Annotated in this window: 47 protein-coding genes (1 of these 47 only partly in view); 25 read left to right on the top strand and 22 right to left on the bottom strand. The window is 67.0% G+C overall.

The window, feature by feature from the left end; translation table 11 throughout:
• The 4 genes from hrcA to dnaJ form a co-directional block, all read left to right on the top strand.
• On the top strand, nt 1–136 hold the 3' portion of the coding sequence (gene hrcA / locus AC5P9P_RS04415; protein WP_005409239.1) for a heat-inducible transcriptional repressor HrcA. The gene continues 929 nt to the left of window position 1, outside the view; the window shows 136 of its 1,065 coding nt (coding positions 930–1,065); its start codon lies beyond the left edge, outside the window; its stop codon occupies nt 134–136.
• A gap of 63 nt (nt 137–199) precedes the next feature.
• Nucleotides 200–715, top strand: a complete 516-nt coding sequence (grpE, locus tag AC5P9P_RS04420; RefSeq protein ID WP_005409240.1) for a nucleotide exchange factor GrpE — start codon at nt 200–202, stop codon at nt 713–715.
• 182 nt (nt 716–897) lie between these two features.
• Nucleotides 898–2,820: a molecular chaperone DnaK gene (dnaK, locus tag AC5P9P_RS04425; protein WP_005409241.1), complete on the top strand. Its 1,923-nt coding sequence runs from the start codon at nt 898–900 to the stop codon at nt 2,818–2,820.
• A 154-nt stretch (nt 2,821–2,974) separates the two neighbouring features.
• Entirely contained in the window at nt 2,975–4,099 is a 1,125-nt protein-coding gene (gene dnaJ / locus AC5P9P_RS04430; protein WP_005409242.1) for a molecular chaperone DnaJ, read from the top strand.
• Nucleotides 4,100–4,159: 60 nt separating this feature from the next.
• On the opposite strand, the gene AC5P9P_RS04435 is transcribed toward dnaJ, so the two are convergent.
• Entirely contained in the window at nt 4,160–4,957 is a 798-nt protein-coding gene (locus AC5P9P_RS04435) for an AraC family transcriptional regulator (RefSeq protein ID WP_049453731.1), read from the bottom strand.
• A gap of 72 nt (nt 4,958–5,029) precedes the next feature.
• Between AC5P9P_RS04435 and AC5P9P_RS04440 the strand changes: the two genes are divergently transcribed.
• From AC5P9P_RS04440 to AC5P9P_RS04450, 3 genes are all read left to right on the top strand, one after another.
• Nucleotides 5,030–6,229: an MFS transporter gene (locus tag AC5P9P_RS04440; RefSeq protein ID WP_495232608.1), complete on the top strand. Its 1,200-nt coding sequence runs from the start codon at nt 5,030–5,032 to the stop codon at nt 6,227–6,229.
• Between the two features lie 587 nt (nt 6,230–6,816).
• Nucleotides 6,817–7,725, top strand: coding sequence for a pyridoxal kinase (pdxY, locus tag AC5P9P_RS04445; RefSeq protein ID WP_012479920.1), 909 nt, complete (start codon nt 6,817–6,819; stop codon nt 7,723–7,725).
• Nucleotides 7,722–8,846, top strand: coding sequence for a prephenate dehydrogenase (locus AC5P9P_RS04450; protein ID WP_288469466.1), 1,125 nt, complete (start codon nt 7,722–7,724; stop codon nt 8,844–8,846). The genes pdxY and AC5P9P_RS04450 overlap by 4 nt, the downstream gene beginning before the upstream one ends.
• A 231-nt stretch (nt 8,847–9,077) precedes the next feature.
• Here AC5P9P_RS04450 and AC5P9P_RS04455 read toward each other — a convergent pair whose 3' ends face one another.
• The 5 genes from AC5P9P_RS04455 to AC5P9P_RS04475 all read right to left on the bottom strand — a co-directional run bounded on the left by AC5P9P_RS04455 (nt 9,078) and on the right by AC5P9P_RS04475 (nt 13,279).
• Entirely contained in the window at nt 9,078–9,272 is a 195-nt protein-coding gene (locus AC5P9P_RS04455; RefSeq protein ID WP_033834407.1) for a hypothetical protein, read from the bottom strand.
• A gap of 70 nt (nt 9,273–9,342) precedes the next feature.
• Nucleotides 9,343–11,115 carry an ABC transporter transmembrane domain-containing protein gene (locus tag AC5P9P_RS04460; RefSeq protein WP_495232609.1) on the bottom strand — a complete coding sequence of 591 codons (1,773 nt, stop codon included), beginning with the start codon at nt 11,113–11,115 and terminating at the stop codon, nt 9,343–9,345.
• Entirely contained in the window at nt 11,108–11,704 is a 597-nt protein-coding gene (locus AC5P9P_RS04465) for an IMPACT family protein (RefSeq protein ID WP_005409249.1), read from the bottom strand. Before AC5P9P_RS04465 ends, AC5P9P_RS04460 begins: the two co-directional genes overlap by 8 nt.
• A gap of 40 nt (nt 11,705–11,744) precedes the next feature.
• Nucleotides 11,745–12,764 (bottom strand): hypothetical protein, encoded by a 1,020-nt coding sequence (locus AC5P9P_RS04470; RefSeq protein ID WP_495232610.1) that lies wholly within the window; start codon nt 12,762–12,764, stop codon nt 11,745–11,747.
• Complete coding sequence (locus AC5P9P_RS04475) at nt 12,761–13,279, bottom strand: RNA polymerase sigma factor (RefSeq protein ID WP_231523018.1); 519 nt, start codon at nt 13,277–13,279, stop codon at nt 12,761–12,763. Before AC5P9P_RS04475 ends, AC5P9P_RS04470 begins: the two co-directional genes overlap by 4 nt.
• Before the next feature lie 292 nt (nt 13,280–13,571).
• On the opposite strand from AC5P9P_RS04475, the gene AC5P9P_RS04480 reads away from it, so the two are divergent.
• Complete coding sequence (locus AC5P9P_RS04480) at nt 13,572–16,370, top strand: bifunctional diguanylate cyclase/phosphodiesterase (protein WP_231523019.1); 2,799 nt, start codon at nt 13,572–13,574, stop codon at nt 16,368–16,370.
• A gap of 19 nt (nt 16,371–16,389) precedes the next feature.
• Here the strand turns inward: AC5P9P_RS04480 and AC5P9P_RS04485 are convergent, their stop codons facing one another.
• Both AC5P9P_RS04485 and AC5P9P_RS04490 read right to left on the bottom strand, forming a co-directional pair.
• The gene (locus tag AC5P9P_RS04485; RefSeq protein WP_033834411.1) at nt 16,390–16,983 is read right to left on the bottom strand and encodes an LOG family protein; all 594 of its coding nucleotides are present in this window, start codon (nt 16,981–16,983) and stop codon (nt 16,390–16,392) included.
• A 183-nt stretch (nt 16,984–17,166) separates the two neighbouring features.
• Nucleotides 17,167–18,663, bottom strand: coding sequence for an aminotransferase class III-fold pyridoxal phosphate-dependent enzyme (locus tag AC5P9P_RS04490; RefSeq protein ID WP_288469455.1), 1,497 nt, complete (start codon nt 18,661–18,663; stop codon nt 17,167–17,169).
• A gap of 210 nt (nt 18,664–18,873) precedes the next feature.
• Here AC5P9P_RS04490 and queA point away from each other — a divergent pair, with 210 nt between their 5' ends.
• The 6 genes from queA (at nt 18,874) to fabV (ending at nt 26,603) form a co-directional block, all read left to right on the top strand.
• Nucleotides 18,874–19,941, top strand: coding sequence for a tRNA preQ1(34) S-adenosylmethionine ribosyltransferase-isomerase QueA (gene queA / locus AC5P9P_RS04495; RefSeq protein WP_288469453.1), 1,068 nt, complete (start codon nt 18,874–18,876; stop codon nt 19,939–19,941).
• Between the two features lie 96 nt (nt 19,942–20,037).
• Entirely contained in the window at nt 20,038–21,168 is a 1,131-nt protein-coding gene (gene tgt, locus AC5P9P_RS04500) for a tRNA guanosine(34) transglycosylase Tgt (RefSeq protein WP_029379947.1), read from the top strand.
• 132 nt (nt 21,169–21,300) lie between these two features.
• On the top strand, nt 21,301–21,645 hold the full coding sequence (gene yajC / locus AC5P9P_RS04505; protein ID WP_005416201.1) for a preprotein translocase subunit YajC: 345 nt from the start codon (nt 21,301–21,303) through the stop codon (nt 21,643–21,645).
• 61 nt (nt 21,646–21,706) lie between these two features.
• Complete coding sequence (gene secD / locus AC5P9P_RS04510; protein ID WP_065185183.1) at nt 21,707–23,563, top strand: protein translocase subunit SecD; 1,857 nt, start codon at nt 21,707–21,709, stop codon at nt 23,561–23,563.
• A 16-nt stretch (nt 23,564–23,579) separates the two neighbouring features.
• The gene (gene secF, locus AC5P9P_RS04515; RefSeq protein ID WP_021202635.1) at nt 23,580–24,560 is read left to right on the top strand and encodes a protein translocase subunit SecF; all 981 of its coding nucleotides are present in this window, start codon (nt 23,580–23,582) and stop codon (nt 24,558–24,560) included.
• A 783-nt stretch (nt 24,561–25,343) separates the two neighbouring features.
• Complete coding sequence (gene fabV / locus AC5P9P_RS04520) at nt 25,344–26,603, top strand: enoyl-ACP reductase FabV (protein WP_012479931.1); 1,260 nt, start codon at nt 25,344–25,346, stop codon at nt 26,601–26,603.
• Between the two features lie 106 nt (nt 26,604–26,709).
• On the opposite strand, the gene AC5P9P_RS04525 is transcribed toward fabV, so the two are convergent.
• From AC5P9P_RS04525 to AC5P9P_RS04535, 3 genes are all read right to left on the bottom strand, one after another.
• Nucleotides 26,710–28,779 carry an EAL domain-containing response regulator gene (locus tag AC5P9P_RS04525; protein ID WP_005413024.1) on the bottom strand — a complete coding sequence of 690 codons (2,070 nt, stop codon included), beginning with the start codon at nt 28,777–28,779 and terminating at the stop codon, nt 26,710–26,712.
• A 91-nt stretch (nt 28,780–28,870) separates the two neighbouring features.
• Nucleotides 28,871–30,055, bottom strand: a complete 1,185-nt coding sequence (locus tag AC5P9P_RS04530; RefSeq protein ID WP_049402539.1) for a BaiN/RdsA family NAD(P)/FAD-dependent oxidoreductase — start codon at nt 30,053–30,055, stop codon at nt 28,871–28,873.
• A complete protein-coding gene (locus AC5P9P_RS04535; protein WP_049402538.1) occupies nt 30,052–30,600 on the bottom strand; it encodes a YaeQ family protein in 549 nt (182 codons plus the stop codon). Before AC5P9P_RS04535 ends, AC5P9P_RS04530 begins: the two co-directional genes overlap by 4 nt.
• A 125-nt stretch (nt 30,601–30,725) precedes the next feature.
• Here AC5P9P_RS04535 and AC5P9P_RS04540 point away from each other — a divergent pair, with 125 nt between their 5' ends.
• Nucleotides 30,726–31,604, top strand: coding sequence for a pseudouridine synthase (locus tag AC5P9P_RS04540; RefSeq protein WP_049402537.1), 879 nt, complete (start codon nt 30,726–30,728; stop codon nt 31,602–31,604).
• Between the two features lie 6 nt (nt 31,605–31,610).
• Here AC5P9P_RS04540 and AC5P9P_RS04545 read toward each other — a convergent pair whose 3' ends face one another.
• Complete coding sequence (locus AC5P9P_RS04545) at nt 31,611–32,099, bottom strand: YaiI/YqxD family protein (protein ID WP_059034065.1); 489 nt, start codon at nt 32,097–32,099, stop codon at nt 31,611–31,613.
• Between the two features lie 301 nt (nt 32,100–32,400).
• Here AC5P9P_RS04545 and AC5P9P_RS04550 point away from each other — a divergent pair, with 301 nt between their 5' ends.
• From AC5P9P_RS04550 to AC5P9P_RS04565, 4 genes are all read left to right on the top strand, one after another.
• Nucleotides 32,401–32,610: a cold-shock protein gene (locus AC5P9P_RS04550; protein WP_004153307.1), complete on the top strand. Its 210-nt coding sequence runs from the start codon at nt 32,401–32,403 to the stop codon at nt 32,608–32,610.
• 181 nt (nt 32,611–32,791) lie between these two features.
• Nucleotides 32,792–33,481, top strand: a complete 690-nt coding sequence (locus AC5P9P_RS04555; protein ID WP_049402535.1) for a glutathione S-transferase family protein — start codon at nt 32,792–32,794, stop codon at nt 33,479–33,481.
• A gap of 32 nt (nt 33,482–33,513) precedes the next feature.
• Nucleotides 33,514–35,079 (top strand): protein adenylyltransferase SelO, encoded by a 1,566-nt coding sequence (locus AC5P9P_RS04560; RefSeq protein ID WP_049402534.1) that lies wholly within the window; start codon nt 33,514–33,516, stop codon nt 35,077–35,079.
• Between the two features lie 512 nt (nt 35,080–35,591).
• Nucleotides 35,592–36,128 carry an adenine phosphoribosyltransferase gene (locus AC5P9P_RS04565; protein ID WP_049403943.1) on the top strand — a complete coding sequence of 179 codons (537 nt, stop codon included), beginning with the start codon at nt 35,592–35,594 and terminating at the stop codon, nt 36,126–36,128.
• 174 nt (nt 36,129–36,302) lie between these two features.
• Here AC5P9P_RS04565 and dbpA read toward each other — a convergent pair whose 3' ends face one another.
• A complete protein-coding gene (gene dbpA / locus AC5P9P_RS04570) occupies nt 36,303–37,679 on the bottom strand; it encodes an ATP-dependent RNA helicase DbpA (protein WP_184013911.1) in 1,377 nt (458 codons plus the stop codon).
• Nucleotides 37,680–37,816: 137 nt separating this feature from the next.
• The gene (locus AC5P9P_RS04575; protein ID WP_184013910.1) at nt 37,817–38,896 is read right to left on the bottom strand and encodes a YeiH family protein; all 1,080 of its coding nucleotides are present in this window, start codon (nt 38,894–38,896) and stop codon (nt 37,817–37,819) included.
• Nucleotides 38,897–38,998: 102 nt separating this feature from the next.
• On the opposite strand from AC5P9P_RS04575, the gene AC5P9P_RS04580 reads away from it, so the two are divergent.
• Together AC5P9P_RS04580 and AC5P9P_RS04585 are read left to right on the top strand one after the other, a co-directional pair.
• The gene (locus AC5P9P_RS04580; protein WP_038645894.1) at nt 38,999–39,874 is read left to right on the top strand and encodes a LysR family transcriptional regulator; all 876 of its coding nucleotides are present in this window, start codon (nt 38,999–39,001) and stop codon (nt 39,872–39,874) included.
• A 490-nt stretch (nt 39,875–40,364) separates the two neighbouring features.
• Nucleotides 40,365–42,248, top strand: coding sequence for an ATP-binding cassette domain-containing protein (locus AC5P9P_RS04585; protein ID WP_005409272.1), 1,884 nt, complete (start codon nt 40,365–40,367; stop codon nt 42,246–42,248).
• Between the two features lie 182 nt (nt 42,249–42,430).
• Here AC5P9P_RS04585 and AC5P9P_RS04590 read toward each other — a convergent pair whose 3' ends face one another.
• Nucleotides 42,431–42,892, bottom strand: coding sequence for a c-type cytochrome (locus tag AC5P9P_RS04590; RefSeq protein WP_005409273.1), 462 nt, complete (start codon nt 42,890–42,892; stop codon nt 42,431–42,433).
• Nucleotides 42,893–42,901: 9 nt separating this feature from the next.
• On the bottom strand, nt 42,902–43,291 hold the full coding sequence (locus AC5P9P_RS04595; protein WP_005413034.1) for a c-type cytochrome: 390 nt from the start codon (nt 43,289–43,291) through the stop codon (nt 42,902–42,904).
• A gap of 205 nt (nt 43,292–43,496) precedes the next feature.
• Between AC5P9P_RS04595 and AC5P9P_RS04600 the strand changes: the two genes are divergently transcribed.
• Genes AC5P9P_RS04600 through AC5P9P_RS04610 form a run of 3 tightly spaced genes read left to right on the top strand, consistent with a single transcriptional unit; the run spans nt 43,497 to nt 51,249 of the window.
• Complete coding sequence (locus AC5P9P_RS04600) at nt 43,497–44,648, top strand: efflux RND transporter periplasmic adaptor subunit (RefSeq protein ID WP_495232611.1); 1,152 nt, start codon at nt 43,497–43,499, stop codon at nt 44,646–44,648.
• A complete protein-coding gene (locus AC5P9P_RS04605; protein ID WP_005413037.1) occupies nt 44,645–48,166 on the top strand; it encodes an efflux RND transporter permease subunit in 3,522 nt (1,173 codons plus the stop codon). Before AC5P9P_RS04600 ends, AC5P9P_RS04605 begins: the two co-directional genes overlap by 4 nt.
• Nucleotides 48,163–51,249 carry an efflux RND transporter permease subunit gene (locus AC5P9P_RS04610; RefSeq protein ID WP_111108663.1) on the top strand — a complete coding sequence of 1,029 codons (3,087 nt, stop codon included), beginning with the start codon at nt 48,163–48,165 and terminating at the stop codon, nt 51,247–51,249. The genes AC5P9P_RS04605 and AC5P9P_RS04610 overlap by 4 nt, the downstream gene beginning before the upstream one ends.
• Nucleotides 51,250–51,389: 140 nt before the next feature.
• On the opposite strand, the gene AC5P9P_RS04615 is transcribed toward AC5P9P_RS04610, so the two are convergent.
• The 6 genes from AC5P9P_RS04615 to ykgO all read right to left on the bottom strand — a co-directional run bounded on the left by AC5P9P_RS04615 (nt 51,390) and on the right by ykgO (nt 55,887).
• Entirely contained in the window at nt 51,390–52,610 is a 1,221-nt protein-coding gene (locus AC5P9P_RS04615; RefSeq protein ID WP_005409278.1) for a TraB/GumN family protein, read from the bottom strand.
• Nucleotides 52,611–52,614: 4 nt separating this feature from the next.
• Entirely contained in the window at nt 52,615–53,145 is a 531-nt protein-coding gene (locus AC5P9P_RS04620) for a GNAT family N-acetyltransferase (protein ID WP_049403951.1), read from the bottom strand.
• Nucleotides 53,146–53,159: 14 nt separating this feature from the next.
• Nucleotides 53,160–54,047 carry a carbon-nitrogen hydrolase gene (locus AC5P9P_RS04625; RefSeq protein ID WP_005409280.1) on the bottom strand — a complete coding sequence of 296 codons (888 nt, stop codon included), beginning with the start codon at nt 54,045–54,047 and terminating at the stop codon, nt 53,160–53,162.
• Between the two features lie 161 nt (nt 54,048–54,208).
• Entirely contained in the window at nt 54,209–55,246 is a 1,038-nt protein-coding gene (locus AC5P9P_RS04630) for an agmatine deiminase family protein (protein WP_049403954.1), read from the bottom strand.
• A gap of 39 nt (nt 55,247–55,285) precedes the next feature.
• On the bottom strand, nt 55,286–55,585 hold the full coding sequence (locus tag AC5P9P_RS04635) for a hypothetical protein (RefSeq protein WP_227837998.1): 300 nt from the start codon (nt 55,583–55,585) through the stop codon (nt 55,286–55,288).
• A gap of 176 nt (nt 55,586–55,761) precedes the next feature.
• Entirely contained in the window at nt 55,762–55,887 is a 126-nt protein-coding gene (gene ykgO, locus AC5P9P_RS04640; protein WP_005409283.1) for a type B 50S ribosomal protein L36, read from the bottom strand.
• Between the two features lie 197 nt (nt 55,888–56,084).
• Here ykgO and cmk point away from each other — a divergent pair, with 197 nt between their 5' ends.
• Nucleotides 56,085–56,762 carry a (d)CMP kinase gene (gene cmk / locus AC5P9P_RS04645; RefSeq protein ID WP_005409284.1) on the top strand — a complete coding sequence of 226 codons (678 nt, stop codon included), beginning with the start codon at nt 56,085–56,087 and terminating at the stop codon, nt 56,760–56,762.
• The last annotated feature ends 127 nt before the right edge of the window (nt 56,763–56,889 follow it).

A 56,889-nucleotide genomic window follows, 5' to 3' on the forward strand; every position in this document is an offset into this window, starting at 1 on the left:
GCTGGGCGTGCTGGGGGTGATCGGCCCCAAGCGGATGGCGTACGACCGCGTGATCCCGCTGGTCCAGGCTACCGCCGATGTACTGGGCGCGGCGTTTTCGCCAGCCGGCCGCCCGCCGGGAACATCCGACGCTTGAAACGCAGCATCCCGCCCACACTAGGGTGGGTGGAGGCGGAGATTGACCGCCAGGGACCCAGACATGAACCACGAACAGCCAGATATCGAATCCCAGCAGAGTGCCGCCGATGCGGCCGCCACCGCCGGCGTCAACGACGAAGTCGAGCGCCTGCGCGCCGAAATCGAACAGGTCAAGGCCGATGCCCTGCGTGAGCGCGCCGACCTGGAGAACCAGCGCAAGCGCGTTGCCCGTGACATCGAACAGGCCCGCAAGTTCGCCAACGAGAAGCTGCTGGGCGATCTGCTCCCCGTGTTCGACAGCCTGGATGCCGGCCTGAAGGCCGCCGGCGACGACCCGCACCCGCTGCGCGAAGGCCTGGAGCTGACCTACAAGCAGCTGCTGAAGGTGGCCGCCGACAACGGACTGGTCCTGCTGGACCCGATCGGCCAGCCGTTCAACCCGGAACACCACCAGGCCATCAGCCAGGTGCCGACGCCGGGCGCCGCCCCGGGTAGCGTGGTGACCGTGTTCCAGAAGGGCTACCTGCTCAACGAGCGCCTGCTGCGGCCGGCGCTGGTGGTGGTGGCCGCCGATTGATGGACCAGGCCGGGCTTTGCCCGGTCCCGGTTGTGCAAGGCCATGCCTGGCAAGGTTTTCCAGGCGCTGAACACAGCGTTCGGGAGACGGCTTGAATGTTCCACGAGCCTCCCCCACATCGTATTCATCCACCGGCCGAACGGCCGGACTGACACCAACAAGCATCCTCAGGAGTCTCCCCCATGGGCAAGATCATTGGTATCGACCTCGGCACCACCAACTCGTGCGTGGCGATCATGGACGGCGGCAAGGCCCGCGTCATCGAGAATTCGGAAGGCGATCGCACCACCCCGTCGATCGTCGCCTACACCAAGGACGGCGAAGTCCTGGTCGGTGCCTCGGCCAAGCGCCAGGCCGTGACCAACCCGAAGAACACCTTCTACGCGGTGAAGCGCCTGATCGGCCGCAAGTTCACCGACGCCGAAGTGCAGAAGGACATCGCGCACGTCCCGTACAGCATCCTGGCCCATGACAATGGCGACGCCTGGGTGGCCACCAGCGACGGCAAGAAGATGGCCCCGCAGGAAATCTCGGCCAAGGTGCTGGAAAAGATGAAGAAGACCGCCGAGGACTTCCTCGGTGAGAAGGTCACCGAAGCGGTCATCACCGTGCCGGCCTACTTCAACGACAGCCAGCGCCAGGCAACCAAGGACGCCGGCCGCATCGCCGGCCTGGACGTCAAGCGCATCATCAACGAGCCGACCGCGGCCGCGCTGGCCTATGGCCTGGACAAGGGCGACAACAAGGATCGCAAGATCGTGGTGTACGACCTGGGCGGCGGCACCTTCGACGTCTCGGTGATCGAGATCGCCAACGTCGACGGTGAAAAGCAGTTCGAAGTGCTGGCCACCAACGGCGACACCTTCCTGGGTGGCGAAGACTTCGACAACCGCGTCATCGAGTACCTGGTTGAAGAGTTCAACAAGGACCAGGGCATCGACCTGCGCAAGGATCCGCTGGCCCTGCAGCGCCTGAAGGATGCTGCCGAGCGCGCCAAGATCGAGCTGTCCAGCGCCCAGCAGACCGAAGTGAACCTGCCGTACGTCACCGCTGACGCGTCGGGTCCGAAGCACCTGAACATCAAGCTGACCCGCGCCAAGCTGGAAGCCCTGGTGGACGACCTGATCAAGAAGTCGATCGAGCCGTGCCGCGTCGCCCTGAACGATGCCGGCCTGCGTTCGAGCGACATCAGCGAAGTGATCCTGGTCGGCGGCCAGACCCGCATGCCGAAGGTGCAGCAGGCGGTGACCGAGTTCTTCGGCAAGGAACCGCGCAAGGACGTCAACCCGGACGAAGCCGTGGCACTGGGTGCTGCGATCCAGGGCGGCGTGCTGGGCGGCGACGTCAAGGACGTGCTGCTGCTGGACGTGACCCCGCTGTCGCTGGGCATCGAGACCATGGGCGGCGTGTTCACCAAGATCATCGAGAAGAACACCACCATCCCGACCAAGGCCTCGCAGGTGTTCTCCACCGCCGAGGACAACCAGTCGGCCGTGACCGTGCACGTGCTGCAGGGTGAGCGCGAACAGGCCCGCTTCAACAAGTCGCTGGCCAAGTTCGACCTGTCCGGCATCGAGCCGGCCCCGCGTGGCCTGCCGCAGGTGGAAGTGTCCTTCGACATCGACGCCAACGGCATCCTGCACGTGTCGGCCAAGGACAAGAAGACCAACAAGGAACAGAAGGTCGAGATCAAGGCCGGTTCGGGCCTGTCCGAGGAAGAGATCGCGCGCATGGTCGCCGACGCGGAAGCCAACCGCGAAGAAGACAAGAAGTTCCAGGAACTGGTGCAGGCCCGCAACCAGGCCGACGCCCTGATCCACGGTACCCGCAGCGCCATCACCGAGCACGGCAGCAAGGTCGGCGGCGATGTCATCGGCAAGGTCGAGGCGGCCCTGGCCGACCTGGAAACCGCGATGAAGGGTGACGACAAGGCACAGATCGAAGCCAAGTCGAAGGCACTGGAAGAAGCTGGCCAGTCGCTGTTCGCCGCTGCTTCGGCCGACCAGGGCGGTGCCCCGGGTGCCGACGCCGGCAATGCCGGCAAGGCGCAGGACGACGTGGTCGACGCCGAGTTCACCGAAGTCAAGGACGACAAGAAGTCCTGATCCGGACCGACACGGGACGCTGGCCACCAGCGTCCCGTTGTCGCATCAGGGTCCTGACCGCCCACCGGCGTGTCGGGGCGCCCGACGCAAGAGCGGACCTGGTTCCGCTCTTCCGCTTTGACGAATCCCGACTTTCCGGAACCAGATCCACGATATGAGCAAGCGCGATTATTACGAAGTGCTGGGCGTTGCCCGCACCGCCACCGACGACGAGCTGAAGAAGGCGTACCGTCGCTGCGCGATGAAGTTCCACCCGGACCGCAACCCGGGTGATGCGGCGGCCGAAGCCTCCTTCAAGGAGTGCAAGGAAGCCTACGAAGTGCTGTCCGACGGCAACAAGCGCCGCATGTACGACAGCCATGGCCACGCGGCGTTCGAGCACGGCATGGGCGGCGGCGGGCCGGGCGGCCCGGACATGAACGATATCTTCGGCGATATCTTCGGCAACATCTTTGGCGGCGGTGGCGGTGGTCCGCGCCAGGCGCGTCGCGGCGCCGACATCGGCTACGTGATGGAGCTGGACCTGGAAGAAGCCGTGCGCGGCGTCGAGCGCCGCATCGAGATTCCGACCCTGGCCGAGTGCGGCGACTGCGATGGCAGTGGCTCGGAAGACGGCAAGGTCGAAACCTGCAATGTGTGCCATGGCCGCGGCCAGGTGCGCATCCAGCGCGGCATCTTCGCCATGCAGCAGGCGTGCCACAACTGCGGCGGCCGTGGCCAGATCATCGCCAAGCCCTGCAAGACCTGCCACGGCAACGGCCGTGTCGAGGAAGACAAGGTGCTGTCGGTGAAGGTGCCGGCCGGCGTCGATACCGGCGACCGCATCCGCCTGCAGGGCGAGGGCGAAGCCGGTCCGGCCGGTACGCCACCGGGCGACCTGTACGTGGAAGTGCGCGTGCGCGAGCATGCGATCTTCCAGCGCGATGGCGACGACCTGCACTGCGAAGTGCCGATCCGCATCTCGCAGGCGGCACTGGGTGACACCGTGCGCGTGGCCACCCTCGGCGGCGAAGCGGAGATCCGCATTCCGGCCGAGACCCAGACCGGCAAGCTGTTCCGCCTGCGCGGCAAGGGCGTGCGTTCGGTGCGCAGCCGCAGCGAGGGCGACCTGTACTGCCGCGTGGTGGTGGAGACTCCGGTCAACCTCACCCCTGAGCAGCGCAAGCTGCTGGAACAGTTCGAAGCCACCTTCGTCGGCGAGGAGGCGCGCAAGCATTCGCCGAAGTCGGCCACCTTCATGGATGGCGTGAAGGGCTTCTGGGACCGGATGACGTCCTGAGTTTTTCAACCGAAGCGTTGAGCGGTAGCGCCGGGCCATGCCCGGCGTTTTCGTTTGCGATCAGCGGAAAAACGCCGCCGGCGTCTGCCCCAGCTGGCGCTTGAACATGCTGGTGAACGCGCTGGGGCTGTCGTAGCCCATCGCCAGCGCGACATCGATGACCTTGTCGCCGACCGCCAGCCGCTCCAATGCGGCCAGCAGTCGCGCCTGCTGTCGCCACTGGCCGAAGGTCATGCCCAGTTCGCTGGCGAAATGACGCTGGATGGTTTTCACGTCCACTTCCAGCGCCTGTGCCCAGTCCTGCAGCGTCGCGTCATCGCCGGGGTGCTTCTGGATGTGCTGGCAGATCCGCTGCAGGCGCGGGTCGGTTGGTGAGGGCAGGTGCAGCGGCAGCGCGTCCATGCGGTGCAGCTCGTCCAGCAGCAGGCGGACCACGCGGCCGTCGCGGCTGTCGTCCACATGCGCGGTCTCGATCAGGCTGGCGGCCAGCAGCAGCTCGCGCAGCAGCGGCGCCACCTGTACCGCGAACGCCTCGTCCGGCAGCTGCGGCGCGAAGTCCGGCTCCACGTACAGGCTGCGCATGTGTACTTCGGCGATGCAGTCCACCGCATGGGCCATGCCGGCCGGGACCCAGATCGCGCGGGTTGAAGGCACTACCCAGCGGCCGCCGTCTGCACGCACCACCATCAGTCCGGACATGGCGAACACCAGCTGGTGACGGCGGTGCCGGTGGGGCGCGATGTGGGTCCCGGGCTTGTAATGGCGGGCGCGGCAGGTCACTGGGCGGTGCACCGGAACCTCGTTCCACGGCGCACTCTCGCGGACCTGGCAGGGGATGTCCTTTTTGCGATAGGCCATGACCCGAACGCGGCAGAAGGGAGGGGAGGGCAACCGTAGCATGCGTGGCTCGCCCCCAACCTGACTGCGTCCATGTCCGCCTTGGCTTCTCCCGCAACGACCTCACGTCCGGTGGCTCCCGGTGTGCTGGCAGCTATTTCCACCTCGCATGTCGTCAACGACATGATGCAGTCGCTGATCCTGGCCATCTATCCAGTGATCAAGGGCGGCTTCAACCTGAGCTTCACCCAGATCGGCCTGATCACGCTGACCTACCAGCTGACCGCTTCGATCTTCCAGCCACTGGTTGGCGCCGCCACCGACCGTCGCCCGGCGCCGTACTCGCTGCCGATCGGCATGGCCTCGACCCTGTGCGGCATGCTGCTGCTCGGCTTCGCGCCGAACTATGCGGTGGTGCTGATGGCTGCGGCGATGGTCGGCATTGGTTCGGCCATTTTCCATCCGGAAGCATCGCGCATTGCGCGGCTGGCCTCGGGTGGCCGCCATGGCTTCGCGCAGTCGGTGTTCCAGGTGGGCGGCAATTTCGGTACCGCGCTCGGTCCACTGATTGCTGCAGCCGTGATCGTGCCGCATGGCCAGCATGCCGCGTCGTGGTTTGCCGGCGCCGCGCTGATCGGCATTGCACTGCTGACCTATGTCGGCCGCTGGTACGCGCTGCACCTGGGCACCCCGCGCCCGGCCAGCACCGCCTCGATGGCGCCGCGCCATCCCCCGCGCACCGTGGCCAAGGTGCTGGCGATCCTGCTGGTGCTGATCTTCAGCAAATACTTCTACATGGCCAGCATCGGCAGCTACTTCACCTTCTACCTGATCCACCATTTCGGCATTCCGGTGGCACAGGCGCAGCTGCATCTGTTCGCATTCCTGGTGGCGTCCGCCGCCGGCGGCTTCCTCGGTGGCCCGCTGGGCGATCGCATCGGCCGCAAGCCGATCATCTGGACCTCGATCCTGGGCGTTGCACCGTTCGCACTGATGCTGCCGCATGCCGATCTGTTCTGGACCACGGTGCTGGCGGTGCTGATCGGTTTCGTGTTGTCGTCGGCGTTCTCGGCCATCGTGGTCTATGCCCAGGAGATGATGCCGCACCGCATCGGCATGGTGTCCGGCCTGTTCTTCGGCTTTGCGTTCGGCATGGGTGGACTGGGTGCTTCCGTGCTCGGCCTGCTGGCGGACAAGACCAGCATCGAGTATGTCTACCAGTTGACTGCGTTCCTGCCGCTGCTCGGCATCGTGGCGGCGTGGCTGCCGCCGTCGCGCCCTGCTGTTCACTGAGGGGTTTTCGGTTTGCAGGGCTTGCAGCCCTGCACCCGCAGAGGCAACGTCAACAGCAGAAGCGGGCTATCCGTGGGTGGGCGGGGTGGGTCCGGCTGCAGGGGACGCCGTAAACCCATCCCTGGGGGCTTGGCCGCGGCATCCATGCGGCGGACACCCCTGCAACCGGACCCACCCCGCCTTCGACAGTTTTCCGTGATCTGACGGAACGGCTTACTGCTCTGGTAGGTGTCGACCTTGGTCGACACGGTAGATCCACGCCATGCGTGGATGACTCATTCGATATCTGACAGATGTGTCGACCAAGGTCGACACCTACCAACAGCGCGGAACAACAGCCGCAGTTACCAACAGCCGCGTGAACCTGTCGAAGGCGGGGCGGTGTCGGAGTGCGGGGTGTCAGCGGCATGGATGCCGCTGCCAAGCCTACAAGGACGTACTTGCGGCGTCCCCGCACTCCGACACCGCCCCGCCACCCCACGAAATGCCGCTTTGGCTTCGGCTTCGGCCGTTGCAGTTGCCGTTGCATTGAGCAGGTGCAGGGCTGCAAGCCCTGCCGAAAACCCCCTTGGGCGTAGAATGCGGCCATGAGCGAATCCCTTGATAACCACCTGGTCCACGGCCGCCGCCAGCGGCCCGACGGCCCGTCGCCGATCGATGTCATCTCGGTCCAGTCGCAACTTGTCTACGGCCACGCCGGCAACAGCGCCGCCGTGCCGCCGATGCGCGCTCTCGGCGTGCGCGTAGCCGAAATTCCGACCGTGTTGCTCAGCAACGCGCCGTTCTACGACACCACGCGCGGTCGCGTGCTGCCCGCCGACTGGTTCGCCGACCTGCTGCTGGGCACCCACGAGCGCGGCCTGCCGCAGCGGGCGAAGATGCTGGTGTCCGGCTACTTCGGCAGCACCTCCAACGGCGCCGCCTTCGCCGACTGGCTGGACGACATCCTGCCGGCCTGCCCGCAGCTGCGTTACTGCCTGGATCCGGTGATTGGTGATACCCATACCGGCCCCTACGTGGAACCGGGCCTGGAAGCGATCTTCGCCGAGCGCCTGCTGCCGCATGCCTGGCTGGTGACCCCGAACGCCTTTGAACTCAATCGCCTCACCGGCATGCCGGCGCTCGCCGAGGCCGATGCCATCGCCGCCGCACGCACGCTGCTGGATCGTGGCCCGCACTGGGTAATCGCGCACAGCGTGGGCGGCACCCCGGGTGAACTGGTGACCCTGGCTGTCGGCCGCGAGGAGACCTGGCGCTGGACCTCGCCCCTGCTGCCGGTGGACGTGGCTGGTACGGGTGATGTGCTGATGTCGCTGGTGGTGTCGTTCCTGCTGCGCGGCGAATCGATGCAGCAGGCGATCTCGCGTGCGATTGCCGGCACCCACGCGGCCCTGGAGGCGACCCTGGACAACGGCTTCGAAGAATTCGACGTGATCGCTGCAGCGCCTGCCGCGCTGGCCGAGGGGACGCGCTTCCGCGCCGAACGCGTGGCATGAGCGGCCTGCTCGAACGCACGCCGTGCACGGTCGGCATCGTCGGAAGTGCTGGCGCCTACGGGCGCTGGCTGACCCGCTTCTTCCAGCAGCACATGCAGCTGCGGGTAATCGGCCATGATCCGGCTGATCCGGGCTCGCATACGCCGGAACAGCTGCTCGCGCAGGCCGATGTGCTGGTGTTCTCGGCACCGATCCGGCATACGCCGGCGTTGATCGCCGAGTACGTGCGGCAGTCGGCCGGCCGCGAGCAGGACCGGCTGTGGCTGGACGTGACCTCGGTGAAGGAGGCACCGGTGCAGGTGATGCTGGCCTCGCAGGCCGAGGTGGTCGGGCTGCACCCGATGACCGCGCCACCGAAAGCGCCGACCCTGAAGGGTCGGGTGATGGTGGTCTGCGAAGCGCGGCTGCGGCACTGGCAGCCATGGGTCGATTCGCTGTGCACGGCGCTGCAGGCTGAGTGCGTGCGGGCCACGCCACAGCATCACGACCAGATGATGGCGCTGGTACAGGCGATGGTGCATGCCACCCACCTGGCCCAGGCCGGCGTGCTGCGCCAGTACCAGCCGCAGCTGGGCGACCTGGCCGCGATGATGCCATACCGGTCGGCATCGTTCGAACTGGATACGGCGATCATCTCGCGCATCCTGTCGCTGAACCCCGCGATCTACGAGGACATCCAGTTCGGCAACCCGTACGTGGCGCCGATGCTGGAGCGCTTGGTCGGCCAGCTGCAGGCCCTGCAGGCCCAGGTCGGACAGGGCGACGACACTGCACGCAGTGCATTCCGTGAGCAGCTGCTGTCGGCCAACCGCAGTGCCTTCGGCGAGCAGGCACTGGCCGCGGGCAACTACACCTTCGAACGCGTGGGCTATCTGCTGGCTGACCTGACCGAGCGCAATGCGTTGTCGGTGCACCTGCCGGAAGACCGGCCGGGCTCACTGCGTGAACTGCTGAACGTGTTCGAGCAGCACCGCATCAGCCTGGCCTCGATCCATTCCTCGCGCACGCCTGGCGGCGAAGTGCACTTCCGCATCGGGTTCGTGGCCGGCAGCGATCCGGGCGCGATCAGTCGCGCGGCCGCCGAAGTGGACGCCAGCGGCATCGGGCGGGTGCTGGGCTGAGCACATTCATCCACAGGCGGTGTGGATGGTTTCTGAGCAAAGGTGTGGATAACCTCGCTCAGCCCTTGGTAGTAAAGGCTGTCAAGATGGTTGGTCAAAAATTGATCACGCTTTTTTGTAGGGTCGAGCCATGCTCGACCGCCTTTGGCAAAAAGCGTGTCGACCAAGGTCGACACGCACCAGAGCGGAGCCGTACGAAATCCGGTGGCGCCGGGCCATGCCCGGCGAACCTCAGATCGTCAGCCTCAGCTCACCGCCACTGGTGGTGAACTCGCGGCCGTCGCGTACCAGCGGCCGTCCATCATCCAGTTCGTAGCGTGGCGTGGCTTCGGAATGGTGCCCGCTGCCATTCGCCTCGGGCTTGAACTCGATGATGATGTGGCTTTCGCCGTTGCTGTCGATGGCGGGGAACTGACGGAACGACATCGTGCACCTCCTTCAGCGGATGCTGCTGTTGCGCGGCCAGCTTGGCCGCGCCGATGTTAGGCGGACGTCATCAATCGATGAACTGCAGGCGTGCAAGTTCAGCGTACAGTCCGCCTTCGGCCAGCAGTTGCGCGTGCGTGCCCTCGGCGACGATGCGGCCCTGGTCCATCACCACGATGCGGTCGGCCTTGAGCACGGTGGCCAGACGGTGGGCAATGACCAGCGTGGTGCGGCCCGCCATCAGGCGTTCCAGCGCTTGCTGCACGCTGTGCTCGCTCTGCGCGTCCAACGCGCTGGTGGCCTCATCGAGCAGCAGGATCGGCGCATCCTTCAGCAGTGCGCGGGCAATCGCCACACGCTGCTGCTGGCCACCGGACAGGCGGGCGCCGCGCTCGCCCAGCTCACTGTCATAGCCCTGCGGCAACGCGCGCAGGAATCCGTCCGCCTCGGCGGCGCGTGCGGCATCTTCCACCTCGCTGTCGCTGGCCTGCAGGCGGCCATAGCGGATGTTGTCGCGCGCGCTGGCGGCAAACAGCGTCGGCTGCTGCGGAACCAGCGCCAGCTGTCCGCGCAGCTCGGCCGGGTCGACCTGGCGCACGTCGATGCCATCCACGCAGATGCGGCCACTGGCCGGATCGTGGAAGCGCAGCAGCATCGACAGCACCGTGCTCTTGCCTGCGCCGGACGGGCCAACCAGGGCCACGGTCTCGCCCGGGCGCACGTGCAGGTTGAAATGGTCCAGCGCCGCCTGGTCTGGCCGCTGCGGGTAATGGAACACCACGTCGTCGAACCGGATCTCGCCACGCAGCGGCTGCGGAAGCACGTGCGGCTGCGCCGGCGCGCGGATCTCGATGTCTTCCTGGAGCAGTTCGCCGATGCGGCCCATGCCGCCGGCCGCGCGCTGCAGTTCGTTCCAGACTTCGGCCAGGGCACCGACCGAACCACCACCGATCAGCGCGTACAGCACGAACTGGCCAAGGGTGCCTGCGCTGAGGCGGCCATCGATGACATCGTGCGCGCCCAGCCACAGCACGCCGACGATGGCGCCGAACACCAGCAGGATGGCGCTGGCGGTGACCAGCGACTGCGCACCGATGCGGCGGCGGGCGGCCTTGATGGCATCGCCCAGTGCATGGTCGAAGCGGCCGCGCTCGTAGGGTTCGCGTGCATGCGCCTGCACCGTCCTTACGGCGCCCAGGGTCTCGCTGGCCAGGCTGTTCGCATCGGCGATGCGGTCCTGGCTGCTGCGCGCGACGGTGCGCAGCTTGCGCGCACCGATGATGATCGGCAGTACCGCAAGCGGAATGCCCAGCAGCGACCACGCCGCCAGCCGCGGGCTGGTGACGAACAGCATCGCCAGGCTGCCGACCACCGTGACGCTGCTACGCAATGCCACCGACATGGTCGAGCCGACCACGCTGCGCAGCAGCTCACTGTCGGCGGTCAGGCGCGAGACCAGCTCACCGCTGCGGCTGCGGTCATGGAAGCCGGCACCGAGCTGGATGAGGTGTGCGTAGAGGCGGCTGCGCAGGTCAGCCACGACCTTTTCGCCCAGCAGCGACACGAAGTAGAAGCGCGCGGCGGTGGCCAGGGCCAGCACCACGGCAACCAGCATCAGCAGGGCGAAGGCACAGTTGATCTGGCCGCCGCTGCTGAAGCCGTGGTCGATCATCTGCTTGACCGCCGGCGGCAGGCTCAGCGTGGCCGCCGAAGACACCGCGAGGGCCATCAGCCAGGCGGTGAACAGGCCACTGTGGCGGCGCACGAACGGCCATAGCGTGCGCAGGCTGCCAAGGCGGCGCAGCGGCGGGGGCGAGGCGGGGGCGCCGTCCTTGTCAGTCATCCTGGTGGTCGTCTTCTATGCGGATACGGTCACGAGTGGCGTCGCGCAGGCGGATTTTCAATGCGTCGACCTGATCGGCCGGCAATTCGACCCGCAGGCACACCCCGTTCGCGTCGAACTGTTCATCGCGCTTTTCCGCGCCGAACCCCGGAAGGGCCGCATGCAGGGTGCCCAGGTCTTCGAAGCCGGCCTGCAGCTGCAGCCGTGCCATGGCGACCAGCGCCAGCCGCGGCGCGGTGCGCAGGCATTCTGCGGCGGCGCCACCGTACGCCCGGACCAGGCCGCCGGCGCCGAGCTTGATGCCACCGAACCAGCGCGTCACCACCACCATCACCCGGTCGAAGCCCTGCCCGTCGATCGCGGCCAGGATCGGCCGCCCGGCGGTGCCTGCCGGCTCGCCATCATCGCTGGAGCGGTAGTCCTGGCCATGCCGGTAGGCCCAGCAGTTGTGTGTGGCGTCGGCCACGGCAACCTGTTGCAGGAACGCCAGCGCTGCGGGGGCGCCGTCGATCGGCGCGGCATGGGCGATGAAGCGGCTGTGTTTGACTTCCAGCGTGTGGCTGACGGGCTGGGCGAGGGTATCGAGCATTCCCGCCATTCTACGGTGTTGCCGGGTACCCCCGCCCGTTTCAGTCGTCCAGCAGCGGGCGCAGGTCACGCGGCAGGCGCGCTTCCGGATATTGCTGGATGTAGCGCTCCAGGCTGGCGCGGGCGAGGTCGCGCTGGTCCTGGTCACGGCGCTCGCGGATTTTCTGCAGCCACTGCCGGCGTGGCAGGCGCGCGTCGGCGTCCACCTCGGCCTGCACGGTATCCGCGCTCAGGCCCGCATCGCTGCCGCGGCGCATGATGCCCGGAGCCGAACGGCTGGGAGCCTCACGCTTCATCGAGGTGATCTCCACCCGATCCAGCGCCTCCGCCCGCTCGACCTCGGCGGCATTGGCTGCTGGTGCCGGTGCAGGTGCCGCGGCCGTGCGTGCTTTCAGTGCCCCGGACGCTGCCGGCGCGAATGCCGGTGCAGGTGCCGGTGCCGAGTAGGCGGCGGGTGCCGGTGGCGCAGGCGGCGCTGCTGCCGGTGCTGCCGTCGGCGCTGGCGGGAGGGCCGCAAAGGCGGTATCGGCGGGCGCATCCGCAGCCATCGATCGTGCAGCCTGGGCCGGCGCTTCAGCGGTTTCGGCCGGCGCCGGCTCGGGCGCGCGTGCGATGGACGGTGCCGGGGCAGCGGCAACAGGGGCGGCCTCGGGTGCTGCGGGCGCAGCGCTTGGTTGGGCGCCCGCCACAGCGCTGTCGGCTGCACTGTGGTCAGCGGCCTGATCGGCAGCCGCAACGTCTTCTGCCGCTGCCGGTGCCGCAGCAACAGCGGCCTCACCGGCCGGAACCGGCGGCGGTTCCGGACGCAGCTGCCAGGCGATGCCGATGGCAAACACCATCGAGGCGGCGATGCCGAACACCGCCGGCCAACGCGGGCGTGTGCGCTGCGTGCGCGGCGCCTCGGGAGAGGCGACCGCATCGGCGGCCGGCGCGTCCACGGCAGCGCGTGCCGCGGCCAGGATGGCGGCGTCCAGTGCGGCGGGCGGAGCCTGCTCGGCGCGACGGCCGAGCAGCCGGGCCAGCTCGCGTTCTTCCGGCGTCAGCGGTTCGTCTCGGTTCATGCGTTCAATCCCGCACGCAGCTTGTCCATCGCATAGCGCAGCCGCGATTTCACGGTTTCCCGGCCTACGCCGGTGATCTGGCCGATCTCCTCCAGGCTCAGTTCCTGATCCAGCCGCAGTTGCAGCACTTCGCGCTGCTCAGGCGGCAGTTGTTCCATCGCCAGCTGGATGCGGCGACGTTGTTCGAATTCGGAAAGCTCGCCTTCCGGGGTCTGCCCATCCTCGATCGCGGCCAGGCGCAGATCGGCATCGGCCGGGGCAGCCGGGCGGTGGCGGGCGGCGCGCCAATGGTCGTTCAGGCGGTTGTGGGCAATGCGGAACAGCCAGGTGCTGAAGGCCGCGTCCGGTTGCCACCCGGCACGGGCGCTGATCACCCGCTGCCAGACGTCCTGGAACATCTCCTCGGCCAGCGCGGTGTCGCGCAGTTGCCGCAGCAGGAAGCCGAACAGGCGCTTGCGGTGGCGCCCATACAGGCTTTCGAACGCGCGCAGGTCGCCACCGGCCCAGGCCAGCATCAAGGCTTCATCGGTTGGCAGTGCGCTGGCTTCCACGGCGTACAGGGTAAGGCCTGCAGGCGGTGGCGCATAGCCGGTGGCAGGGGCGGGCAGGGCGAGGTTCATGGCATGGAAGCAGCTACGGACAGCACGAAAAACGTACGGGCGCACGATTCGGGGTTTACGGGCTTCCATTGCCCCCCGGGTGGCGCGCTATGCTCGGCGGCTCAGGGGAGGCGACGCACAGACGGCGCCAAGAGATTGTCATTTGTCCACGCATGCTGAATCGGCGGAAGAGCCACTACACGAGGCCGTGTTGAGCACGGCGCTGGTGCGCGCGTTGCATGCGCTTTTGCCGGAAACGGCCGTGGTCCGCGTTGGCTGGGACGACCCGCAGCTGGGGAGTGGCCGAGGGGGCTGGCCCTTGCTTGCGATTGACAGCGCTGCGTCCGTGGAGCCCGCCGCCGGCGATGGCCAGCACGGCTGGGAGTATGACGGTGCGCGGCTGCTGCTGTCGGTTGCGGGCGCGGTGCCTTCACCCGCGTGGTGGGGGCTGGCCCGGCAGGCGATGGAGCTGGCGCTGCAGCGCGGCCGCCAGGCCGGCCAGATCAAGGCACTGGAAGAGGCCGAACGGCTGCAGCAGGCCCTGTTCCAGATTGCAGATCTGGCCGGTGCCGACCTGGAAATGCCCGAGATGCTGCGCCACGTGCATGGTGTGCTGGGCACGCTGATGTATGCCGAGAACTGCTACATCGTGGAATACGACGATGTGCGCGACCAGATCCGCTTCCTGTACTTCGCCGATCAGGTCGATGACTTCGTCGCCGATCCCACGCAGAGCCATGACGCCAGCGAGATGCCGCGCAGCCTGACCGTGGCGCTGTTGCGCCATGGCAAGCCGCTCAGTGGTCCCTCGCGCAGACTGCTGGCGCAGGTGATGGAACAGGAGCACGACCCGCAGCGTGGGCCCGAAAGCCTGGACTGGCTGGGCGTGCCGATGCTGCGCGACGGCCGCGTCTGCGGCGCCATCGTGGTTCAGAGCTATGAACAGGCAGCCCGCTATGGCGAGGCCGAGCGCGCATTGCTGGGCTTCGTTGCGCAGCACGTACAGACCGCGATGGACCGGCGCCAGGCGCAGGTGCGGCTGGAGCAGCAGGTGGCGCGGCGCACCCAGGAACTGCAGCGCGCCAACCGCAGCCTGCAGGATGAGGTGGCAGAGCGTCGCCGTGCCGAACAGTTGCAGACCGCGCTGTACAACATCGCCGAGATGGCGATGTCGGCCGACAGCCTGGACCAGTTCTATGGACAGGTGCATGGGGTGGTCGGGCGCCTGCTCGACGCACGCAATTTCTACATCGCCCTGGTCAACCCGGCCGGCAACGGCCTGGACTTCGTGTATTCGGTGGACGAGCACAATGCCAGCCGCGCGCCACGGCCGTTCAGCCGGGGCCTGACCGAATACGTGGTGCGCAACCGGCGCCCGCTGCTGGCGTCACGCGCGCAGATCGATGCGCTGCTGGCCAGTGGTGAAGTGCGCGAGTCCGGCGCGCGCTCGCATTGCTGGCTGGGCGTGCCGTTGCTGCGCGACGATGAGGTGGTGGGTGCGATCGTGGTGCAGAGCTACAGCGAGAACAGCACGTTCAGCGTGCACGATCAGCGGCTGCTGACCTTCGTTGCGCAGAACATCGGAACCGGGCTTGCGCGCCAGCGCGACCAGCAGCGGCTGCGTTCGGCACATGCCGAGCTGGAAAAGCGCGTTGAGGAACGCACCCGCGAACTGGCCGAGGTCAACGAAAAGCTGCTTGGGCAGATCGGTGAGCGCCTGCGTGCCGAGCAGCGCCTGACCCACCAGGCCATGCACGATGCGCTGACCGGCCTGCCCAACCGCCTGCACCTGCTGGATCGCCTGCAGGATTCACTGGCGCTGGCCAAGCGTGAGGGCGGACCGGTGTTCGCCGTGCTGTTCCTCGATCTGGACCGCTTCAAGCTGGTCAACGACAGCATCGGCCATGCCGCCGGCGACCGCATGCTGGTGGAAGTGGCCAAGCGCATCGTGTCGATGGCGGGTAACGAAGATGTGGTGGCCCGGCTCGGCGGTGATGAGTTTGCTGTTCTGCTGCAGTGCCCGCAGGGCCTGGCGCAGGCACTGGATTTCGGCCAGCGGCTGCTGCTGGCGTTGCAGGAATCGATGTGGATCGCCGGGCGCGAACTGTTTCCGTCCGGCAGCCTGGGCATTGCCCTGTGGAATCCGCGCTACCGCACCGGAGAAGAGCTGCTGCGCGATGCGGATGCGGCCATGTACCGGGCCAAGGCGCAGGGCCATGACCGCTGTGCGATCTTCGACGAGGACATGCGCGAAGAAGCCATGCGCAGCCTGGACCTGGAAGCCGATCTGCGCCGTGCGATCAACAACCGCGATTTCGTACCGTTCTACCAGCCGATCGTGCGCTTGTCCGACGGCGAAGTGGTCGGTCACGAGGCGCTGCTGCGCTGGCAGCATGAGCGCCGTGGCCTGCTGCTGCCCGGCGCGTTCCTGGAGCTGGGTGAAGAGAGCGGCCTGATCGAACAGGTGGACTGGCTGATCTACGAGCAGGTCATCGCGGGGCTGGCACGGGGAGGCGAAGGCTACGTCTCGGTGAACGTATCGCCCCGGCATTTCCGCTCGGCAGAGTTCAGTGATCGCCTGTTCGGCCTGCTCGACAGCTGTGGTGCCGATCCGCGCCGGCTGCGCCTGGAAATCACCGAGGTGGCGTTGCTGGACGACGGCCCGCACACGCTGCGTATCCTGCAGGGCCTGCGCGAGCGCGGCATCCAGGTGCAGCTGGACGATTTCGGTACCGGGTTCTCCGCGCTGTCCTACCTCCACCGTTTCCCGATCAGCACGCTGAAGATCGACCAGAGCTTCATCGCCGGCCTGCACGGTCCGGAAGTGCAGAGTACGCGGGCGCTGGTGGAAGGCGTGCTGTCGCTGGCGCGCACGCTGGGCATTGAGACCATCGGCGAAGGCATCGAGACCGACGCGCAGCGGCAGACCCTGCGTGAACTGGGCTGCGACTACGGCCAGGGCTATCTGCTGGGGCGGCCCGCGCCCTGGGCGCACGCGGCGGCCTGAGCCACCGCGTGCAGCTGGATCATCGCAGGGCGGCGCGGCGCTTCTCGTCGATCCACTTCGAGGCCTGGGCCGGCTGGTAGTTCTTCATCCACTGCAGCATCTCTTCGATGTCCGAGCCGTACCACAGGTCCTGGCGCTGGTCCGGATGCAGGAAGCGTTCTTCCACCATGCGATCGATCATGCCGATCAGCGGGGCGTAGAAGCCGTCCACATCGAGGAAAGCGCATGGCTTGTTGCCGATGCCCAGCTGGCGCCAGGTCAGCATCTCGAAGATCTCTTCCATGGTGCCGAAGCCGCCGGGCAGGGCGACGAAACCGTCGGCAAGATCGAACATGCGCGACTTGCGCTCATGCATCGAACCGACGATCTCCAGTTCGGTCAGGCCACGGTGGGCCACTTCCCAGTCGGCCAGCTGGCGCGGGATCACGCCGGTCACCTCGCCGCCAGCGGCGAGCACGGCATTGGCCACGGTTCCCATCAGGCCGACGTTGCCGCCGCCATACACCAGGCGCAGGCCGTCGCGGGCGATGCGGTCACCCAGGGCAATGGCGCGCTCGGTGTAGGCCGGTTTGCTGCCAGCGTTGGAACCACAGTACACACAGATCGATTTCATGGATCTTCCTGTCTCTTGGCCGGAAACGAAAACGCCCCGTCGCCAACCGCAGGGCGGTCGGGGACGGGGTGTCCTTGGATTATGAGCCCTTCTGTAGAGCCGAGCCATGCTCGGCTGCTCTTCGTTCAGATCGCGGCAAAGGCCGAGTCGAGCACGGCTCGACTCTACAAACGCCAAGCAGGCCTACGCGGCAGCGGCCTGCTCGCGGCGCGGGCCTTCACGCAGGGCGCGGCCGACCATGCCCACCAGCAGGTCCAGCTCCTCGCTGTCCATGCCGAAGTGCGGGGTGAAGCGCAGCGAGTTCTCGCCGCCGTGGATCACGTTGATGCCGTGCTGGCGCAGCCATTCCTCGGTCGAGTTGGCGCCGTAGCACTTGAACTGCGGGGCCAGCTCGCAGGAGAACAGCAGACCGGTGCCCTGCACCTTGGTGATCAGCCCGCCCAGCTCGTTCTTCAGCTGTTCCAGCTTGCGCACGGCCTCGGCACCGCGTTCGGCGATGTTGGCGCGCACCTGCGGGGTCAGCTGGGCCAGGGTGGCGCAGGCCACGTCCAGCGCACGCGGGTTGCTGGTCATGGTATTGCCATAGATGCCCTTGCGGTACAGCTGCGCGGCATGCTCGGTCACCGCCAGCACCGACAGCGGGTACTGCGCGGCGTTGAGGGCCTTGGAATAGGTCTCCATGTCCGGCGGGTCGAGGCCTTCGAAGCCCGGGTAATCGACCACCGACAGCACGCCATGCGCGCGCAGGCCGGCCTGGATCGAGTCGAGCAGCAGCAGGCTGCCGTGGGCACGGGTCAGTTCGCGGGCAACGGCATAGAACGACGGCGGCACCGAACGCCCCGGGTCGCCTTCGCCCATCACCGGTTCCAGGAACACCGCCTCGATGAACCACTGGTTGCGTGCGGCGTCCTCGAACACCTTGCGCAGGCCGGCTTCGTCGTACGGCGCCACGGTGATCACCGAGTCCTCACCGCGGTAGCTGGCCAGGTGCTGCATGTAGCTCTTGCGGCTGGAATCGGAATACAGGGCAGGGCGGTCGGTACGGCCATGGAAGCTGCCCTTGACCACCACGCGCTTGATCGCAGCGCCAGCGTGGCGCGCACCCGGGTCGGTCTGCAGCTTGGCGTTGACATCGGCGATGCGGGCGGCCAGGCCGACCGCTTCGGAACCGGAATTCAGGCACATGAAACGGGCGAACGGGCAGCCGCCACGGCGGTGGCCGATCTCGGCGCGCAGGGCGGTGATGAAGCGCTGCTGCGACAGGCTGGGGGTCATGATGTTGGCCATCACCTGCGGGCGGGCCATCGCCTCCAGCACGGCGTCCGGGGTATGCCCGAAGCCGAGCATGCCGTAGCCGCCGGCGTCATACAGCACGGCGCCCTTCAGGGTGACCACCCAAGGACCGCGCGCGGCCAGCGCCACGTACGGCGTCACCGCGTCATCGGCGTAGAAATTGACGAAGCCGTCCTGCATCGCGTCGATCTGCGCCTGTTCGTCCTGCGCCAGCAGCGGCCCCAGGTCGGCCTGCACGCGCGCGAATTCCTCGGCGGCGGCGTCCACTGCCGCGATCAGCTGCGGGTGGCGGGCGGACAGGGCGGTCAGGGTGGCATCGTCCAGACCGGTGGTGAGACGGGTGCCGGGCTGGCTGCGCAGGGGGGCGAGGCGTTCGATGAAGCTCATTGCAGATCTCCTGAAACAATGGGTCGCACGGGTCTTCAAAAGCAAAACGCGCGTCATCACGCGCGCTTGGGGCAGGCTCGTGCAGCGGACTTCCGGCTCGATGCTAGCACTTGTTTTTTTGCGCGATAACCCCGCAGAAACCTGCTGCATAGCAGCATTTTGCGCGACGTTCGCCGCGAAGCGCGCCGGCTCGCAGACGCTGGACGTACAATGCGCGCCATTGTCGACCTGTTGCCGCCCACTGCCTTGAAGAAGTCCGATTTCCATTACGACCTGCCGGCCGATCTGATCGCGCAGGCCCCCCTGGCCGAACGCTCCGCAAGCCGCCTGCTGCTGGTGCCGCCGGCGCCCGATGCCTTCACCGATCTGCAGGTGCGCGACCTGCCGTCGCTGCTGCAGCCGGGTGACCTGCTGGTGTTCAACGACACCCGGGTGATCCCGGCGCGCCTGTTCGGGCAGAAGGCCAGTGGTGGCCGCGTGGAGATCCTGATCGAGCGCCTGCTCGGTGGCCAGCAGGCCCGGGCGCAGGTCGGTGCCAGCAAGTCGCCGAAGGCCGGCAGCCGCATCGCCCTGGATGCCGGCGGTGAAGCCGAGGTGCTGGGCCGTGACGGCGAGTTCTACGTGCTGCAGTTCCATGTGCCGGAGTCGCTGGAGCAGTGGCTGCTGCATGCCGGCCGCCTGCCGCTGCCGCCCTACATCCAGCGCGAACCGGGCGTGGACGACCGCGAGCGCTACCAGACCGTGTTCGCGCGCGAAGTGGGCGCGGTGGCCGCGCCCACCGCCGGCCTGCATTTCGACGAACCGCTGCTGGCCGCACTGAAGGACAAGGGTGTGGAGTTCGGGCACGTCACCCTGCACGTGGGCGCGGGCACCTTCCAGCCGGTGCGTGCCGATGACCTGAAGGACCACGTGATGCACCGCGAGTGGCTGAACGTCGGCGCCGAACTGGTACAGCAGGTACGGCGCACGCGCGCGGCCGGCGGCCGAGTGATCGGCGTGGGCACCACCGTGGTACGCGCGCTGGAAAGCGCGATGCGCGATGGCGAACTGCTGCCGTTCGCCGGCGAGACGCAGATCTTCATCACCCCCGGTTACCGCATCCGCAGTGTCGACGCGTTGGTGACCAACTTCCATCTGCCGGAAAGCACGCTGCTGATGATGATTTCCGCGTTTGCCGGCAAGGAGCGCGTATTGGAGGCCTACCAGCACGCGATCGAGCAGCGCTACCGCTTCTTCAGCTACGGCGATGCGATGCTGCTGTTCCCGCAGGCGGGGTAGGGCAGCCTGGGAGGGCAGGCCCCCTGTGGGTGCGCACCTTGGTGCGCACGCCTTCTTGGGAGACAATAGGCGACTATTTGCCTGAACGACCGCTCCATGTCCCGACTGCAGTTCCAGCTCCAGACCCGCGACGGCCGTGCCCGCCGTGGCCGCCTGACCTTCCCGCGTGGCACGGTGGAAACGCCGGCCTTCATGCCGGTGGGGACCTATGGCTCGGTCAAGGGCATCCTGCCGGACCAGGTGCGTGCGCTGGGCGCCGAGATCATCCTCGGCAATACCTTCCACCTGTACCTGCGCCCGGGCCTGGACATCATTGCCGACCACGGCGGCCTGCACGGCTTCTGCCGCTGGGATGGCCCGATCCTGACCGACTCCGGTGGCTTCCAGGTGTTCTCGCTGGCCCACCGCCGCAAGATCACCGAGCAGGGCGTGACCTTTGCCTCGCCCACCGACGGCGCCCGTGTGTTCCTGGGCCCGGAAGAGAGCATGAAGATCCAGAAGGTGCTCGATTCGGACGTGGTGATGATCTTCGACGAGTGCACCCCGTACCCGGCCACCGAGGATGTGGCGCGCCGGTCGATGGAGCTGAGCCTGCGCTGGGCCCAGCGCAGCCGCAACGCGCATGACGAGCTGGGCAATGACGCGGCCCTATTCGGCATCGTCCAGGGCGGCGTGCACACCGACCTGCGCAGCCGCTCGGCCGAGGCCCTGCAGGCGATCGGCTTCGACGGCTACGCCATCGGCGGCCTGGCCGTGGGCGAGCCGGAGCACGAGCGCAATGCCATGCTCGACCACCTGGATCCGGAGCTGCCGGGCGACCGCCCGCGTTACCTGATGGGCGTGGGCCGGCCGGAGGACCTGGTCGAGGGCGTGGCACGCGGCGTGGACATGTTCGACTGCGTGATGCCGACCCGTAATGCGCGCAACGGCCACTATTTCACCTCGTTCGGCACCGTTCGCATCCGCAATTCCCAGTACGCGCGGGACATGGACCCGATCGAGCCGGGCTGCGGCTGCGTGGCCTGCACCGGCGGTTACACCCGGTCCTACCTGCGCCACCTGGACCGCTGCAACGAGATGCTGGCGCCGATGCTGGGCACCCTGCACAACCTGTTCTATTACGAAAAGCTCATGGCCGACATCCGTGCCGCGATCGAGGCGGGAACCTTCCTGGCCTTCCGCGAGTCCTTCTACGCGGCACGCGGAGCGGTGGCCCCGCCGCTGTAACCCCGACGCCCCCTGCCGAACGGCCCAAGGACGAACGCCCGGGGCCGTGGCATACTTCAAGGCTGACCCAGATCCGCGGTCGACACCCCCGCCCCTAAGGGACGGGAGCGCCGCCCAACCAAAGGACCAACGATGAACCTGCTTGCTTTCCTGATTCCCGCCGCCCACGCCCAGGCCGCCGGCGGCCAACCGCAGGGCATGGGCCTGACCACGCTGCTGTTCCCGATCATCCTGATCGCCATCATGTACTTCCTGATGATCCGCCCGCAGATGAAGCGGCAGAAGGAGCACAAGGCCATGCTGGAGAAGATCAAGCGCGGCGATGAAGTGCTGACCAACGGCGGCATCGCCGGCAAGGTCACCGATATCGGCGACCACTTCATCACCGTCGAAGTGGCCGACAACGTGCGCATCCGCGTGCAGAAGGGTGCTGTCGGCAGCGTGCTGCCGACCGGCACCCTGGATTCGGCCAAGTAAGCCACTCCCTTTCCGAAGCACAACCGCGGCGCCGGGGATGGCGCCGCGCGGGACCCAAGCAATGCTCGAATTTCCACGCTGGAAGTACGTCGTCATCCTGATCGTACTGGCGCTCAGCGCGCTGTATGCGCTGCCCAACATCTACCAGAAGGACCCGGCCATCCAGATCACCGCCAACCGTGGCGGGCAGATCGACGATGCGCTGCGCGACCGTGTGCTGGCCGATCTGAAAAAGGCCGGCATCGCCACCATTGGTGCCGACAAGGAAGGGGAAAGCCTGATCGTCCGCCTGTCGGACCTGAAGTCGCAGTCCGCTGCCAGCGACGTCCTGCGTGACACCGTCGGCGAGAAGTACACCGTGGCGCTGAACCTGGCTTCGACCGTGCCGGACTGGCTGGCCAACCTCGGCGGTCGCCCGATGGTGCTGGGCCTGGACCTGCAGGGCGGCGTGCATTTCGTGCTGCAGGTCGACCAGAAGGCTGCCCTCGACAAGCGCCTGGATGCCTATACCGAAGACGTGCGCAGCACCCTGCGTGACGCGCGCATCGCCTACCAGTCGGTGGAACGCCGCGCCGATAACAGCATCGTGGCCAACCTGAGCCCATCCGCCGGCGATGACGCCGCGCAGCGCGCCCGCGCCGCGCTTGTCAAGGCGCAGCCGACCCTCGGCTATGACGTCAGCGGCAACCGCATCACGGTCACCGTGCCGGAGACCGAGATCACGCAGATCGCCAACGGCGCCATCGAGCAGAACATCAACACCCTGCGCAACCGCGTGAACCAGCTCGGCGTGGCCGAGCCGATCATCCAGCGCCAGGGTGCCGACCGTGTGGTCGTGCAGCTGCCGGGCGTGCAGGACACCGCCGAAGCCAAGCGCATGATCGGTGCCACCGCCACCCTGGAGTACCGTGCGGTGGTTGAAGGCAATGCGCAGGACGCCATCAACTCCGGCCGCATTCCGCCGGAAGCGAAGGTCTACCAGCAGCGTGACGGCCGCGGCCCGATCCTGCTGAACAAGCGCGTGATCGTCACCGGCGACCAGATGGTCGGTGCGCAGGCGGTGACCGATTCGAACAGCGGCTCGCCGGCGGTCAGCGTGACGCTGAACAACGTCGGTGGCCAGCGCATGTTCGACTTCACCAGCGCCAACGTGAACAAGCCGATGGCGGTGGTCTACACCGAGCGCGTGCCGACCGTAACCGTCGTCGACGGGCAGGAAGTGCGTGGCTTCAAGGTCAACGAGGAAGTGATCTCGGTGGCCAACATCAACGGCGTGTTCGGCAAGAACTTCCAGACCACCGGCCTGCAGAAGAAGGAAGCCGAAGACCTGGCCAAGCTGCTGAAGTCGGGTTCGCTGGCTGCGCCGATGGACTTCGTCGAGGAGCGCGTGGTCGGCCCGAGCCTCGGCGCCGAGAACGTCAAGAACGGCATGCGCGCGGTGGTGTTCGCGTTCCTGTTCACCCTGGTGTTCTTCAGCGTGTACTACCGCATGTTCGGTGTGATCACCTCGGCAGCGATGCTGTTCAACCTGCTGATCGTAGTGGCGGTGATGTCGCTGTTCGGTGCCACCATGACCCTGCCGGGCTTTGCCGGCCTGGCGTTGTCGGTTGGCCTGTCGGTGGACGCCAACGTGCTGATCAACGAGCGTATCCGTGAAGAGCTGCGAGCCGGTGTGCCGGGCAAGACGGCGATCGTGACCGGTTACGAGCGTGCCTCGGGCACCATCCTCGACGCCAACCTGACCGGCCTGATCGTCGGCGTGGCGCTGTTTGCATTCGGTACCGGTCCGCTGAAGGGCTTCGCGCTGACCATGATCATCGGTATTTTCGCCTCCATGTTCACCGCGATCACCGTGTCGCGTGCGCTGGCGACGCTGATCTACGGCCGTCGCAAGAAGCTCCAGAACGTGGCCATCTGACGGGACGACACGCACAATGAAACTGTTTCCGCTGCACATCCTCCCGAACGACACCAAGATCGACTTCATGCGCTGGCGCCATGTCGCCATGGCAGTCACCATCGTGGTGTTCCTGGCCTCGGTCGCCATCATCGGCATCAAGGGCTTCAACTACGCGCTGGACTTCACCGGCGGCACCCTGATCGAAGCCCGCTTCGACAAGGCGGTGGATGTTGAGCAGGTCCGCACCAAGCTCGAGCAGAACGGCTTCGAAGGCGCGCAGGTGCAGAGCGTGGGTGGCAACACCGATCTGCTCATCCGCCTGGCGCCGCACGGCGAGCATGCGCCGGGCACCGGTGATGCCGCTGCCGAGGACAAGGCCACTGCCGCTGCCGTGGTGAAGGCACTGTCCACGGCTGACAACCAGGCCACCGTGCTGCGCAACGAGTTCGTCGGCCCGCAGATCGGCAAGGACCTGGCGATGAATGGCCTGTACGCCACCATCTTCATGCTGGCCGGCTTCCTGATCTACATCGCGGTGCGCTTCGAATGGAAGTTCGCGGTCACCGCCAGCATCGTGGCGATGTTCGACCTGATCGTGACGGTGGCTTACGTGTCCCTGCTGGGCCGTGAGTTCGACCTGACCGTGCTGGCCGGCCTGCTCTCGGTGATGGGCTTTGCGATCAACGACATCATCGTGGTCTTCGACCGCGTCCGCGAGAACTTCCGCAGCCTGCGCGTGGACTCGATGGAAGTGCTGAACCGCTCGATCAACCAGACGCTGTCGCGTACGGTGATCACCGCGGTGATGTTCTTCCTGTCCGCGCTGGCCCTGTACCTGTACGGTGGCAGCTCGATGGAAGGCCTGGCCGAGACGCACATGATCGGTGCGGTGATCGTGGTGCTGTCCTCGATCCTGGTGGCGGTGCCGATGCTGACGATCGGTTTCCTGCGCGTCAGCAAGCAGGACCTGCTGCCGAAGGCGAAGGACGTCGAGGCCCTGGCCCGTCGCCCGTAAGCGTCCCGCTGCACGCAACACGCAGAGAACCCCGCGCAAGCGGGGTTTTTTGTTGGCAGGGCTTGCAGCCCTGCACCTGCAGAGGCAACAGCAACAGCAACAGCAACAGCGGCATTCCGTGGATTGGTGGGGCGGTGTCGGAGTGCGGGGGCGCCGCAAGTACGTCCCTGTAGGCTTGGCAGCCGCTTGCTCGTGCGCGCAGTCCTGCGCGCACGGCAAGACCGGGGTTGGGCGTCCTGCCCAACCCGCCCGAGGCATGCCTCGGGCCCATGCGGCTGACACCCCGCACTCCGACACCGCCCCGCCTCTGACAGATCCCCACGGCTGTGGGTAGGTGTCGACCTTGGTCGACACATTTGTCAGATATCGAAACAATTCTAGGGTCAGATCCGTTTTCCTTCGAAAAACGGATCTGACCCCAAGAGCTGTTCCGACAGATCGCGGAAGACTGTCAAAGGCGGGGTGGGTCCGGTTGCGGGGGTGTCCGCGGCATGGATGCCGCGGCCAAGCCCCCATGGACGGGTTAACGGCGTCCCCCGCAACCGGACCCACCCCGACATCCCTCAGTAGCCCGGCTTTTGACGTTGCTGTTGAGGTTGCCGGCCAGCGGCCGGCACTACCGCAGGTGCAGGGTGCAACCCTGCAGAACAAACCCCACCCTACGCCAGCGTCGGTTGTGCATTCGGCCCCCGCACACTACGATCCTGCGGTTCGCGCGCACAGGCGCGCGCCCATATTCCTGCTGAGCGCCCCGTGCGCCGCATCTGCCAACCCGAGGTATCCATGGTCATCAAACCGCGCGTCCGCGGCTTCATCTGCGTCACCACCCACCCGACCGGCTGCGAAGCCGCGGTCAAGCAGCAGATCGACTACATCCGCGCGCGTCCGCCGATCCAGAACGGCCCCAAGCGCGTGCTGGTGATCGGTGCCTCCACCGGCTACGGCCTGGCTGCGCGCATCACCGCTGCCTTCGGCAGCGGCGCCGCGACCCTGGGCATCTTCTTCGAGCGCCCGGGTACCGAATCCAAGCCGGGCACCGCGGGCTGGTACAACTCGGCCGCGTTCCACAAGTACGCCGACGAAGCCGGCCTGTACGCCAAGAGCATCAACGGCGATGCCTTCTCCGATGAAGTGAAGGCGAAGACCATCGAAATGATCAAGGCCGATCTCGGCCAGGTCGACCAGGTCGTCTACAGCCTGGCGGCGCCGCGTCGCAAGCACCCCAAGACCGGTGAAGTCATCAGCTCCACGCTGAAGCCGATCGGCGAGCCGATCACCCTGCGCGGCCTGGATACCGACAAGGAAGTAATCACGGAAACCACCCTGCAGCCGGCTACCCCGGAAGAGATCGCTGGCACCGTCGCGGTGATGGGTGGCGAAGACTGGCAGATGTGGATCGACGCGCTGGCCGACGCCGGCGTGCTGGCCAACGGCTGCACCACCACGGCCTTCACCTACGTGGGCGAAGAGATCACCCAGGCAATCTACTGGAACGGCTCGATCGGTGCGGCCAAGAAGGACCTGGACACCAAGGTGCTGGGCCTGCGCGAAAAGCTGGCGAAAATCGGCGGCGACGCGCGCGTGTCGGTGCTGAAGGCCGTGGTCACCCAGGCCAGCTCGGCCATTCCGACCATGCCGCTCTACCTGTCGCTGCTGTTCAAGGTGATGAAGGAAAAGGGCACCCACGAAGGCTGCATCGAGCAGCTGGACGTGCTGTACGACATCCTCTACGGCGGCAAGGCCGACGGCGTGGCGATCGATCGCCTGCGCCACGATCTGGTCGATGGCGATGGCCATACCGTCGCGCTGGTCGACGAGGAAGGCCGCCTGCGTGCCGACTACAAGGAAATGGCGGCAGACGTGCAGGGCAAGGTGGTCGCGCTGTGGCCGCAGGTCACCAATGAGAACCTGTACGAGATCAGCGACCTGGCCGGCTACAAGGCCGACTTCCTGCGCCTGTTCGGTTTTGGCGTGGAGGGTGTCGACTACGAGGCCGACGTCAATCCGGACGTGAAGATCGACAATCTGGTCGACATGACCTGATCAATGAAAAGGCCGGCGAAAGCCGGCCTTCTCTTTTGGTGGGGCCGGCCGCTGGCCGGCAACCCTGGGGACCAAGGACGCCGGCCAGCGGCCGGCACTACCGCGGTCACCCGAACTCGAACCCCATCTCCGGCAGCGCCGGGCCGACGAAGTCGCCCTGCACGTAATCCACGCCGGCACTGAACAGCAGGGTCATCGAATTGGCGTCGCTGACGAACTCGGCGATGGTGCGGATGCCGGCCTCCTGCGCGCGTGCGGTGATCTGGCTGATGCGGTCGATGTTCTCGCGGGTGGCCGCCAGATCGCTGGTGAAACCGCGGTCCAGCTTGAGGAACTGCGGCTGGAAGTGGGCGAGCAGCTGGAACGAGTCCAATCCCGAACCGAACTGCTCCAGGCCGATGCGGCAGCCCAGTGGCGCCACTTCGGCAAGGAACTGTTGCGCACTGCGCAGGTGGGTGAACACCTTCGCTTCCGGCGCATGCAGCCACAGCCGTTCGCCGGGCACGCCCTGCGCCTGCAGCTCGCGCCGCAGGGTGGCGATCATCTCGGGGTCGTCGAACGATTCCGGCGTCACCTTCACCAGTACCTGGGTGGCGTGGCCCTGGCGTGCGCGCTGACCCAGTACGGCGATGGCCTGCGAAACCACCCAGCGGTTGATCTCCGCCAGCAGGCCGTACTCCTCGGCGATGCCCAGGAAGGCGGTCGGGCTCAGCAGTTCGCCGTTGTGCTCCAGGCGCAGGTAGGCCTCGTACAGCTCCAGCGGCTCGCCCTGCAGGTTCAGCACCGGTTGGTAGTGCAGCTGGAAGCCGTCGCCGGCCAGTGCTTCACGGATACGGGTGACCCAGCGCAGCACGCGTTCTTCCTCGACGCGGTCGGCCGCAGCCGGGTCGAAGATGCGGCAGGTATTGCCCAGTTCGGCGGCGGCATGCGTGCACTCGCTGGCGCGTGCGAGCACCTGGCCGATGCTTGCGATCTTCTCGCCCACCTGTACGCCACCGATGCTGACCGTCACCGTGGCCGAGCGCGCGCCGATGCTGAACACATGCGCTGCATACGCTTCGCGGATGCGCTCGGCCAGTGCCACGGTCTGCGCGTAGGGCCCGGCCTGCAGCACTGCGAAATTATGTTCGCCGAAGCGGGCCAGCTGCGCGTCCTCGCCAACGACCTCGGCCAGCAGGCCGGCAAGGGCGCCGATCAGCGCGTCGGCCGAGGCCAGGCCGATGTCCGGCAGCAGGCGCGCGTAGTGGTCCGGCTCGATCAGCAGCAGGCCGAACTGGCCTTCGCTGCGGCCGGCCTGTGCCACCGCGCTTTCCAGCTGCAGCATGAAGGTCGGGCGGTTGAGCAGGCCCGTGACCTGATCGCGCTGGCGCAGGTCCTCGACCTCGCGGGCCAGCTCCGGATCGAACTCCATGCGGCGGCGAAGCACCACCTGCAGGCAGGATTCGCCTTCGTAGGTGGCGGCGGTGAATTCCATGGTTGCCGCGAACGTACTGCCATCCTCGTGGCGGGCATCGAGCTGGTACTGCGGCGGCGGCGCCTCGCCACGGCTCAGGCCCTTCAGCAGCTGCTTGAAGCCTTCCACATGCTGCGCGGCGACCATGTCCAGCAGCGAGATGCCTTCGATGTCGTCGAACTGCTCGTAGCCGAACATTTCCAGGTAGGCATCGTTGGCGCGGATGTGCATGCCTTCGTGCACGTAGGCGATGGGATCGCGCGAAGAGGCGATCAGCGCATCGCAGCGGCGCTCGGTCTCGCGCATCTGCGCCTCGATGCGGCGCAGGCCGCGACGGGCCTGCAGGTCCACCCATTGGTCGCGGACCACGGCCAACAGATGCTCGGAGCGCTGGCGCAGGGCGAGGGCACGGATGCCGTGGCTGCTGGCCTGCACCAGCTCGTCCTCGTCGATGCGATCGGCCAGCAGCACCAGCGGAATGTCCTTGCCGCTGGCGGCGATGTGCTGGGCCACCAACGGCAGCGGGATGCCCTGCGAGGGGGACGCCAGCACCAGGTCGATGGCCTGGCTGGACAGCACCTGGGACAGCTCGGCCGCATCCTGCGGACGCCAAGGGCGCACCGCGATGCCGCTGTTGCGCAGCGTGCTGACGATGGCTTCGGCATTCTCGCCGCTGTCATCGACGATCAGCAGGCGGATGGTGATGTCGTTCGCGTTCTGCATGCACTGCTCCCCAATCTGCGAATCTAGATACACGATGCGCGGCGAACCGTCCATGCGCGCGCCCCTTGCACGCATCGAACGGCGATCTGGTTCACACCACGCCACCGGCCGCGTGGCCGCTGGCCCAGGCCCACTGGAAGTTGTAGCCGCCCAGCCAGCCGGTCACATCCAGCACCTCGCCGACGAAATGCAGGCCGGGCACGCGCTTGGATTCCATTGTCGAGGACGACACGTCGGCGGTATCCACGCCGCCCAGGGTGACTTCGGCGGTGCGATAGCCCTCGGTGCCGCTGGCCACCAGCGGGAACGCGCCCAGCAGCTGCGCGGCCTGGCGCAGCACCGGCTCGTCCAGCTGGCGCACGGGCCGGTCAGGCAGCCAGTGCTCGCACAGGCGCTGCGCCAGCCGCTTCGGCAGTACCTCGGCCAGCACCGTGCGCAGCTCGGCGGCCGGGCGCTCGCGCTTCATCTGGCGCAGCCACTCGCCGGCATCCTGGCCGGGCAGCAGGTCCAGCTCCAGCGCATCGCCGGGTTGCCAGAACGAGGAGATCTGCAGGATCGCCGGGCCGCTCACGCCGCGATGGGTCAGCAGCATGAAGTTCTGGAAGCTCTTTCCGTTGCAGCGCGCCTCGATCGGCAGGGCGACACCACTCAGATCAGCCAGCCGTTCCTGGTGCTTGCCGCTGAGTGTCAGCGGCACCAGCCCGGCGCGGGTCGGCAGCACCTGATGGCCGAACTGGCGGGCAATCTCGTAGCCAAAGCCGGTGGCGCCCATGCTCGGAATCGACAGGCCGCCGGTGGCAACCACCAGCGAGGCGCAGTGGAACAGGCCCTGCGTGGTGTGCACGCGGAACCCGTCGCTGCCGTGCTCGATGCGCTGCACGCTGCATTCGGTGCGGATCTGGGCGCCGGCCGCCTGGCATTCGTCCACCAGCATCTTCACGATCTGCTTGGACGAGATGTCGCAGAACAGCTGGCCCAGCTCCTTTTCGTGATAGGCGATGCCGTGCTTGCTGACCAGCTCGATGAAGTGCCAGGGCGTGTAGCGCGCCAGCGCCGATTTGCAGAAGTGCGGGTTGGCCGACAGGAAGTTGGCCGGGGTGGTGCCGGTGTTGGTGAAGTTGCAGCGGCCACCGCCGGACATCAGGATCTTCTTGCCGACCTTGTTGGCATGGTCGATCACCTGCACCTGGCGGCCGCGCTGGCCAGCCGTGATCGCGGTCATCAGCCCGGCCGCGCCAGCGCCGATGACCACCACGTCGCAACGGGCCGTGCTCATGCCTTGGCGCGCTTGCGCCAGTTCGGGACCACGTCGAGTTGCATCTGATCGTTGAGCAGCTGCACTTCACCGTCCTGGATCAGCACGCTCCAGCGCATCGCGCGCTGGACCTGCTGGCCCCAGCGTTCGACGAACTCACCGTCCAGATCAATCACCGACAGGTTGTCGAAGCGCGCCAGGCCCTTGCCCTGCTTGCCCCACCAGATGTCCGAGGCGTTGCCGCCGTAATTGATCACCTGCACCTGGCGGCTGCGGTTGCTGGCCTTGCGGATGCGCGATTCGTCGGGATGACCCAGGTCGATCCACTGCAGGATGTCGCCGGTGTAGTCGTGTTCCCACAGGTCCGGCTCATCGTCGGTGCTCAGGCCACGTCCGAACTCCAGGCGGTCTCCCGCATTGAGGGCGAAGGCGAGCAGGCGCACCATCAATCGTTCGTCGGTCTCGGACGGGTGCTGGGCCAGGGTCAGGTTATGGGTCGCGTAGTAACCGCGATCCATGTCGCTGATCTGAAGTTCGGCCTTGCGGATGGTGGCGGTAAGGGCCATGGGGGATCCGTGGACTAAAGAGGATAATGATAGAGGTTTGCTCCTGGGGTGTCCGTTGCCGGGCTGTCTGCGCAGTGTCAACGGTGGCACTCTTGGCGCTCTTTCCCGTGGCCGGAATGGACGCCATGACCCTGCCCAGCCACCTGCAGCTGCCCCCCGGCCACTGGCCCAGCCTGCTCGAAGGCCTGTGCGCACGTTTCCCGCGCATCGACCGTGCGCAGTGGCAGGACCGCTTCGCGCGTGGCCGCGTGCAGGACGTGCAGGGCAGGGCGCTGGCACCGGACATGCCTTGGCAGGTAGGGCTGGAGATCCAGTACTTCCGCGAGGTGGCCGACGAACCGGTGATTCCCTTCGCCGAGACCATCCTGCACCTGGATGCGCACCTGCTGGTGGCCGACAAGCCGCACTTCCTGCCGGTAACGCCGGCCGGTGGGTATGTGCGCGAGACCCTGCTGTCGCGCCTGGTCGCACGCACCGGCAACACCGAACTGGCGCCGTTGCACCGCCTGGACCGGCTGACCGCCGGCCTGGTGCTGTTCTCGACCCAGGCAGCCACGCGTGATGCCTACCAGCGGCTGTTCCGCGAGCGCCGCATCGAGAAGACCTATGAGGCGCTGGCACCGGCACTGCCCGGGCTGGCGTTTCCGTTGCAGCGGGACAGCCGTCTGGTGCCGGGGGAGCCGTTCTTCCGCATGGCCGAAGTGCCGGGCGAGCCCAATGCGCGCAGCCTGATCGAGCCGGTCGAGGCCGAAGGGCCGATCTGGCGCTACCGGCTGAAGCCGGAAACCGGTCGCAAGCACCAGCTGCGCGTGCACATGGCCGCGCTGGGGGCGCCGATCGAGGGCGATGACCTTTACCCGCAGCTACAGTTGTGGCCGGGGGGCAGCGCCGAGCCACCGCTGCAGCTGCTGGCACAGGCGCTGGCCTTCGATGACCCACTCACCGGGGAGCTGCGGCGGTTCAGCAGCCAACGGCGCCTGCGCCGAATGGACCAGGGCGGGTAGCGCGGGTCAGCGGGCCGGGCGCCGGGCCAGCCAGCGGTCCAGCTCGGCGGCGAACAGCTGCCGGTCGCGCGGTCCCAGCGGGGGCGGTCCTCCGGTCTGCACCCCGGCGCCGCGCAGCTCCTCCATGAAATTGCGCATCGACAGGCGCTCGGCCATGTTGTTCGGCGTGTACAGCTGGCCGCGCGGGTTCAGCGCCACGGCCTTCTTCTCCAGCACCAGTGCGGCCAGCGGGATGTCCTGGGTGACTACCAGATCGCCGGCAGCCACCCGTTCGACGATGGCACTGTCGGCCACGTCCAGGCCCTGCGGCACTTGGATCGAGCGCAGCCAGCGCGATGGCGGGGTGCGGATCCACTGGTTGGCGACCAGGGTCAGCTCGATCCCGACCCGTTCAGCCGCCCGGAACAGGATGTCGCGAATGACGGTGGGACAGGCATCCGCGTCCACCCAGATGCGGGGGAGAGCGGGTTCAGCTTGGGTTTCAGCTTCAGTCATTTACCCAGTGTAGGGTAGGAAAAACCTGAATGGGGACTCGGGTTTAAACCTGATCGGCTGCCAGCCCTTGCCACGCCTAGTGGGCGGGGTCTGCCCATGAACGTCCGGGCTATCGCTTTTTGCAGAAAACACGCGTATCGTTCGTCCCACTGTGTTTGCTAGGGTCACCGTGAATCGTGGCCTGGTGCAGTTGATCTCACGATCCGCTCATCGATCCGCTTTACCAACGCCTGCAACTCAGTCTCGGCCCCGATACCCGGTGGCTGCGATTTTTTCAACATGTGTTTCAGGAGTTAGTCAAATGTCTGATCGTCAGACCGGCACCGTCAAGTGGTTCAACGACGCCAAGGGCTTCGGCTTCATCACCCCGGAAAGCGGCCCGGACCTGTTTGTGCACTTCCGTGCCATCCAGGGCACCGGCTTCAAGACCCTGCAGGAAGGCCAGAAGGTTACCTTCATCGCCGTCCAGGGTCAGAAGGGTATGCAGGCTGACCAGGTGCAGGCGGTCTAATCCGTCTGCTACCGTTTGGTAGCCAGAACGCCGGAAGCGAAAGCTTCCGGCGTTTTTTGTTGCCTGCTGTTCTGTAGCGTCGAGCCATGCTCGGCTCTCAAAGGCAGTCGAGCATGGCTCGACTCTACATGGGGCATGCAGCCATCACGGTACGATGTGGGCTTCCCCAAGGATCGTCCCCATGCGCATCGTCCACCATCTGGAAAACTCCCGTTCCCTGCGCGTGCTGTGGATGCTGGAGGAGCTGGGGCTGGACTACGAGCTGCGCCGCTATCCGCGCGATCCTAAGACGCTGCTGGCACCGCCGGAGCTTCGCAACGTGCATCCGCTCGGCAAGTCGCCGGTGCTGCAGGATGGCGAACTGGTGCTGGCCGAGTCCGGTGCCATCCTCGACTACCTCGCGGATCGCTATGACACCCAACGCCAGCTGTCGCCGTCACCGATACCGGCCGACGGGGCCGAACGCATCGCTTATCGCTACTGGCTGCACTACGCCGAAGGCTCGGCGATGCCGCCGCTGCTGCTGACCCTGGTGATGGGCCGCATCCGCAACGCGCCGATGCCGTTCTTCGCGCGCCCGATCGCGCGCAGCATCGCCGACAAGGCCGAGCGTGGCTTCATCGGTCCGCAGCGGCGCCTGCACCTGGACTGGATGGAGCGCCGCCTGGCCGAAAGCCCGTGGTTCGCGGGTGAGCGGTTCAGCGCAGCCGACATCCAGATGAGCTTCCCGATCCAGGCCGCGGCCGCACGGGGTGGTGGCCTCGACGACAAGCCGGCGCTCCGTGGCTTCCTCAAGCGCATCAGCGAGCGGCCGGCGTACCAGCGCGCCGAAGCCCATGGCGGGCATCTGCAGGCGCTCAGCGGCAATTGAGGCGGGCGGCGGCCGCCCCCATCTTCAACCCCATGGATACCGACAGCCCCCGTTTCGACAACCGCCTGCTGCATGCCCTGCCGGGTGATCCCGAATCCGGCCCGCGCCGCCGCGAAGTACTGGGCGCCGCCTGGTCGCCGGTGATGCCGACGCCGGTGGCAGCCCCCACGCTGCTGGCCTGGTCGCCGGAGGTTGCCACGATGCTCGGCTTCGACACCACCGAGGTCGAGAGCGAAGGCTTCGCGCGTGTGTTCGGCGGCAACGCGCTGTACGCCGGCATGCAGCCGTGGGCAGCCAATTACGGAGGCCATCAGTTCGGCCACTGGGCCGGCCAGCTCGGCGATGGCCGCGCGATCTCGCTGGGCGAACTGGTCGCACCCGATGGCCGTCATTGGGAGCTGCAGCTGAAGGGGGCGGGCCCCACGCCGTATTCGCGTGGCGCCGATGGTCGCGCAGTGCTGCGCTCATCGATCCGCGAATTCCTGTGCAGCGAAGCGATGCATCACCTGGGCGTGCCGACCACGCGCGCGCTGTCGCTGGTCGGCACCGGCGAAGACGTGGTGCGCGACATGTTCTATGACGGCCACCCGCGTGCCGAGCCCGGCGCGATCGTTTGCCGGGTATCGCCCTCGTTCCTGCGCTTCGGTTCGTTCGAACTGCCGGCCTCGCGCGGTGAAACCGCCCTGCTGCAGCAGCTGGTGGATGCCTGCATCGAGCGTGATTTCCCCGAACTGGAAGGGCAGGGCGAGGCGCTGTATGGCGACTGGTTCGCGCAGATCGCGGTGCGCACCGCCGAGATGATCGCGCACTGGATGCGCGTCGGCTTCGTGCATGGCGTGATGAACACCGACAACCTGTCCGTGCTCGGGCTGACGTTGGACTACGGCCCCTATGGCTGGGTCGAGGACTTCGATCCGGACTGGACGCCGAACACCACCGACGCGCAGGGCCGCCGTTATCGTTTCGGAACCCAGCCGCAGGTGGCGTACTGGAACCTGAGCCGGTTGGCGCAAGCGCTGTCGCCGTTGTTTGCCGATGTGGCGCCGCTGCAGGCCGGTCTGGCGGCTTACCAGTCCACCTTCGTGGCCTGCACCCGACGCGATGCAGCAGCCAAGCTGGGCCTGGCCGCCGCCGACGATGACGACCTGGGGCTCTACCAGCGCTGGCAGCAGCTGATGCAGGACGGCGGCATGGATATGACCCTGGCCTGGCGTGCACTGATGCGGGTTGATCCAGCGGCGCCAGACGTGGGCGTGCTGGATGCGGTGTACTACGACGAGTCGCGCCAGCAGGCGGTGCAGGCGCCGTTGCAGCAGTGGCTGCAGGACTACGCGGCGCGGTTGCAGGCCGATCCACTTTCGGCCAGTGAGCGCGCGGCGAAGATGGTCGCGGCCAATCCGCTGTACGTGCTGCGCAACTGGCTGGCGCAGGAGGCCATCGATCGCGCCGAACAGGGCGACCTCGGCGGTGTTCATGCGCTACAGGATGTGCTGCGCGATCCGTATACCGAGCGCGCCGGCCTGGAGCACTATGCCGGCAAGCGGCCGGCGTGGGCCGACAACCGCGCCGGCTGCTCGATGCTGTCCTGCAGTTCCTGAGGGTGGGCGGCAGGGCTGCGCCCTGCACCTGCAGAGGCCACCGCGCAAGCAACGGCCAAAGCCAAAGCGGCTCTGGATTGCTGATGGTCTGGCGGGGCGGTGTGGGGCTGCAGGACACGCCGTAAACCCGTCCATGGGGGCTCGATGGCGCCATCCATGGCGCCAACGGTCCTGCAGCCCCACACCGCCCCACCTCCGGCAGATTCCCGCGGCTGTGGGTAGGTGTCGACCTTGGTCGACACGGTAGATCCACGCCATGCGTGGATGCTCTTCGTTCAATCTTCGAAATAATAGATTTCGATGAAGATTCATCCACGCATGGCGTGGATCTACAGAAAGCAATGCCCGCCATCCCACAGGAAACCCGCTGTTGCCTTTGCTGTTGCCGTTGAGGTTGCCGGCCAGCGGCCGGCACTACCGCAGGTGCCGGGCGCAGCCCGGCCGAACACCCCCAACAGGCAGCCGGCGCCCGGAACAGGTACCCTATGCCGCCATCAGATAGCCAACGTGACATGACCGACGCCCTCGTCGCTCCGCAGTGGGCCTCCCGCCTGCGCGACATCGCCGACTTCCCCAAGCCCGGCATCCTCTTCAAGGACATCATGCCGCTGCTCGCCCATGGCGAGGACTTCCGCGGTGCCATCACCGCGATGGCCGACCGTTGGCGCGACCAGAAGCTGGACGCGGTGATCGGTATCGAATCGCGTGGCTTCATCCTCGGTGCCGCGATGGCGCTGGAGCTGGGCGTGGGCTTCGTGCCGGTGCGCAAGCCGGGCAAGCTGCCGGGCCAGGTGCTGCGCGAGGAATACACGCTGGAATACCGCAGTGACTGCATCGAAGTGCACGCCGACGCGCTGCCGGCCGGGGCCCGCGTGGCGATCATCGACGACGTGCTGGCCACTGGCGGCACGCTGGTCGCTGCGCTGTCGCTGGTGCGCCGCCTGGGCGTTGATGTGGTCGGTGCAGGCGTACTGGTCGAACTGTACGGCCTGGGTGGTCGCGCCCGCTGGGAATCGGATCTGCCGCTGCACACCGAACTGGTGTTCTGATCGAAGGGCAGGTGCCAACCAAGGTTGGCACCTACCAGAGCGAATGGCCGGGAACCGGTAGTTGCCAACCTTGGTTGGCAGCGCTTTTCGCGATTGACGCCACGGATGGGCCAACCAAGGTTGGCCACTACCAGGTCAGATCATTGCCAACCGTGGTTGGCAACGCTGCTTCAATCACATCATCCGCACGCGGAAACGACGGCCCTTGATCTTGCCGGCTTCCAGCTTGGCCACGGCCTTGTTGGCCTGCTCACGGGCGATCGCCACGTAGGAGCGGGTTGGGAAGATCGCGATCTTGCCGATGAACTTGCTCGACAGGCCGGCATCACCGGTCAGCGCACCGAGGATGTCGCCCGGGCGCAGCTTGTCGGTCTTGCCACCGTCGATCCGCAGCGTGCGCATCGCGGCCTGCGGCAGTTCGGCCGGGCGCGAGGTTGCCAGCGGCGTCTTCTGCCAGTCCAGCGGCTGCCCCATCTGCGCTTCGATGGCTTCGGCGCGGGTCTTTTCGCGGCCGGCCACCAGGCTGATCGCCAGGCCGCTGGCACCGGCACGGCCGGTACGGCCCACGCGGTGCTGGTAGCTCTCCACGTCGGTCGGCAGCTCGTAGTTGATCACCGCCGCCAGCTCTTCCACATCGAGGCCACGTGCGGCTACATCGCTGGCCACCAGCACGTTGCAGCTGCGGTTGGCCAGCAGCAGCAGCACTTCCTCGCGGTCGCGCTGCTCCATGTCGCCGTGCAAGGCCAGTGCCGAGAAGCCGAACTGCTGTAGCGAGTTGGCCACTTCGTCCACGTCCTTGCGGGTGTTGCAGAACACCACCGCCGATTCCGGCGTGTACTTCAGCAACAGGCCGGCCAGCGCCTTCTGGCGATGCGCCGGTTCCACCTCGCAGAACAGGTGGCGGATGGCTGGTGTCTGGTCGGCGCCTTCCACGGTCACTTCCACCGCATCGCGCAGCAGGTCACGCGCCATGGCGCGGATGCTGTCGGGGAAGGTGGCCGAGAACAGCAGGCCCTGGCGGTCCTTGTGGGTGCGGCCGGCGATCTCGCGGATCGGCTCCTCGAAGCCCATGTCGAGCATGCGGTCGGCCTCGTCCAGCACCAGCGTGCGCACCGCGCCAAGATTCAGCGCGCGCTTGCGTGCCAGCTCCTGCACGCGGCCGGGCGTGCCGACCACCACGTGCGGGTCATGGCCTTCCAGCGAGGCCAGCTGCGGGCCCAGCGGCACGCCGCCGACCAGCAGCAACAGCTTCAGGTTGGGGATGCCGGTGGCCAGCTTGCGGATCTGCTTGCCGACCTGGTCGGCCAGTTCGCGGGTCGGGCACAGCACCAGCGCCTGCACGCGGATCAGGCTGGGGTCGATGGACTGCAGCAGGCCCAGGCCGAAGGCGGCGGTCTTGCCGCTGCCGGTGGGTGCCTGTGCGATTACATCGCGGCCATCCAGGATGGCCGGCAGGCTCTGCGCCTGCACGGGGGTGAGGGTGGTATAGCCGAGGGCATCCAGGCCGGGCTGCAGGGCCGGGCTCAGCGGCAGGGTCGAGAAGTCAGTCATGGCGCATTGTACCCGTCCGCGCGGCAGGTCCCGTCTAATGGGGCGGGGTGTCGGATCCCTTTCCGCAGGAAAGGGCTCTGACCCCCAAATGGAGCCGCCATCCACTGGTGGGTGCCGACCGTTGGTCGGCACTGCCCTCAGCCCAGCACCGCCAGCACGCCCTGATGAATCGCCAGGCCACCGAACAACAGCCAGGCAAACAGGATCGACGCCAGCAGCAGCGGCTTCAGGCCGGCCTGGCGCAGCGCCGAGACGTGGGTGGTCAGGCCCAGCGCGGCCATCGCCATCGCCAGCAGCACCGTGTCCAGCTGCACCAGCCGGGCCTGCAGGCCAGCCGGCAGCAGATGCAGCGAGTTGAAACCGGCCACGGCCACGAAACCGAACGCGAACCACGGCACCACGATGCGCGCCTTGCTGCCATCGGCGCTGGCCTTGCCGCCACGGGCCAGCCACAGTGACAGCGCGATCAGGAACGGCGCCAGCAGCATCACCCGCACCATCTTGGTGATCACCGCCGTGTCAGCTGCCGCTTCGTTGACCGCACGGCCGGCCGCCACCACCTGTGCCACTTCGTGCACCGTCGCACCGGTGAACAGGCCGTACTGCCGCGCGTCCATTGGCAGCCAGCCGTGCGACTGCACAAGCGCATACAGCACCGGGTACAGGAACATCGCCAGCGTGCCGAACACCACCACCGTCGAGACCGCGACGGTGACATGCGCAGCGCGGCCACGCACCACCGGCTCGGCGGCCATCACCGCTGCCGCACCGCAGATCGCGCTGCCAGCGCCGATCAGCATGGCTGCCTCGCGCTCCATCTTGAACACGCGCACGCCCAGCCAGCAAGCCAGGCCGAAGGTGCTGGCAACCACCAGCACGTCCATCAGCACGCCAGTGACGCCGACATGGCCGATGTCCTGGAAGGTCAGGCGCAGCCCGTACAGCACGATGCCGGCGCGCAGCAGCCAGTGCTTGGAGAAGCCGACACCGGCCGCGCTGCCCGGTGCCAGCCGCGGGTAGAAGGTGTTGCCAACCACGATGCCGGCGACGATCGCCACGGTCAGCGCGCTCAAGCCATGTGCCTGCAGCCACGGAAGCTCGGCCAGAAACAGCGACGCCGCCGCGATCAGGCCTACCAGCACGAGACCGGGCAGACGCGGCTGCCAGCGTTGGCGCAAGGCGGGCAGGGACCAGGGGGAGAGGGCAGGGGCATTCATGGCAGGGGCAAGGCTGGAGTGATGGGGCAAGCGTGCGCGTCTGTCGCTGACCTGTAAAACGAATAATATTGGTGAAACCTACCCATCAAGAAGGTAAGTGCCATGCGCCTGACCTTGCGCCAGCTGCAGGTCTTCGTCGCCATAGCCGACCATGGCAGCACCACCGCTGCCGGCCAGGCCATTGCGCTCTCGCAGTCGGCCAGCAGCGCCGCCCTGCAGGAGCTGGAGGCGCACTTCGGCACCCCGCTGTTCGACCGCATCGGCCGCCGTCTGGCGCTGAACGGGCATGGCCGCGCACTGCTGGAGCCGGCGCGCACCTTGCTGGTCAACGCCGCCGACCTGGAGCGTCAGCTGGCCGCCGGCGGCGACCCATCGCAGGGGGCACCGCTGCGGCTGGTGCTGGCCGCCAGTACCACCATCGGCAATTACCTGCTGCCGCCACGCATCGCCGAACTGCTGCGGCAGGCGCCGCAGGCCGAGGTCGACCTGCGCATCGACAACAGTGCCGGCGTGGTCGCTGCCGTGCAGCGCCTGGACGTGGACGCCGGCCTGATCGAAGGCCCGTGCCACGAGCGCGGCCTGCAGGTGACCGCCTGGCAGCAGGACCCGCTGGTGATCGTGGCTGCCGCCGATGCCCCCGCCAGCTGGTCGCTGGACGAACTGCGCCGCGCACGCTGGCTGCTGCGCGAGCCAGGCTCCGGCACCCGCGAAGCCGTCGAACAGGCGCTGCTGCCGCACCTGCGTGGCTTCGCCCAGACCCTGCAGCTGGGCAATACCGAAGCAATCAAGCAGGCCGCCATCGCCGGCCTCGGCCTGGCCTGTCTTTCGCGTCACGCGCTGGAAGAGCCATTGGCCCTGGGCCGCCTGCGCGTGCTCGAAACCCCGCTGCCGGCCCTGCAGCGCACGCTGTGGCTGGTACGGCATCCCGGCAAGCAGTGGCTGCCGGGGTTGCAGGCGCTGCTGGGGGACGTGGAGTAGCAGGGATCGGTCTTGCACTGCGCGAATTCCACGAAGGGGTCAGAGCCCGTTGCGCAGCAATGGGATGCGACCCCGACAGATCGACAGGCCTTGCAGCGCTCATCCACGCATGGCCTGGATCTGCTGTGTCGACCAAGGTCGACACCCACCAGCGCAGAATGCCGTTCCGACAGATCGCAGGAAACTGTCAGAGGCGGGGCGGTGTGGGTCTGCAGGACCGTTGGCGCCATGGATGGCGCCATCGAGCCCCCAAGGGTGAGGGCGCTTTGCTTGCGAAGCACTGCTTCGCAAGTGCCCGAACGCACAGCCGCCAGCGGCTGGGCCGGACCCCGGAGGGGGGTTTACGGCGTGTCCTGCAGACCCACACCGCTCCGCCATCCCACAGGAAACCAGCTTTTGACGTTGCCGTTGAAGTTGCCGGCCAGCGGCCGGCACTACCGCGGGTGCCGGGTGCAACGCGGCCGACGCCCCCAACCCGTACAATATCCGGATGCCTCTGATTACTCTGCAGAACGTCGACTTCAGCGTCGGCGGCCCGTTGTTGCTGGAAAAGGCCGAACTGTCGATCGAGCCGGGCGAACGCATCGCCCTGATCGGCCGCAACGGCGCCGGCAAATCCACCCTGCTCAAGCTGCTGTCCGGCGACCACAAGCCCGATGACGGCGAAGTCCGCGTGCAGCAGGGCGTGCGCGTCACCCGCCTGGAGCAGGAAGTGCCGCACGGCGCGGCCGGCTCGGTGTTCGACGTCGTCGCCGACGGCCTTGGCGAGCTGGGCCAGTGGCTGGCCGAATTCCACCACCTCAGCCATGCCGAAGTCTTCGATGGCGAAGCCCTCGGCAACGTGCAGGCCAAGATCGATGCCGCCAACGGCTGGGGCCTGGACCAGCGCGTCAGCGAAACCCTGACCAAGCTCGACCTGGATGGCGAGGCCGAGTTCGGCCGCCTGTCCGGCGGCATGAAGCGCCGCGTGCTGCTCGCCCGCGCGCTGGTGTCCAGCCCGGACGTGCTGCTGCTGGACGAACCGACCAACCACCTGGACATCGAAGCCATCGACTGGCTCGAAGCGTTCCTGAAGGGCTGGAGCGGCAGCGTGGTGTTCGTCACCCATGACCGTCGCTTCCTGCGTGCCCTGGCCACTCGCATCGTCGAGATCGACCGCGGCCAGGTCACCAGCTGGCCAGGCGACTGGGCCAACTACGAGCGCCGCCGCGAGGAACGCCTCAATGCGCAGGCGCAGGAAAACGCCCGCTTCGACAAGCTGCTGGCGCAGGAAGAAGTCTGGATCCGGCAGGGCATCAAGGCCCGTCGCACCCGCGACGAAGGCCGCGTGCGCCGCCTGAAGGCGATGCGCGTGGAGCGTTCGCAGCGTCGCGACCTCAGCGGCAACGTCAAGATGGAAGCCGCACAGGGCGTCAGTTCCGGCAAGAAGGTCATCGATGTCAAGGACATTTCGTTCGCCTTCGGCGAGCGCACCATGGTCCGCGATTTCACCACCACCATCATGCGCGGCGACCGCATCGGCCTGATCGGTCCCAACGGCAGCGGCAAGACCACGCTGCTCAAGCTGCTGCTGGGCGAACTGCAGCCGGCCAAGGGCGAAGTCAACGCCGGCACCAACCTGCAGATCGCGTATTTCGACCAGTACCGCGCTGTGCTGCGCGAAGACTGGAGCGCGATCGAGAACGTCGCCGAAGGCCGCGATTTCCTCGAGTTCAACGGCAAGCGCAAGCATGTGCATGCCTACCTGCAGGACTTCATGTTCACCCCGGAGCGCGCGCGTGCGCCGATTACCCGCCTGTCCGGTGGCGAGCGCAACCGCCTGCTGCTGGCCAAGCTGTTCGCGCAGCCGTCCAACCTGCTGGTGATGGACGAACCGACCAACGACCTGGACGTGGAAACGCTGGAGCTGCTGGAAGAGCTGCTGGGCGAATACACCGGCACCCTGCTGCTGGTCAGCCACGACCGTGACTTCATCGACAACGTGGTCACCTCCACGCTGGTGATGGAAGGCGATGGCGTGATCGGCGAGTACGTGGGCGGTTACAGCGACTGGCAGCGTTATGCGGCCAGCATCGCAGCGCCTGCCGCGGCCCCTGCGGCCAAGCCGGCGGCCGCTGCGCCGGCCACCCCGGCTACCGCAGCTCCGGCCGCACCCAAGCGCAAGCTGGCCTACAAGGAAGCGCGCGAACTGGAGCAGCTGCCGAAGACCATCGAGAAGCTGGAAGGCGATGTCGAAGGCCTGACCTCGGCGATGAACGACCCGTCGTTCTATACCCGCAGCAGCGCCGAAGTGACCGCGCACACCCAGCAGCTGGCCAAGGTGCAGGCCGAGCTGGATGCCGCTTACGCGCGCTGGGAAGAGCTGGAAGGCTGAGTATCGGTCGGCGCCAGAAGTGCGCCGATTGATCGAGTCGAGAATCAGTAGATCCACGCGATGCGTGGATGGTGGCATCAGTGCGGACCAAGGTCCGCACCCACCGAAGCCGGTTACACCTCCGTACGGACCAACGGTCCGCACCCACCAATCAACGATCCGCACCCACCGGGGGCCTGCGGTCATTTGACCCCGTGCAGATCCCGCAGTTGGCTCGGCCGGCTGCCGAAATACGCCGCCAGATCGGCGATGTCCTGATCGCTCAGGTCCTTCGCCTGCGGCGTCATCAGCATGTGCTGGCGGTCACCGGCGCGGTAGGCCTGCAGCGCATGCGCCAGGTAGTCACCGTACTGCCCACCCAGCTTCGGATAGGTCGGATCGATCGGCGCATTGCCATCGGCCCCGTGGCAGTCGATGCAGCTCTGGTTGGTGGCCTTGCCCTTCACCTTGGCGCGGGCTTCACCGGCGGCCTCGCGACCTGCAGGCAGGCCAGCCGAAGAAGAAGAGCCGTGTTCGCCACTGGCATGGCCCGGATCGGCGGCGGATTTCTCGCTGTTTTCCACCTGCGACTGTGAACAGGCCGCCAGCAGCAGGGCAACGGACAGGGCGATGGCGTGACGCAGCGGATGCGCGGCTTTCGACATGGGCGGGCCTTACTTGACGGTGGACAGGTAAACAGAGAGATCGGCGATCTCCTGTTCGCTGAAACTCATCGACTGCGCCTGCATCGTCGGATGCCGGCGCTTGCCCTGGCGGTACTCGGTCAGGGCCTGGGCCAGGTACTGCTGGGTCTGGCCGCCGATCTTCGGCACCCGGTAGCTGGGGTAGGCGTTCTTGTAGCCGGTGATCCCGTGGCACCCCTGGCAGGTGTAGGCCAGCACGCGGCCATTGTCGAAGTTGCCGGTGGGCGCGGCAGGCGCCGGCGCGGCGGCAGGAGCCGGGGCCGGAGCGGGTGTGGCAGGAGCAGGAGCGGGCTGTGCGGCGGCCCCAAGGGGCAGGAGGACGGCCAGAGCGAGACAAGCGGCGAGCGGCTGCGGGCGCATGGTGTCGTTTCCGGGGATTCGGGTCTGGTCGTTCCGGCGTGGGGTACGGAACGCCCCGAGTATAGCCCCAGGTTTCATCTAGCTGAAATGGGGTCGGGCCGACCAGCGGCGTGAAGACACCATGACCTTTGGGATATGGTGTTGCCGTGAAGTGGTGCATTACTTTGCTACCACACCTGTCCACGCATCCTTCAGGGACCTGACGATGTCGCACCCAACCTTCCTGTCCGGCCGTCGCAGCGGAATCTGCGCTGCCGCACTGCTGATCTCCACCTCCCTGCTGCTGGGCGGTTGCGCCGCAGGGCCCAATTCCGAAGCCAAGGCCGCCGAGACCAAGGAGGAGAAGAAGGTCGATGCGGTCCCGGTCGAAGTGGCCGTGGCCAGCCATCGCGCGGTCGCGGCCAGTTACACAGGCACCGCCGCGCTGGAACCACGGGCCGAGTCGCAGGTGGTGGCCAAGACCTCCGGTGTGGCGCTGGCGGTGCTGGTCGAGGAAGGCCAGCGGGTCACCGCCGGCCAGCCGCTGGTGCGCCTGGACCCGGACCGCGCACGCCTGGCCGTAGCGCAGAGCGAAGCGCAGATGCGCAAGCTGGAAAACAACTACCAGCGTGCACAGAAACTGGTTGGCCAGCAGATGGTCAGTGCTGCCGATGTCGACCAGCTGCGCTTTGATCTGGAAAACTTCCGTGCGCAGTACCGTCTGGCGACGCTGGAGCTGTCCTACACCACCGTCGTGGCGCCGATTTCCGGTGTGATCGCATCGCGCTCGATCAAGACCGGCAACTTCGTGCAGATCAACACGCCGATCTTCCGCATCGTCGACAACTCGCGCCTGGAAGCCACCCTCAACGTGCCCGAACGCGAGCTGGCCACGCTGCGTGCCGGCCAGCCGGTGACGTTGGCCGCCGATGCGCTGCCGGGCCAGAGCTTCACCGGCACCGTCGATCGCATCGCGCCGGTGGTGGATTCGGGCAGCGGCACGTTTCGCGTGGTCAGCGCCTTCGATGGCGCCGCGCACGCGCTGCAGCCCGGCATGTTCGGGCGCATCCGCATCGATTACGACCAGCGTGCCGATGCGCTCGTGGTGCCGCGCCTGGCGCTGCTCGACGACGGTGAGCCGGCGGTGTTCCGGGTGCGCGAAGGCAAGGTCGCACGCGTTCCGGTCAAGCTGGGTTACGCCGAGGGCCCGTGGGTGGAGATCCGTGATGGCCTGGCGGCCGGTGATCAGGTGGTCACCGCCGGCAAGGTCGCGCTGCGCGACGGTACCGCGGTGCAGGTGATCGCCGATCCGAAGGCGAAGGCGAAGACGGTCGCAGCGGCCGCCAAGCCGGCAGACAAGGCCGGGAGCAAGCAATGACCGCCCCGGGCCACGACCACGGTGCCTCGCCGGCGAGCGATGGCGCCGCCGCCGGCATGCGCGGCGGCCTGGTGGAATTCGCCACCCGCCGCCGCGTGACCATCGCCATGTGCACGGTCACCCTGCTGCTGTTCGGCCTGATCGCGCTGGGCAACCTCAAGGTCAACCTGCTGCCCGACCTGAGCTACCCGACGCTGACCGTGCGCACCGAGTACACCGGTTCGGCGCCGACCGAAATCGAAACCCTGATCACCCAGCCGGTCGAAGAGGCCGTCGGCGTGGTCAAGAACCTGCGCAAGCTGAAGTCGGTCTCGCGCACCGGCCAGAGCGACGTGGTGCTGGAGTTCGCCTGGGGCACCAACATGGACCAGGCCAGCCTGGAGGTTCGTGACAAGATGGAAGCGCTGAACCTGCCACTGGAGGCCAAGGCCCCGGTGCTGCTGCGCTTCAATCCGTCCACCGAGCCGATCATGCGCCTGGTGCTGTCGAACAAGGTGGCGCCGACCAGCGATGCCGATGCGGTCCGCGAGCTGACCGGCCTGCGCCGCTATGCCGATGAAGACCTGAAGAAGAAGCTGGAGCCGGTTGCCGGCGTGGCAGCGGTCAAGGTCGGTGGCGGTCTGGAAGATGAGATCCAGGTCGACATCGACCAGCAGAAGCTGGCACAGCTGAACCTGCCGATCGACACCGTCATCAAGCGCCTGAAGGACGAGAACATCAACATCTCCGGCGGTCGTCTGGAGGAGGGGTCGCAGCGCTTCCTGGTGCGCACCGTCAACCAGTTCGCCGACCTGGAGGAGATCCGCAACCTGCTGGTCACCACCCAGGGTTCGAACGGAAGTGCAGCCGACTCGGCATTGCAGCAGATGTTCAACATCGCCGCGTCGACCGGTTCGGCCGCGGCCATCGCAGCGGCCTCGGCGGCGCAGAGCGCATCGTCCGGTGCTGGCTCCAGCGTGGTCGCCAATGGCGTGCCGGTACGCCTGAAGGACGTGGCCACCGTTCGCCAGGGTTACAAGGAGCGCGAAGCGGTGATCCGCCTGGGCGGCAAGGAATCGGTTGAACTGGCCATCTACAAGGAAGGCGACGCCAACACCGTGTCCACCGCCGAAGCGCTGCGCAAGCGCCTAGAGCAGATCAAGGGCACGTTCCCGTCCGACGTCGAGATGACCACCATCGAGGACCAGTCGCGCTTCATCGAGCACGCCATCGCCGACGTCAAGAAGGATGCGGTGATCGGTGGCCTGCTGGCGATCCTGATCATCTTCCTGTTCCTGCGTGATGGCTGGAGCACGTTCGTGATCAGCCTGTCCTTGCCGGTCTCGATCATCGCCACGTTCTTCTTCATGGGCCAGCTCGGCCTCAGCTTGAACGTGATGTCGCTGGGCGGCCTGGCATTGGCCACCGGCCTGGTGGTGGACGACTCGATCGTGGTGCTGGAGAGCATTGCCAAGGCCCGCGAGCGTGGCCTGGGCATCCTGCAGGCAGCGATCGTCGGTACCCGCGAAGTGAGCATGGCGGTGGTCGCCTCGACCCTGACCACCATCGCGGTGTTCCTGCCGCTGGTGTTCGTCGATGGCATCGCCGGCCAGCTGTTCCGCGACCAGGCATTGACCGTGGCGATCGCCATCGCGATCTCGCTGCTGGTATCGATGACGCTGATTCCGATGCTGAGCTCGCTGAAGGGCCGGCCGCCGCTGGCATTCCCGGAAGAGGCGCCGAACGAACCGTGGCAGCCGCAGAACCGCTGGCAGAAGCCGGTGGCACTGGGCCGTCGTGGTGCCGTCGCAACCGCGCGCTGGAGCTTCTATGCGCTGGCCTGGCTGGTCGTACGTGCGTGGCGGGGCGTCGTGGCAGTGGTCGGCCCGGTGATGCGCAAGGCCAGCGACCTGGCAATGAAGCCCTACGCCGGTGCCGAGCGCGGCTATCTGCGCCTGTTGCCGAGCGCGCTGGCCCATCCGGGCAAGGTGCTCGGCGTGGCCACGATCATCTTCGTGGCGACCATGGCGCTGGTGCCGATGCTCGGTGCCGACCTGATCCCGCAGCTGGCGCAGGACCGTTTCGAGATGACGGTGAAGCTGCCGGCCGGCACACCGCTCAAGCAGACCGATGCGCTGGTGCGTGAGCTGCAGCTGGCCCACGGCAACGGCGAGGGCGTGGCCTCGCTGTACGGTGTCAGTGGCAGCGGCACCCGCCTGGATGCCAGCCCGACCGAGAGCGGCGAGAACATCGGCAAGCTGACCGTGGTGATGGAAGGCGGTGGCAATGCACGCACCGAAGCCGAGATCACCGAGCGCCTGCGCGACAGCATGGGCCAGCATCCGGGGGCACAGGTCGACTTCGCGCGGCCGGCGTTGTTCAGCTTCTCCACGCCGCTGGAAATCGAGCTGCGCGGGCAGGACATGGCGACGTTGGAAGTGGCTGGCCAGCGCCTGGCGGCGATGCTGCGTGGCAATGCGCACTACGCCGACGTGAAGTCCACGGTGGAAGAGGGCTTCCCGGAAATCCAGATCCGCTTCGACCAGGAACGTGCCGGTGCGCTGGGCCTGACCACCCGCCAGATCGCCGACGTGGTGGTGAAGAAGGTGCGCGGCGACGTGGCTACCCGCTACAGCTTCCGCGACCGCAAGATCGACGTGCTGGTGCGTGCCCAGGAAGGCGACCGCGCCAGCGTGGAGAGCATCCGCCGGTTGATCGTCAATCCGGGCAGCACCCGGCCGGTCACGCTGGATGCGGTGGCCGACGTGGTTGCCACCACCGGCCCCAGCGAGATCCATCGCGCCGACCAGACCCGCGTTGCGGTGGTTTCGGCCAACCTGCGCGACATCGACCTCGGCGCGGCCATGCGCGAAGTGCAGCAGATGGTGGCCGAACAACCGCTGGGCGCGGGTGTCGGCCTGCACATCGGTGGCCAGGGCGAGGAGCTGGCGCAGGCGGCGAAGTCGCTGATCTTCGCCTTCGGCCTGGCGATCTTCCTGGTCTACCTGGTGATGGCCTCGCAGTTCGAATCGCTGCTGCATCCGTTCGTGATCCTGTTCACCATCCCGCTGGCGCTGGTCGGCGCGATCCTGGCACTGATGCTGACCGGCAAGCCCATCTCGGTGGTGGTGTTCATCGGCCTGATCCTGCTGGTCGGCCTGGTCACCAAGAACGCGATCATCCTGATCGACAAGGTCAACCAGCTGCGCGAGGCCGGCGTGGCCAAGCACGAGGCCCTGGTGGAAGGTGCACGCTCGCGCCTGCGGCCGATCATCATGACCACGCTGTGCACGCTGTTCGGCTTCCTGCCGCTGGCGGTGGCGATGGGCGAGGGCGCCGAAGTGCGCGCGCCGATGGCGATCACCGTGATCGGTGGCCTGCTGGTGTCGACCCTGCTGACCCTGCTGGTGATCCCGGTGGTCTACGACCTGATGGACCGCCGTGGTGATGCCTATTACCGCGAGCGTGGCCGCAAGCACGCCGGCGAGATCGAGCCGGGCGCAGCAGGCAGCGCGGCGGGTGCGGAGGAGCCGGCATGAGTGTTGCCGAGTTCTCCATCCGCCGCCCGGTCACCACCATCATGTGCTTCGTGTCACTGGTGGTGATCGGCCTGATCGCCTCGTTCCGGTTGCCGCTGGAAGCGTTGCCGGACATTTCCGCGCCCTTCCTGTTCGTGCAGATTCCGTACACCGGTTCAACCCCGGAGGAAGTGGAGCGGACCATCATCCGCCCGGTGGAGGAATCGCTGGCGACGATGACCGGCATCAAGCGCATGCGCTCGTCGGCCACCTCCGAGGCGGCGCTGATCTTCATCGAGTTCAGCGACTGGGACCGCGACATCGCCATCGCCGCCTCCGACGCACGCGAACGCATCGACGCGATCCGCAGCGATCTGCCGGACGACCTGCAGCGCTACAACGTGTTCAAGTGGTCCAGCAGCGACCAGCCGGTGCTGAAGGTGCGCCTGGCCAGCACCACCGACCTGACCACCGCTTACGACATGCTCGACCGCGAGTTCAAGCGGCGCATCGAGCGTATCCCCGGCGTGGCCCGCGTCGACATTACCGGCGCGCCGCCGAACGAGGTGGAGATCGCCATTGATCCGAACCGGCTCAACGCGCATGGGCTGAGCATCAATGAGCTGAGTGACCGCCTGCGCACGCTGAACTTCTCGATCTCGGCCGGGCAGATCGACGACAACGGCCGGCGCGTGCGCGTGCAGCCGGTGGGCGAGATCACCGACCTGCAGGAAATGCGCGACCTGGTGATCAACGCCAAGGGCCTGCGCCTGGGCGACATCGCCGACGTGCGCCTGAAGCCGGCGCGGATGAACTACGGGCGCCGCCTGGACGGCAACCCGGCGGTCGGGCTGGACATCTTCAAGGAGCGCAGTGCCAACCTGGTGGAGGTGTCGCGCGCGGCGCTGGCCGAGGTTGAAGCGATCCGTGCCGAAGCGTCGATGCGCGACGTGCAGATCAAGGTGATCGACAACCAGGGCAAGGCGGTGACCTCCTCGCTGCTGGAACTGGCCGAGGCCGGTGCGGTCGGCCTGATCCTGTCGATCACGGTGCTGTTCTTCTTCCTGCGCCATTGGCCGTCCACGCTGATGGTGACCCTGGCCATTCCGATCTGCTTCACCATCACCCTGGGCTTCATGTACTTCGTCGGGGTGACGCTGAACATCCTGACCATGATGGGCCTGCTGTTGGCGGTGGGCATGCTGGTCGACAACGCCGTGGTGGTGGTGGAGAGCATCTACCAGGAGCGCGAGCGCATGCCGGGACAGCCGCGCCTGGCCTCGATCATCGGCACCCGCAACGTGGCCATCGCGCTCAGCGCTGGCACCTTGTGCCACTGCATCGTGTTCGTGCCGAACCTGTTCGGCGAGACCAACAACATCAGCATCTTCATGGCGCAGATCGCGATCACCATCTCGGTCTCGCTGCTGGCCTCGTGGCTGGTCGCGGTCAGCCTGATCCCGATGCTGTCCGCGCGGATGGCCACGCCCAAGCTGGTGCACTCGCAGACCGGCCTGATCGCGCGGCTGCAGCGCCGCTACGCCAGGCTGCTGGACTGGTCGCTGCACCATCGTGGCTGGAGCCTGCTCGGCATCGTGCTGGTGGTGCTGGTCAGCCTGGTGCCGATGAAGCTGACCAAGGTCGACATGTTCGGCGGCGATGGCGGCAAGGACATCTTCATCGGCTACATGTGGAAGGGCGCCTACACCTACCGGCAGATGTCCGAGGAAGTGGCGCGCGTGGAGAACTGGATCGACGCCAACCGCGAGCGCCTGCACGTCAAGCAGGTGTACTCCTGGTACAGCGAGCAGGAAGGCAGCTCGACCGTGGTCACCCTGGACGAGAAGTACGCCAAGGACATCAAGGCGCTGCAGGAAGAGCTGCGCAAGGGCCTGCCGAAGTCGGCCCGCACCGACTACTTCGTTGGCAACCAGGGCGGTGATGGCGGCGGTGGCGGCAACCAGGGAGTGCAGGTGCAGCTGGTGGGCGACTCCAGTTCGATGCTGCAGGAGATCGGCCAGGAAGTGGTGCCGCTGCTGGCCCAGCGTGCCGAGCTGCGCGACGTGCGCATCGACAACGGCGAGAAGGGCGGCGAGCTGAAGGTGCGCGTCGACCGCGAGCGTGCCGCCGCATTCGGCTTCAATGCCGAGCAGGTCGCCAGCTTCGTCGGCCTGGCCCTGCGCGGTGCGCCGATGCGCGAGTTCCGCCGCGGCGACAATGAAGTACCGGTATGGGTGCGCTTCGCTGGCGCCGAGCAGAGCAGCCCGGAAGACCTGGCCGGCTTCAGCGTGCGCACCGGCGACGGCCGCAGCGTGCCACTGCTGAGCCTGGTCACCGTTGACGTCGGTTCATCGGCAACCCAGATCGGTCGCACCAACCGCCAGACCACGCTGACCATCAAGGCCAACCTGGCCGAGAAGGTCACCGCGCCCGATGGCCGCAAGGCGATGGAATCGGTGCTCAAGCCGATGAACTTCCCGGCCGGCTATGGCTTCACCTTCGATGGAGGCGACTACGGCAACGACGACGAAGCGATGCAGCAGATGGTGTTCAACCTGCTGATCGCGCTGGTGATGATCTACGTGGTGATGGCGGCGGTGTTCGAGTCGCTGCTGTTCCCGGCGGCGATCATGAGCGGCGTGCTGTTCTCGATCTTCGGTGTGTTCTGGCTGTTCTGGATCACCGGTACCTCGTTCGGGATCATGTCCTTCATCGGCATCCTGGTGCTGATGGGCGTGGTGGTGAACAACGGCATCGTGATGATCGAGCACATCAACAACCTGCGGCGCGGCGGCATGGGACGCACGCAGGCGCTGGTGGAGGGTTCACGCGAGCGCCTGCGCCCGATCATGATGACGATGGGCACGGCGATCCTGGCGATGGTGCCGATCTCGCTGACCAATACGCAGATGTTCGGAAATGGCCCGGAGTACGCGCCGATGGCGCGCGCGATTGCCGGCGGCCTGGCGTTCTCGACCGTGGTCAGCCTGCTGTTCCTGCCGACCATCTATGCGGTGCTGGATGACCTGCGCAATGCCGTGACGCGGTTGATCCGCCGCGCGCGTGGAGCGGAAATGGTAGAGCCGGGCGCTGCCCGGCTGTAATGCACATCAATGTGTTGTGGTGTGGGGGAGGCCGGTCGTAGTGGGGCGGCCTCCCCCTTTTTTTGCCGGGCATCGCGTGCCAACCAAGGTTGGCACCTACCAGAGCGCAGTCGAGCATGGCTCGACGCTACACAAAACAATCAACCGGCGACCTTGCCCCACACCTTGAACGTGGTCAGCCACAGGCCGAGCATGCTGCCGATGTTGGTCAGCATGAATGTCAGCACCACGCGCGTGACCCGATTGCGGTACCAGCCCTTCAGGCTCTGCGCGTCGTCGCGCAGCTTCAGGAAGTCCTCGTACGCCGGCTTGCGCAGGCGCGCTTCCACCAGCGCCGAGAACGCGCCGGTCGGGATGCTCAGGCGGAACGGCTTGAACGGGGCCACCGCGATCGCGGTGAGGATGCTCAGCGGGTGACCGCCTGCCAGCAGGCAGCCCAGGCCCGCCAGGCCGCCGGTATACATCGCCCAGGTCGCCAGCAGTTCGGTGCCCACGCCCAGACCACCGCGGTAGAAGCCCACGCCGATGCCGGTCGCCACGATGGCCAGGATGCCCAGCGTGAACCACGGAATGTTGCGCTTCTTCGGCACCGCCTCCAGCTCGGCGCGCAGCGGTGCCGGTGCCTCGGTGTCGGTTTCCAGGTAACGCGCCAGGCCTGCCAGGTGACCCGCACCGACAACCGCCAGCACTTCACGCTGCTGCGGGTTGTGTTCCTCGCGCAGGCGCGTAGCCATGTAGCGGTCGCGCTCGCCGATGATGGTCTCGTACAGTGCCGGGCTCTCGCTGGCGAACTCGCCGAAGCTCGATTCCAGCATGTCGCCCTGCTTGAGCTTCTCGATCTCGTTCTCGCCCACCTCCTCGGACGAGAACAGGCCGGCGCCGAGACCGGCAACCAGCTTCAGCTTGCCGAAGAAACCCAGCCGCTGCGAGGCGCGGCGGAAGGTCAGGCCGACCTCGCGGTCAATCAGGTGCACCGGCAGGTCGCGTTCGCGCGCCAGTTCCACCGCGCGCTTCAGTTCCGCGCCCGGCTCGATGTCGAGCTGTTCGGCCAGGCGGCGCTGGTAGGCGGACAGGGCCAGGTTGGCGGCGAACAGGGCGACGCGGCCCTTGCGGATCACCTCGACCAGGTCGAGCTTGGCCAGCGTGTCCGGGTCGCTCAGCGCCTGCAGGCGCTGCGGGTCCAGTTCAACGGCCACCGCGTCGAAGCGACCGCTGTCGATGGCTTTCTCCACCGCCTCGACGCTGGCGCGTGAGACATGGGCGGTGCCCAGCAGGGTGTAGCGCACGCCGTCGCGTTCAACAACGCGTACCGGCTGGCCGGCGAACAGGTCGTCGCCGGTCTCGGGAAGGGTTTCGGTCATGGGTTCATTCATTGGAAGGTGCAGTGTCGGCGCCATCGCCGAGCGCGCGCTGCATCTGCACGGTATCCAGCCAGCGGCCATGCTTGCGGCCGAGGCCACGGAACACGCCGACCAGCTCGAAGCCGAAGCGTTCGTGCAGCTTGATTGAAGCGGTATTGGTCGGTTCGCCGATGACCGCCACCATCTGCCGGTAGCCACGCGCCACGCAGGCGTCGATCAACGCCTGCAGCAGGCCGGTGCCGACACCCTGGCCCTGGAAACGGGCATCGACGTAGACCGAGTTCTCCACGGTCCACTGGTAGGCAACGCGGGTGCGGTAGGTGTTGGCGTAGGCATAGCCGGCCACCTGGCCGTCAATCTCGGCGACCAGGTAGGGGAAGCCGCGGTCGATGATGTCGCGCATGCGGCGCAGCATCTCGGACGCGTCCGGGATGTCGTACTCGTAAGTGTTGACGAAGTCGGTCACTTCCACCGCGTAGATCGCGGTGATCGCGGCGATGTCGGCCGGGCCGGCATCACGGATGAGGACGGCCATGCGCGGGCTCCGGCTCAGTCGATGTAGCGCTTGAGCAGGTCGCCGTAGGCATCGATGCGGCGGTCGCGCAGGAACGGCCAGATGCGGCGCACATGCTCGCTGCGCTGCAGGTCGACATCGCACAACAGAACCGTGGCATCGGTGCCGGCTTCGGCCAGGAACTCGCCCTGCGGGCCCAGCACGTGGCTGTTGCCCCAGAACTGGATGCCGGAGGCGCCCAGCGGCGAGGCCTCGTGGCCGACGCGGTTGCAGCTCAGTACCGGCAGGCCGTTGGCCACGGCGTGGCCGCGGTGGCTCAGCACCCAGGCGTCGCGCTGGCGGGTCTTCTCGTCCTGCACGTCGTCCGGGTCCCAGCCGATCGCGGTCGGGTAGAGCAGCAGTTCGGCACCGGCCAGCGCCATCAGGCGCGCCGCTTCCGGGTACCACTGGTCCCAGCACACCAGCACGCCAAGGCGACCCACCGAGGTATCGATCGGCTTGAAGCCGATGTCGCCCGGGGTGAAGTAGAACTTCTCGTAGAAGCCCGGATCGTCCGGAATATGCATCTTGCGGTACTTGCCGAGCAGCGTACCGTCCTTCTCGAACACCACGGCGGTGTTGTGGTACAGGCCGGCAGCGCGGCGTTCGAACAGCGAGCCGACCAGCACCACGCCGTGCTTCTTCGCCAGCGCGCCCAGGCGCTCGGTGCTGGGGCCCGGAATCGGCTCGGCCAGGTCGAATTCGTCCACCGATTCGTGCTGGCAGAAGTACGGACCGTTATGCAGTTCCTGCAGCAGCACCAGCTTGGCACCCTGCGCAGCCGCCTCGGCCACGCGTGCTTCGATCACCGCCAGGTTGGCGGCGGCATCACCGTGGTTGCGCTCCTGGATCAGGGCGACGGTAAGGGGGCTGCGCGAGTTCATGCGGGGCGTTCCTGCGGGGGAAAACCAGCATGTTAGCGCGGATGGACGGCGACGGCGTGTCGCGCGCTGAATGGGTGCGCTCGGTAGTGCCGGCCGCTGGCCGGCAATCCCGTGGATCCATCAGGCGGTGCAGGGTTGCCGGCCAGCGGCCGGCACTACCGTCAGACCTTCAACAGCCCTTCCGGCAGCTGCATGGTGATGCAGTGCAGGCTGCCGTTCTGCCAGATCAGCGAGCGGCAGGGCACCTGCACGATCTCGCGGCCCGGGTGCGCCTGGGCCAGCACATCGCGGGCCAGGTCGTCGGCCGGGTCGCCATAGGCCGGCATCAGCACCGCACCATTGACGATCAGGTAGTTGGCGTACGACGCAGCCAGGCGGCGGCCTTCGTCGATCACCGGCTGTGCCCACGGCAGCGGGAACAGGCGGTACGGCTGCCCATCCTTGGTGCGCAGTGCGGCCAGCTCGTTGCCCATCGCCTGCAGTTCGGCGTAGTGCGAGTCGCTCTCGTCGCCACAGGCCTGGTAGACGATGCTGTCGGCCGAGGCGAAGCGGGCGAGGGTGTCGATGTGCGCGTCGGTGTCGTCGCCTTCCAGGTAGCCGTGGTCCAGCCACAGCACGCGGTCCTGCTGCAGCCAGTCGGCCAGGTCGGCGCTCAGGCTGGCGCGGTCGCGGTCCGGATGGCGCTCGTGCAGGCACTTCCAGGTGGTCAGCAGGGTGCCTTCGCCATCGGTCTCGATGCCGCCGCCTTCCAGCGCGAACGGGATGCTGCGCACCGGCGCGTCGTTGAACACGCCGGCCTGGTCCAGCACGCCCACCAGCTGGTCATCCAGGGTGGCGTCGAACTTGCCGCCCCAACCGGTGAAGCGGAAATCCAGCAGCTGGAAACCGCCGTCGGCACGGCGCAGGGTGATCGGGCCGGAGTCGCGCAGCCAGGTATCGTCGTAGGCGGCCGTGGTGAAGTGGACCTTGTCCATGTCGATGCGGTTGGAGCGCAGCCGCATTTCGGCATAGGTCTCCACATCGTCGTCGGCCACGCAGATCAGCACCGGCTGGAAGCGGGTGATGGCCGCGACCAGGGCGATGTAGGTCTCTTCCACCTGGCCCAGGCGGTCGGCCCAGTCGGTGTCGGCGGTGGGCCAGGCAATCAGGACGCCGCTCTGGGCTTCCCACTCGGCAGGAAAACGAAGGGTCTGGTTCATGGTCTCGCTACACAGGCCCGCCCACGGCGGGTAAAGGGATCAACGGATCGGTGGTTTCGGGCCGATTTCGTTCGGGTCCGCCTGGTTGGCCACCACGTCGATCACCTTCTGCTTCTCGAAGTAGACGGTGAACTGCGGGTACACCCAGCGGTTGATGGTCGGCCATTGCCGCTTCTGCCCGCCACGCGGCTGCAGCTGTTCGCTCGGCGCGCCGAACTGCGCCTGTACCTGCTGCATGCTCTGGCCGCGCACGGGCAGGGCACCGGCCGGCTTCTCGCGGGCGCGGTCGACAAGCAGGGTATCGGCCAGCGCCGGCGTGGCGGCGGCCAGGGTGGCCATCACGGCCAGGGCGGACAGGTAACGCTTCATCTCGATCTACTCCCCAGTGGTCAAGAAAGGCGATTACAGCAAAATCAGCAGGAAAAAGCCGCATAAACAAAAAACCGCCCGAAGGCGGTTTCTTGCATCGGGTCGGCCCCGCGTAGGGCCAGCCGCAGCCGTGAAGGCTGTTGGGCTTAGCGCTGACGCGCCTTGAAACGCGGGTTCGACTTGCAGATGACGAAGATCTTGCCGCGACGACGGACGACCTTGCAGTCGCGGTGACGGGCCTTCGCCGACTTCAGGGAGGACAGGACTTTCATGGCATACCTCGGCGTAAACAGTAGTTGTTCGGGTGGAGCGTGGCCGCGATATGCGAAAGACAATCGGCAGTTGACGCTCGTTCAAGCCCGCCATTCTACCGGGCTTTTCCTCGTGGTTTCAAGTGGTTGCACAAAAGATCCCGCTGGGGGCGTCTGGCAGGGGCTAGAATGGCCCCTTCACACGCTCTGGGAACCCCATGAATCCACTCGCTCCCGTCCTGACCATCGACGGCCCTTCCGGGGCCGGCAAGGGTACCATCAGCCGCATCATCGCGCGCCGGATGGGCTGGCATTACCTGGATTCGGGTGCGCTGTACCGCGCGGTGGGCGTGGCCGCGAGCTGGGCCGACATCGACACCTCCGACGCCTCGGCGCTGGTGCGCTGCACCTTCGATACCCATGTTCAGTTTGTTGAACAGGGCGAGTCGATGCGGGTCATGGTCAACGGCACCGATGCCACCGACGAACTGCGCCTGGAGACCACTGGCGCCCTGGCTTCTGCCATCGCCGCCATTCCCGAGGTGCGCGCCGCGCTGAAGGAGCGCCAGCGCGCATTCAGGGAGCTGCCCGGCCTGGTCGCCGATGGCCGCGACATGGGCACGGTGATCTTCAAGGACGCCCCCTACAAGGTCTTCCTGACCGCCAGTGCCGAGGAGCGCGCCGAGCGCCGGCATAAGCAGTTGAAAGACAAGGGGGTTTCTGTTAACTTTGATGACCTCCTGCGCGAGATCATGGCCCGCGACGCCCGTGATGCCCAGCGTACCGTGGCGCCCCTGAAGCCGGCAGACGATGCTGTCCTCATCGACACCACAGGCATCGGCATCGATGATGTCGTTGCCCGAGTGATGGATCTGCTTCCAGTTCCGGCTGCCTGATCCGTTCGCGCGGGAGCACTGCCAGCTGCATCGGTGGTGGTCGCGCAAAGCAGTGCTGTACCAGCTCCGTCGCGCAATGATGCGTGGCGGTTTTCCTACTACACACGACCTGCGTTTCCGGGGTCGA

The sequence above is a fragment of the Stenotrophomonas sp. YJH_SMC_14-1 genome (assembly GCF_059372275.1).

Excerpts from the sequence above, each read along its gene's own strand:
- ykgO (WP_005409283.1), bottom strand. The coding sequence starts at position 55,887 with ATGAAAGTCCTGTCCTCCCTGAAGTCGGCGAAGGCCCGTCACCGCGAC.
- AC5P9P_RS04475 (WP_231523018.1), bottom strand. The coding sequence starts at position 13,279 with ATGCTGGCCTGGGCCGGTGGCGACCTGCGCGCGTTCGAAAGCCTGTAT.
- AC5P9P_RS04565 (WP_049403943.1), top strand. The coding sequence starts at position 35,592 with ATGACCGACGCCCTCGTCGCTCCGCAGTGGGCCTCCCGCCTGCGCGAC.
- AC5P9P_RS04455 (WP_033834407.1), bottom strand. The coding sequence starts at position 9,272 with ATGTCGTTCCGTCAGTTCCCCGCCATCGACAGCAACGGCGAAAGCCAC.
- AC5P9P_RS04545 (WP_059034065.1), bottom strand. The coding sequence starts at position 32,099 with ATGACTGAAGCTGAAACCCAAGCTGAACCCGCTCTCCCCCGCATCTGG.
- AC5P9P_RS04620 (WP_049403951.1), bottom strand. The coding sequence starts at position 53,145 with ATGGCCGTCCTCATCCGTGATGCCGGCCCGGCCGACATCGCCGCGATC.
- cmk (WP_005409284.1), top strand. The coding sequence starts at position 56,085 with ATGAATCCACTCGCTCCCGTCCTGACCATCGACGGCCCTTCCGGGGCC.
- AC5P9P_RS04440 (WP_495232608.1), top strand. The coding sequence starts at position 5,030 with ATGTCCGCCTTGGCTTCTCCCGCAACGACCTCACGTCCGGTGGCTCCC.
- AC5P9P_RS04580 (WP_038645894.1), top strand. The coding sequence starts at position 38,999 with ATGCGCCTGACCTTGCGCCAGCTGCAGGTCTTCGTCGCCATAGCCGAC.
- AC5P9P_RS04610 (WP_111108663.1), top strand. The coding sequence starts at position 48,163 with ATGAGTGTTGCCGAGTTCTCCATCCGCCGCCCGGTCACCACCATCATG.
- AC5P9P_RS04525 (WP_005413024.1), bottom strand. The coding sequence starts at position 28,779 with ATGCAGAACGCGAACGACATCACCATCCGCCTGCTGATCGTCGATGAC.
- dnaK (WP_005409241.1), top strand. The coding sequence starts at position 898 with ATGGGCAAGATCATTGGTATCGACCTCGGCACCACCAACTCGTGCGTG.
- AC5P9P_RS04555 (WP_049402535.1), top strand. The coding sequence starts at position 32,792 with ATGCGCATCGTCCACCATCTGGAAAACTCCCGTTCCCTGCGCGTGCTG.
- pdxY (WP_012479920.1), top strand. The coding sequence starts at position 6,817 with ATGAGCGAATCCCTTGATAACCACCTGGTCCACGGCCGCCGCCAGCGG.
- AC5P9P_RS04470 (WP_495232610.1), bottom strand. The coding sequence starts at position 12,764 with ATGAACCGAGACGAACCGCTGACGCCGGAAGAACGCGAGCTGGCCCGG.
- AC5P9P_RS04600 (WP_495232611.1), top strand. The coding sequence starts at position 43,497 with ATGTCGCACCCAACCTTCCTGTCCGGCCGTCGCAGCGGAATCTGCGCT.
- tgt (WP_029379947.1), top strand. The coding sequence starts at position 20,038 with ATGTCCCGACTGCAGTTCCAGCTCCAGACCCGCGACGGCCGTGCCCGC.
- AC5P9P_RS04575 (WP_184013910.1), bottom strand. The coding sequence starts at position 38,896 with ATGAATGCCCCTGCCCTCTCCCCCTGGTCCCTGCCCGCCTTGCGCCAA.
- AC5P9P_RS04630 (WP_049403954.1), bottom strand. The coding sequence starts at position 55,246 with ATGAACCAGACCCTTCGTTTTCCTGCCGAGTGGGAAGCCCAGAGCGGC.
- AC5P9P_RS04590 (WP_005409273.1), bottom strand. The coding sequence starts at position 42,892 with ATGTCGAAAGCCGCGCATCCGCTGCGTCACGCCATCGCCCTGTCCGTT.
- AC5P9P_RS04450 (WP_288469466.1), top strand. The coding sequence starts at position 7,722 with ATGAGCGGCCTGCTCGAACGCACGCCGTGCACGGTCGGCATCGTCGGA.
- AC5P9P_RS04465 (WP_005409249.1), bottom strand. The coding sequence starts at position 11,704 with ATGCTCGATACCCTCGCCCAGCCCGTCAGCCACACGCTGGAAGTCAAA.
- AC5P9P_RS04535 (WP_049402538.1), bottom strand. The coding sequence starts at position 30,600 with ATGGCCCTTACCGCCACCATCCGCAAGGCCGAACTTCAGATCAGCGAC.
- grpE (WP_005409240.1), top strand. The coding sequence starts at position 200 with ATGAACCACGAACAGCCAGATATCGAATCCCAGCAGAGTGCCGCCGAT.
- AC5P9P_RS04540 (WP_049402537.1), top strand. The coding sequence starts at position 30,726 with ATGACCCTGCCCAGCCACCTGCAGCTGCCCCCCGGCCACTGGCCCAGC.
- AC5P9P_RS04625 (WP_005409280.1), bottom strand. The coding sequence starts at position 54,047 with ATGAACTCGCGCAGCCCCCTTACCGTCGCCCTGATCCAGGAGCGCAAC.
- AC5P9P_RS04560 (WP_049402534.1), top strand. The coding sequence starts at position 33,514 with ATGGATACCGACAGCCCCCGTTTCGACAACCGCCTGCTGCATGCCCTG.
- AC5P9P_RS04595 (WP_005413034.1), bottom strand. The coding sequence starts at position 43,291 with ATGCGCCCGCAGCCGCTCGCCGCTTGTCTCGCTCTGGCCGTCCTCCTG.
- yajC (WP_005416201.1), top strand. The coding sequence starts at position 21,301 with ATGAACCTGCTTGCTTTCCTGATTCCCGCCGCCCACGCCCAGGCCGCC.
- AC5P9P_RS04550 (WP_004153307.1), top strand. The coding sequence starts at position 32,401 with ATGTCTGATCGTCAGACCGGCACCGTCAAGTGGTTCAACGACGCCAAG.
- dbpA (WP_184013911.1), bottom strand. The coding sequence starts at position 37,679 with ATGACTGACTTCTCGACCCTGCCGCTGAGCCCGGCCCTGCAGCCCGGC.
- secF (WP_021202635.1), top strand. The coding sequence starts at position 23,580 with ATGAAACTGTTTCCGCTGCACATCCTCCCGAACGACACCAAGATCGAC.
- AC5P9P_RS04435 (WP_049453731.1), bottom strand. The coding sequence starts at position 4,957 with ATGGCCTATCGCAAAAAGGACATCCCCTGCCAGGTCCGCGAGAGTGCG.
- fabV (WP_012479931.1), top strand. The coding sequence starts at position 25,344 with ATGGTCATCAAACCGCGCGTCCGCGGCTTCATCTGCGTCACCACCCAC.
- AC5P9P_RS04485 (WP_033834411.1), bottom strand. The coding sequence starts at position 16,983 with ATGAAATCGATCTGTGTGTACTGTGGTTCCAACGCTGGCAGCAAACCG.
- queA (WP_288469453.1), top strand. The coding sequence starts at position 18,874 with ATGCGCGCCATTGTCGACCTGTTGCCGCCCACTGCCTTGAAGAAGTCC.
- AC5P9P_RS04605 (WP_005413037.1), top strand. The coding sequence starts at position 44,645 with ATGACCGCCCCGGGCCACGACCACGGTGCCTCGCCGGCGAGCGATGGC.
- AC5P9P_RS04460 (WP_495232609.1), bottom strand. The coding sequence starts at position 11,115 with ATGACTGACAAGGACGGCGCCCCCGCCTCGCCCCCGCCGCTGCGCCGC.
- AC5P9P_RS04635 (WP_227837998.1), bottom strand. The coding sequence starts at position 55,585 with ATGGCCACCCTGGCCGCCGCCACGCCGGCGCTGGCCGATACCCTGCTT.
- AC5P9P_RS04585 (WP_005409272.1), top strand. The coding sequence starts at position 40,365 with ATGCCTCTGATTACTCTGCAGAACGTCGACTTCAGCGTCGGCGGCCCG.
- AC5P9P_RS04530 (WP_049402539.1), bottom strand. The coding sequence starts at position 30,055 with ATGAGCACGGCCCGTTGCGACGTGGTGGTCATCGGCGCTGGCGCGGCC.
- AC5P9P_RS04490 (WP_288469455.1), bottom strand. The coding sequence starts at position 18,663 with ATGAGCTTCATCGAACGCCTCGCCCCCCTGCGCAGCCAGCCCGGCACC.
- AC5P9P_RS04615 (WP_005409278.1), bottom strand. The coding sequence starts at position 52,610 with ATGACCGAAACCCTTCCCGAGACCGGCGACGACCTGTTCGCCGGCCAG.
- dnaJ (WP_005409242.1), top strand. The coding sequence starts at position 2,975 with ATGAGCAAGCGCGATTATTACGAAGTGCTGGGCGTTGCCCGCACCGCC.
- secD (WP_065185183.1), top strand. The coding sequence starts at position 21,707 with ATGCTCGAATTTCCACGCTGGAAGTACGTCGTCATCCTGATCGTACTG.